54 protein-coding genes, 2 tRNA genes and 1 pseudogene (2 of these 57 only partly in view) are annotated in these 55186 nt (G+C 70.2%); 37 read left to right on the forward strand and 20 right to left on the reverse strand.

The window, feature by feature from the left end:
• Positions 1 to 194, reverse strand: partial view of an acyl-CoA thioesterase II gene (locus CJ226_RS11075; RefSeq protein WP_062634644.1) — the start only. The gene continues 694 nt to the left of window position 1, outside the view; 194 of the gene's 888 nt are visible here — the first part of the coding sequence; it begins with the start codon at positions 192 to 194; its stop codon lies off the left edge, out of view.
• A 50-nt stretch (positions 195 to 244) separates the two neighbouring features.
• Here CJ226_RS11075 and CJ226_RS11080 point away from each other — a divergent pair, with 50 nt between their 5' ends.
• Positions 245 to 910 carry a hypothetical protein gene (locus CJ226_RS11080; RefSeq protein WP_062634642.1) on the forward strand — a complete coding sequence of 222 codons (666 nt, stop codon included), beginning with the start codon at positions 245 to 247 and terminating at the stop codon, positions 908 to 910.
• 31 nt (positions 911 to 941) lie between these two features.
• Here the strand turns inward: CJ226_RS11080 and CJ226_RS11085 are convergent, their stop codons facing one another.
• From CJ226_RS11085 to pepN, 4 genes are all read right to left on the reverse strand, one after another.
• Positions 942 to 2606, reverse strand: coding sequence for an FAD-binding dehydrogenase (locus CJ226_RS11085; RefSeq protein ID WP_102209195.1), 1665 nt, complete (start codon positions 2604 to 2606; stop codon positions 942 to 944).
• Positions 2603 to 3052 carry a globin gene (locus CJ226_RS11090; RefSeq protein ID WP_102209196.1) on the reverse strand — a complete coding sequence of 150 codons (450 nt, stop codon included), beginning with the start codon at positions 3050 to 3052 and terminating at the stop codon, positions 2603 to 2605. The genes CJ226_RS11085 and CJ226_RS11090 overlap by 4 nt, the downstream gene beginning before the upstream one ends.
• The gene (locus tag CJ226_RS11095; protein WP_062634639.1) at positions 3049 to 4125 is read right to left on the reverse strand and encodes a mechanosensitive ion channel family protein; all 1077 of its coding nucleotides are present in this window, start codon (positions 4123 to 4125) and stop codon (positions 3049 to 3051) included. The genes CJ226_RS11090 and CJ226_RS11095 overlap by 4 nt, the downstream gene beginning before the upstream one ends.
• A gap of 81 nt (positions 4126 to 4206) precedes the next feature.
• Positions 4207 to 6759, reverse strand: coding sequence for an aminopeptidase N (gene pepN / locus CJ226_RS11100; protein WP_102209197.1), 2553 nt, complete (start codon positions 6757 to 6759; stop codon positions 4207 to 4209).
• Positions 6760 to 6928: 169 nt separating this feature from the next.
• Here pepN and CJ226_RS11105 point away from each other — a divergent pair, with 169 nt between their 5' ends.
• Genes CJ226_RS11105 through CJ226_RS11125 form a run of 5 tightly spaced genes read left to right on the forward strand, consistent with a single transcriptional unit; the run spans position 6929 to position 11807 of the window.
• On the forward strand, positions 6929 to 8113 hold the full coding sequence (locus tag CJ226_RS11105; RefSeq protein ID WP_062634636.1) for a ferrochelatase: 1185 nt from the start codon (positions 6929 to 6931) through the stop codon (positions 8111 to 8113).
• A 31-nt stretch (positions 8114 to 8144) separates the two neighbouring features.
• Positions 8145 to 8630: a ribose-5-phosphate isomerase gene (locus CJ226_RS11110; protein WP_060922011.1), complete on the forward strand. Its 486-nt coding sequence runs from the start codon at positions 8145 to 8147 to the stop codon at positions 8628 to 8630.
• Position 8631: 1 nt separating this feature from the next.
• Positions 8632 to 9630, forward strand: coding sequence for an Fpg/Nei family DNA glycosylase (locus tag CJ226_RS11115; RefSeq protein WP_102209198.1), 999 nt, complete (start codon positions 8632 to 8634; stop codon positions 9628 to 9630).
• 42 nt (positions 9631 to 9672) lie between these two features.
• On the forward strand, positions 9673 to 10314 hold the full coding sequence (locus tag CJ226_RS11120; protein ID WP_062634632.1) for an FMN-binding negative transcriptional regulator: 642 nt from the start codon (positions 9673 to 9675) through the stop codon (positions 10312 to 10314).
• Positions 10311 to 11807, forward strand: a complete 1497-nt coding sequence (locus tag CJ226_RS11125; protein WP_102209199.1) for an amidohydrolase — start codon at positions 10311 to 10313, stop codon at positions 11805 to 11807. The genes CJ226_RS11120 and CJ226_RS11125 overlap by 4 nt, the downstream gene beginning before the upstream one ends.
• Positions 11808 to 11870: 63 nt before the next feature.
• On the opposite strand, the gene CJ226_RS11130 is transcribed toward CJ226_RS11125, so the two are convergent.
• Entirely contained in the window at positions 11871 to 12356 is a 486-nt protein-coding gene (locus CJ226_RS11130; protein ID WP_025103404.1) for a Dps family protein, read from the reverse strand.
• Positions 12357 to 12486: 130 nt separating this feature from the next.
• On the opposite strand from CJ226_RS11130, the gene CJ226_RS11135 reads away from it, so the two are divergent.
• From CJ226_RS11135 to CJ226_RS11145, 3 genes are all read left to right on the forward strand, one after another.
• Complete coding sequence (locus CJ226_RS11135) at positions 12487 to 13023, forward strand: gamma carbonic anhydrase family protein (RefSeq protein ID WP_102209200.1); 537 nt, start codon at positions 12487 to 12489, stop codon at positions 13021 to 13023.
• A gap of 29 nt (positions 13024 to 13052) precedes the next feature.
• A tRNA-Ile gene (locus CJ226_RS11140) sits at positions 13053 to 13126 on the forward strand.
• A 12-nt stretch (positions 13127 to 13138) separates the two neighbouring features.
• A complete protein-coding gene (locus tag CJ226_RS11145; protein ID WP_102209201.1) occupies positions 13139 to 14353 on the forward strand; it encodes an MFS transporter in 1215 nt (404 codons plus the stop codon).
• Here CJ226_RS11145 and CJ226_RS11150 read toward each other — a convergent pair.
• Both CJ226_RS11150 and CJ226_RS11155 read right to left on the reverse strand, forming a co-directional pair.
• Positions 14328 to 15236 (reverse strand): M23 family metallopeptidase, encoded by a 909-nt coding sequence (locus CJ226_RS11150; protein WP_102209202.1) that lies wholly within the window; start codon positions 15234 to 15236, stop codon positions 14328 to 14330. The genes CJ226_RS11145 and CJ226_RS11150 overlap by 26 nt on opposite strands.
• A gap of 104 nt (positions 15237 to 15340) precedes the next feature.
• On the reverse strand, positions 15341 to 15616 hold the full coding sequence (locus CJ226_RS11155; RefSeq protein ID WP_062634623.1) for a hypothetical protein: 276 nt from the start codon (positions 15614 to 15616) through the stop codon (positions 15341 to 15343).
• Between the two features lie 622 nt (positions 15617 to 16238).
• Here CJ226_RS11155 and CJ226_RS11160 point away from each other — a divergent pair.
• The 5 genes and pseudogenes from CJ226_RS11160 to CJ226_RS11175 all read left to right on the forward strand — a co-directional run bounded on the left by CJ226_RS11160 (position 16239) and on the right by CJ226_RS11175 (position 20341).
• Complete coding sequence (locus CJ226_RS11160; RefSeq protein WP_102209203.1) at positions 16239 to 18005, forward strand: DUF5979 domain-containing protein; 1767 nt, start codon at positions 16239 to 16241, stop codon at positions 18003 to 18005.
• A gap of 149 nt (positions 18006 to 18154) precedes the next feature.
• On the forward strand, positions 18155 to 18661 hold the full coding sequence (locus tag CJ226_RS11165; protein ID WP_102209204.1) for a hypothetical protein: 507 nt from the start codon (positions 18155 to 18157) through the stop codon (positions 18659 to 18661).
• Positions 18662 to 18757: 96 nt separating this feature from the next.
• A pseudogene (locus tag CJ226_RS18610) lies at positions 18758 to 19522 on the forward strand (globin domain-containing protein); the annotation flags it as partial.
• Positions 19505 to 19972, forward strand: coding sequence for a hypothetical protein (locus CJ226_RS18615; RefSeq protein WP_308409689.1), 468 nt, complete (start codon positions 19505 to 19507; stop codon positions 19970 to 19972). The pseudogene CJ226_RS18610 and the gene CJ226_RS18615, both read left to right, overlap by 18 nt.
• A 108-nt stretch (positions 19973 to 20080) precedes the next feature.
• Positions 20081 to 20341, forward strand: coding sequence for a DUF6458 family protein (locus CJ226_RS11175; RefSeq protein WP_025103410.1), 261 nt, complete (start codon positions 20081 to 20083; stop codon positions 20339 to 20341).
• Between the two features lie 53 nt (positions 20342 to 20394).
• Here the strand turns inward: CJ226_RS11175 and CJ226_RS11180 are convergent, their stop codons facing one another.
• Positions 20395 to 20712, reverse strand: coding sequence for a hypothetical protein (locus CJ226_RS11180; RefSeq protein ID WP_062634616.1), 318 nt, complete (start codon positions 20710 to 20712; stop codon positions 20395 to 20397).
• A gap of 185 nt (positions 20713 to 20897) precedes the next feature.
• Positions 20898 to 21812, reverse strand: a complete 915-nt coding sequence (locus tag CJ226_RS11185; protein WP_102209206.1) for a helix-turn-helix transcriptional regulator — start codon at positions 21810 to 21812, stop codon at positions 20898 to 20900.
• Positions 21813 to 21947: 135 nt separating this feature from the next.
• Between CJ226_RS11185 and CJ226_RS11190 the strand changes: the two genes are divergently transcribed.
• Positions 21948 to 22847 (forward strand): alpha/beta fold hydrolase, encoded by a 900-nt coding sequence (locus tag CJ226_RS11190; protein ID WP_102209207.1) that lies wholly within the window; start codon positions 21948 to 21950, stop codon positions 22845 to 22847.
• Here the strand turns inward: CJ226_RS11190 and CJ226_RS11195 are convergent.
• Positions 22819 to 23292: an Lrp/AsnC family transcriptional regulator gene (locus CJ226_RS11195; protein ID WP_025103414.1), complete on the reverse strand. Its 474-nt coding sequence runs from the start codon at positions 23290 to 23292 to the stop codon at positions 22819 to 22821. The two genes, CJ226_RS11190 and CJ226_RS11195, sit on opposite strands and share 29 nt — an antisense overlap.
• Before the next feature lie 171 nt (positions 23293 to 23463).
• Between CJ226_RS11195 and pdhA the strand changes: the two genes are divergently transcribed.
• Genes pdhA through CJ226_RS11210 form a run of 3 tightly spaced genes read left to right on the forward strand, consistent with a single transcriptional unit; the run spans position 23464 to position 26968 of the window.
• Positions 23464 to 24579: a pyruvate dehydrogenase (acetyl-transferring) E1 component subunit alpha gene (gene pdhA / locus CJ226_RS11200; RefSeq protein WP_102209327.1), complete on the forward strand. Its 1116-nt coding sequence runs from the start codon at positions 23464 to 23466 to the stop codon at positions 24577 to 24579.
• A 2-nt stretch (positions 24580 to 24581) separates the two neighbouring features.
• Complete coding sequence (locus tag CJ226_RS11205) at positions 24582 to 25592, forward strand: alpha-ketoacid dehydrogenase subunit beta (protein WP_102209208.1); 1011 nt, start codon at positions 24582 to 24584, stop codon at positions 25590 to 25592.
• On the forward strand, positions 25589 to 26968 hold the full coding sequence (locus CJ226_RS11210; RefSeq protein WP_102209209.1) for a dihydrolipoamide acetyltransferase family protein: 1380 nt from the start codon (positions 25589 to 25591) through the stop codon (positions 26966 to 26968). The genes CJ226_RS11205 and CJ226_RS11210 overlap by 4 nt, the downstream gene beginning before the upstream one ends.
• Here the strand turns inward: CJ226_RS11210 and CJ226_RS11215 are convergent.
• Positions 26961 to 27563 carry a TetR/AcrR family transcriptional regulator gene (locus CJ226_RS11215; protein WP_062634608.1) on the reverse strand — a complete coding sequence of 201 codons (603 nt, stop codon included), beginning with the start codon at positions 27561 to 27563 and terminating at the stop codon, positions 26961 to 26963. The two genes, CJ226_RS11210 and CJ226_RS11215, sit on opposite strands and share 8 nt — an antisense overlap.
• A gap of 111 nt (positions 27564 to 27674) precedes the next feature.
• Between CJ226_RS11215 and CJ226_RS11220 the strand changes: the two genes are divergently transcribed.
• Genes CJ226_RS11220 through CJ226_RS11240 form a run of 5 tightly spaced genes read left to right on the forward strand, consistent with a single transcriptional unit; the run spans position 27675 to position 33617 of the window.
• Entirely contained in the window at positions 27675 to 29228 is a 1554-nt protein-coding gene (locus CJ226_RS11220) for a carboxyl transferase domain-containing protein (RefSeq protein WP_102209328.1), read from the forward strand.
• 5 nt (positions 29229 to 29233) lie between these two features.
• Positions 29234 to 31168 carry a biotin carboxylase N-terminal domain-containing protein gene (locus tag CJ226_RS11225; protein WP_102209210.1) on the forward strand — a complete coding sequence of 645 codons (1935 nt, stop codon included), beginning with the start codon at positions 29234 to 29236 and terminating at the stop codon, positions 31166 to 31168.
• Positions 31168 to 32316 (forward strand): acyl-CoA dehydrogenase family protein, encoded by a 1149-nt coding sequence (locus tag CJ226_RS11230; RefSeq protein ID WP_102209329.1) that lies wholly within the window; start codon positions 31168 to 31170, stop codon positions 32314 to 32316. Before CJ226_RS11225 ends, CJ226_RS11230 begins: the two co-directional genes overlap by 1 nt.
• A 15-nt stretch (positions 32317 to 32331) precedes the next feature.
• A complete protein-coding gene (locus tag CJ226_RS11235) occupies positions 32332 to 32814 on the forward strand; it encodes a MaoC family dehydratase (RefSeq protein WP_371512203.1) in 483 nt (160 codons plus the stop codon).
• Entirely contained in the window at positions 32811 to 33617 is an 807-nt protein-coding gene (locus CJ226_RS11240) for a CoA ester lyase (RefSeq protein ID WP_102209211.1), read from the forward strand. Before CJ226_RS11235 ends, CJ226_RS11240 begins: the two co-directional genes overlap by 4 nt.
• A gap of 8 nt (positions 33618 to 33625) precedes the next feature.
• Here CJ226_RS11240 and CJ226_RS11245 read toward each other — a convergent pair whose 3' ends face one another.
• Complete coding sequence (locus CJ226_RS11245) at positions 33626 to 34213, reverse strand: histidine phosphatase family protein (RefSeq protein WP_025103424.1); 588 nt, start codon at positions 34211 to 34213, stop codon at positions 33626 to 33628.
• Positions 34210 to 35049: a Sir2 family NAD-dependent protein deacetylase gene (locus CJ226_RS11250; RefSeq protein ID WP_102209212.1), complete on the reverse strand. Its 840-nt coding sequence runs from the start codon at positions 35047 to 35049 to the stop codon at positions 34210 to 34212. Before CJ226_RS11250 ends, CJ226_RS11245 begins: the two co-directional genes overlap by 4 nt.
• A 65-nt stretch (positions 35050 to 35114) precedes the next feature.
• Between CJ226_RS11250 and CJ226_RS11255 the strand changes: the two genes are divergently transcribed.
• A complete protein-coding gene (locus tag CJ226_RS11255) occupies positions 35115 to 35921 on the forward strand; it encodes an RNA methyltransferase (RefSeq protein WP_102209213.1) in 807 nt (268 codons plus the stop codon).
• A gap of 9 nt (positions 35922 to 35930) precedes the next feature.
• Here CJ226_RS11255 and CJ226_RS11260 read toward each other — a convergent pair whose 3' ends face one another.
• Positions 35931 to 36758 (reverse strand): SGNH/GDSL hydrolase family protein, encoded by an 828-nt coding sequence (locus tag CJ226_RS11260; protein WP_025103427.1) that lies wholly within the window; start codon positions 36756 to 36758, stop codon positions 35931 to 35933.
• A gap of 146 nt (positions 36759 to 36904) precedes the next feature.
• Here CJ226_RS11260 and CJ226_RS11265 point away from each other — a divergent pair, with 146 nt between their 5' ends.
• Positions 36905 to 38647: a DEAD/DEAH box helicase gene (locus tag CJ226_RS11265; RefSeq protein WP_029989244.1), complete on the forward strand. Its 1743-nt coding sequence runs from the start codon at positions 36905 to 36907 to the stop codon at positions 38645 to 38647.
• Between the two features lie 131 nt (positions 38648 to 38778).
• Complete coding sequence (locus CJ226_RS11270; protein ID WP_102209214.1) at positions 38779 to 39876, forward strand: VIT1/CCC1 family protein; 1098 nt, start codon at positions 38779 to 38781, stop codon at positions 39874 to 39876.
• A 102-nt stretch (positions 39877 to 39978) separates the two neighbouring features.
• Here CJ226_RS11270 and CJ226_RS11275 read toward each other — a convergent pair.
• Positions 39979 to 40061, reverse strand: a tRNA-Leu gene (locus tag CJ226_RS11275).
• Between the two features lie 113 nt (positions 40062 to 40174).
• Here CJ226_RS11275 and CJ226_RS11280 point away from each other — a divergent pair.
• Positions 40175 to 41470, forward strand: coding sequence for a M20/M25/M40 family metallo-hydrolase (locus CJ226_RS11280; RefSeq protein WP_102209215.1), 1296 nt, complete (start codon positions 40175 to 40177; stop codon positions 41468 to 41470).
• 47 nt (positions 41471 to 41517) lie between these two features.
• Positions 41518 to 42348, forward strand: coding sequence for an undecaprenyl-diphosphate phosphatase (locus tag CJ226_RS11285; RefSeq protein WP_102209216.1), 831 nt, complete (start codon positions 41518 to 41520; stop codon positions 42346 to 42348).
• Here the strand turns inward: CJ226_RS11285 and CJ226_RS11290 are convergent, their stop codons facing one another.
• The gene (locus CJ226_RS11290; RefSeq protein WP_102209217.1) at positions 42349 to 43197 is read right to left on the reverse strand and encodes a PAC2 family protein; all 849 of its coding nucleotides are present in this window, start codon (positions 43195 to 43197) and stop codon (positions 42349 to 42351) included.
• An 87-nt stretch (positions 43198 to 43284) separates the two neighbouring features.
• On the opposite strand from CJ226_RS11290, the gene CJ226_RS11295 reads away from it, so the two are divergent.
• The 9 genes from CJ226_RS11295 to lnt are packed head-to-tail and all read left to right on the forward strand — an operon-like array spanning position 43285 to position 53003.
• Positions 43285 to 43968: an HAD family phosphatase gene (locus tag CJ226_RS11295; protein ID WP_025103433.1), complete on the forward strand. Its 684-nt coding sequence runs from the start codon at positions 43285 to 43287 to the stop codon at positions 43966 to 43968.
• Positions 43965 to 44984: a tRNA (adenine-N1)-methyltransferase gene (locus CJ226_RS11300; RefSeq protein ID WP_062634589.1), complete on the forward strand. Its 1020-nt coding sequence runs from the start codon at positions 43965 to 43967 to the stop codon at positions 44982 to 44984. Before CJ226_RS11295 ends, CJ226_RS11300 begins: the two co-directional genes overlap by 4 nt.
• Before the next feature lie 10 nt (positions 44985 to 44994).
• On the forward strand, positions 44995 to 45927 hold the full coding sequence (locus CJ226_RS11305) for a hypothetical protein (protein WP_102209218.1): 933 nt from the start codon (positions 44995 to 44997) through the stop codon (positions 45925 to 45927).
• The gene (locus CJ226_RS11310; protein WP_102209219.1) at positions 45927 to 46919 is read left to right on the forward strand and encodes a YafY family protein; all 993 of its coding nucleotides are present in this window, start codon (positions 45927 to 45929) and stop codon (positions 46917 to 46919) included. The genes CJ226_RS11305 and CJ226_RS11310 overlap by 1 nt, the downstream gene beginning before the upstream one ends.
• Positions 46916 to 47899 carry a YafY family protein gene (locus CJ226_RS11315; protein WP_102209220.1) on the forward strand — a complete coding sequence of 328 codons (984 nt, stop codon included), beginning with the start codon at positions 46916 to 46918 and terminating at the stop codon, positions 47897 to 47899. The genes CJ226_RS11310 and CJ226_RS11315 overlap by 4 nt, the downstream gene beginning before the upstream one ends.
• 45 nt (positions 47900 to 47944) lie before the next feature.
• The gene (tatA, locus tag CJ226_RS11320) at positions 47945 to 48181 is read left to right on the forward strand and encodes a twin-arginine translocase TatA/TatE family subunit (RefSeq protein ID WP_025103438.1); all 237 of its coding nucleotides are present in this window, start codon (positions 47945 to 47947) and stop codon (positions 48179 to 48181) included.
• 57 nt (positions 48182 to 48238) lie between these two features.
• Positions 48239 to 48997 (forward strand): twin-arginine translocase subunit TatC, encoded by a 759-nt coding sequence (tatC, locus tag CJ226_RS11325; protein WP_062635192.1) that lies wholly within the window; start codon positions 48239 to 48241, stop codon positions 48995 to 48997.
• Positions 48994 to 51468, forward strand: a complete 2475-nt coding sequence (locus tag CJ226_RS11330; RefSeq protein ID WP_102209221.1) for an RNA helicase — start codon at positions 48994 to 48996, stop codon at positions 51466 to 51468. Before tatC ends, CJ226_RS11330 begins: the two co-directional genes overlap by 4 nt.
• A gap of 11 nt (positions 51469 to 51479) precedes the next feature.
• Positions 51480 to 53003, forward strand: a complete 1524-nt coding sequence (lnt, locus tag CJ226_RS11335) for an apolipoprotein N-acyltransferase (RefSeq protein ID WP_102209222.1) — start codon at positions 51480 to 51482, stop codon at positions 53001 to 53003.
• Here the strand turns inward: lnt and CJ226_RS11340 are convergent.
• The 3 genes from CJ226_RS11340 to CJ226_RS11350 all read right to left on the reverse strand — a co-directional run.
• Positions 53000 to 53383, reverse strand: coding sequence for an RNA polymerase-binding protein RbpA (locus tag CJ226_RS11340; protein WP_060921636.1), 384 nt, complete (start codon positions 53381 to 53383; stop codon positions 53000 to 53002). The two genes, lnt and CJ226_RS11340, sit on opposite strands and share 4 nt — an antisense overlap.
• Positions 53384 to 53499: 116 nt before the next feature.
• Positions 53500 to 54276 (reverse strand): glycerophosphodiester phosphodiesterase family protein, encoded by a 777-nt coding sequence (locus CJ226_RS11345; protein ID WP_062634580.1) that lies wholly within the window; start codon positions 54274 to 54276, stop codon positions 53500 to 53502.
• Positions 54273 to 55186 carry the 3' portion of an SPFH domain-containing protein gene (locus CJ226_RS11350; RefSeq protein ID WP_025103444.1) on the reverse strand. It continues 16 nt past the right edge of the window, so the window shows 914 of its 930 coding nt (coding positions 17-930); its start codon lies beyond the right edge, outside the window; it ends in the stop codon at positions 54273 to 54275. Before CJ226_RS11350 ends, CJ226_RS11345 begins: the two co-directional genes overlap by 4 nt.

The raw sequence follows: 55186 nt of genomic DNA on the forward strand, positions 1-55186 counted from the left end.
CGGTCTTCCGGAAGCGTGCGCTCCGCGGCCACGAGGGTCTGCGCGAGCACCTGCCCGCCGTAGATGCGGCCGCTCGGCATCGGGTGCGACGAGCCGGTGAAGATGTCCTCCGTGGTCCGCGCCTGGGTCGCGTCGAGGTCGAGGACGTCGAGAAGACGCTCCACGGTCTGGATGGCGTGCTCGTCGGCGCTCATGTGTTCCCCTCCGCGGCCCGGGGTCGCCGCTCGTTGGTAGTTTAGAACGCGTGACCCCTCAGCTCCTGCTCGCCGATCCGGACACGGCGAAGGATGTCCTCACGTTCGCGGGCCGCGCCGCCCGGGTGTCCGACGAGGGTGTGCGTCTCCAGGCTCATCAGGGCGTGCTGGCCCTCACCACGGCGGTCCTCGCGCCTCAGGGGCTCTTCGATCAGACGCCGACGATTCTCGCCATGCGCATCGTCCGTGCCGACCCGGAGCTCGAGTGCGACCTCGTGATCGACGCCCTGCGCCCGACGGACGACCCGCAGCGCCTGGCGCTCCCGGAGACCGCGCTATCGCCCGCGTGGGCCGGCGTCGCCCCGCCTCGGCAGGGCTGGACAGTGGAAAGCGTCCTTCCCGCCTCCGTCATCGCGCAGCGCGCGCAGTGGGGCATCTCCGCGGTCGCGCATGGTGCGGGACCGGGATCCGGCGAAGAGGCGGTGCGCGCGCTCCGTGCGGCGATCTGGGGCGAGCCGGACGACGACCTCGGCGGCCTGCCGCGCGGCGTCGCTTTCGCGGCAGACGCGCTCGGCTTCATCTCCGGCGAAGAGGACGTGCCCGTCACGCGTTCCGGTCGTTGGACGCGGCTCGCGTTCCGCCGCGGCCACGTGCTCGCCCGCGGTCCCGTGGCCTCCGGGCTGACCGGCGTGCGAGCCACCGGCACCCGCGCCTGACGCGACCACGGGACCGGCGGGCAGCTCGGGATCAGCCGAGGGCAGCCGCTGCGCGTCCGGCCTGACGGCCGGAGAACAGGCACCCGCCGAGGAACGTGCCCTCGAGGGCGCGGTAGCCGTGCGCCCCTCCGCCGCCGAAGCCGCTGGCCTCGCCCGCCGCGAAGAGCCCCGGAATCGGCGCGCCGCTTCCATCCAGCGCACGACCGTCGAGATCCGTGTTCATCCCCCCGAGGGACTTCCGCGTCAGCACGTGCAGCTTGACGGCGATCAGCGGCCCGGCGGAGGGGTCCTGGAGCCGATGCGGGGCCGCGGTGCGGATGAGCTTGTCCCCGCGATAGGCCCGCATCGAGCGCAGCATGCCGATCTGCGGGTCCTTGCTGAAGTCGTTGGCCATCTCCCGGTCGCGGGCGACCACCTCGCGGCGCACGGCGTCGATGTCCAGGAGCTCGCCCCCGGGGTGGGCCGCCATCTGCTCCAGCAAGGACTCCAGGTCGTTCTCGACGATGAAGTCCTCGCCCTCGTCGAGGAACGACTGCACGGGTCCGGTCGGCCCTTTCGCGAGGCGGGACTTGAGGAGCAGGGCCACATCCTTGCCGGTGAGATCCGGGTTCTGCTCACTGCCGGACAGCGCGAACTCCTTCTCCACGATCTGCCGCGAGGTCACGAACCAGGAGTGGTCGTGGCCCGTCCGCCGCAGGTGCTCGAGCGTGCCGAGGGTGTCGAAGCCAGGGTAGAGCGGAACGGGGAGCCGGTGTCCGGTCGCGTCGAGCCACAGCGACGAGGGCCCGGGCAGTATGCGGATGCCGTGCTGCGGCCACACCGGGTCCCAGTTCGTGATGCCTTCCACGTAGTGCCACATCCGGTCGCCGTTGATGAGGCGGGCTCCGGCGGCGGCGCTCACGCTCTGCATCGAGCCGTCGACATAGGCGGGCACGCCGGAGAGCATGTGCGCCGGGGGAGTGCCGAGACGCGAGGGCCAGGCCGCGCGGACGAGGTCATGGTTCCCGCCGATGCCCCCGGAGGCCACGATCGTCGCCGTCGCGTCGATCTCGAACGCGCCGATCACGTCTCGGGACGAGGGGACGCCCCGGGCGGCACCGTCCGACGCCAGCACGCTCCCGCGCGCACCGGTCACGCGCCCGCCGGTGAGGACGAGTTCCTCGACGCGGTGTCGGGCGAGGACGGTGAGCCGTCCCTCCCGCTCTCCCTGCTCGACGGCGGTCGCGAACGGGGCGACGATCCCCGGCCCGGTGCCCCAGGTGATGTGGAAGCGAGGGACCGAGTTCCCCGGACCGAGGGCGCCGTAGCCGCCCCGCTCGGCCCAGCCGACCACCGGGAAGAAGCCGACACCGCGGGCGCGGAGCCACGAGCGCTTCTCGCCGGCCGCGAACTGCAGATAGGCCTCGGCCCAGCGCCGGGGCCACTCGTCCTCGGGGCGGTCGAATCCGGCGGTGCCGAACCAGTCCTGGGTCGCGAGCTCGAGCGAGTCGGTGATGCCGAGACGGCGCTGTTCCGGAGAATCCACGAGGAACAGCCCGCCGAAGGACCACCACGCCTGCCCACCCAGGTTCGTCCGCGGTTCCTGGTCCACGATGACGACCCGACGTCCGGCCTCGAGGGCTTCCGCGGCGGCGACGAGACCGGCCAACCCCCAACCGATCACCAGGACGTCTGCGGTCGGGGGTGTGGTCGTCATGGGGTCTCCGTTGATTCCTGACGGGTGCGGGTCTCCAGGGTCGTGCGCCCCTGGGGTGCCGTGCCGATGCCGGACGGCTCGAATGTGTTCACCATGGCATAGGCGGCGCGCTCCAGGTAGTCCCAGAGGGTGGTTTCGTGCAACGGGGACAATTGCGCCTCGTCCACGGCCGTGCGCATATGACGAAGCCAACGATCGCGGGCGTCGGGGTCGACCCGGAAGGGCATGTGACGCATCCGCAGGCGGGGATGGCCGCGGGTCTCGCCGTAGGTGCTCGGGCCGCCCCAGTACTGCTCGAGGAACAGGAGCAGGCGCTCCTCAGCCGGACCGAGGTCCTCCTCCGGATACATCGGCTTGAGCACGGGGTCGAGGGCCACCTCGCGATAGAACACCGAGACGATCTTCGCGAACGTCTCGCGCCCGCCGACCTCGTCGTAGAACGTCACTTGTCTGCACTCCCGTCGCCGCCGGTGTTCTTCTTGCGCCGCCAGATGCCGCGATCCGGGATGACGGGCACCCCGGTGACGGCGTTGGGGCGCGTCTTCGGCGGGTTGGCGCCCCGGACGCGGCGCGCACCCTCCAATCCGGTGGGCACGACGTCCGCGAGACGCGGCACGTCGATCTCCTTCTCCAGCAGAGCGGCTCGGAGGCGACGTCGAAGCTCCTGCGCCACGTCGTCTCGCGCGTTCGCCCTGGTCTTGATGACGGCGCGCACCACCAGAGCGTCGCCGTCCACCGACTCCAGCCCCCACAGCTCCGGCTTCTCCACGATGCGGGTGCGCCACTTCGGGTCCTTCGCCAGGCCCTGCGCCGTCTCCAGCAGGATGTGCTCGACCTGTTCGAGGTCGGAATCCGGCGCCACACCGATGTCGACGATGGCACGTGCCCAGCCCTGCGACATGTTCCCGATCCGGGTGACCTCGCCGTTGCGCACGTACCAGAGGGTCCCGTTCACGTCCCGCACCTGGGTCACGCGCACACTGACGTACTCGACGACGCCGCTCGCCAGCCCGAGGTCGACGACGTCGCCGATGCCGATCTGGTCTTCGGCGACGAGGAAGATCCCGTTCAGCACGTCTTTGACGATGTTCTGGGCACCGAAACCGAGGCCGGCACCGACCGCCGCCGTGAGAAGGGTGAGTGATCCGAGGAGAGCATTGTCGATCGCGTTGACGATGAGGATGATCGCGATGATCACGAGCATCACGTTGACGATGTTCTGCAGGATGGTGCCGAGTGTGCGTGTGCGCTGGACGAGCCGCATGTCGGCCAGCGGGGAGCGTTCGAGTGCCTGGGTGTCGTCGACGGCGGCCTTGTTCTTGGCGGTGTCGACGATGCGGTGCACGACCCGCCTGATCACCCGGCGCAGCACGAGCGCGATGAGGACGCAGGCGCCGATGATCAGGGCGATCTGCAGGAGCTTGCCGCCGACCTTGGTCAGCAGCGCGAGCATATCCACCACCCACGCGGGGAGTTCGGCGGGCGTCGGCGTGGGGGTCGTCTCAGCGGAAATCAGCATCGTCTCGATGGTACCGAGAGGGCCTCTGCGCCGGCTGGAAGAGCGGCGGCAGAGGCCCGTTTCAGTGTCGGCGGTGGAGGGTCAGTCCTCGGCGTCGCGGGACTGCGCGGCGAGGGCGCGCTCCACGTCCGCGAGGTTCTCCAGCACGAGACGGCGCAGAGCGGGCGGCGCGTCCTGGTGCTCGGAGAGCCAGCCCCGCGTCGCGTCGCGCAGTGCGACGTCGGCGAGAGCGGTGGGGAAGAGCCCGACGATCAGGTACTGCGCGATCTGGTAGGTCCGCGACTCCCACACCGGCAGGAGCATGTCGAAGTACTGCGGCACGAAGGCGCCCAGCACCGCCGCACCCGCCGGGTGGACGAAGCCGAGGGCCGCCGAGCGGACGATCGTGTTCGGGGCGTCGTCGCGCGCGATCAGCGCGTCCCAGGCCTCCTGCTTCGCGGCGGCGTCCGGAAGAGCGGCGCGCGCCTGCGCGGCGAACTCCGCACCCTTCGCGGTGTTGTCGGCGGCGAGCGCGGCGTCGATGGCCCCGGCGTCCGTCGCACCGATCGTCGCGAGGCCGACGAGGAGCTGCCAGCTCAGGTCGGCGTCCACGTCGAGCCCGGGGAGCGTCTCCTCACCCGAGCGCAGACGCCCGACGATGCCGGCGTGCTCCGGCGTCACCAGGTTGTTCGCGAAGGCGGTGACGAACTGGAGCTGGCTGTCGCTGCCGGCCTCCGCCGACTCGGCGAGTGCCCAGAGGCCATCCGCCACCTTCAGCCGTGCGGCTTCGCGCTCCGCCGGGGCGACGTACAGGGTCGCCGCCGTGCGCAGCTGCGCGAGGGTGGTGCGGACCGTGGTGGACTCGGTCTCCCGGCCGATGTTGCCGAGAACGAGGTCGATGTAGTCGGACGCCGCCGTCTCCGCGTCGCGGGTCTGGTCCCAGGCGGCTCCCCAGACGAGCGAGCGGGCGAGGGGATCGTGGATGTCGGCGAGGTGGGCGATCGCGGTCGCGAGCGACTTGTCGTCGAGACGGATCTTCGCGTACGCGAGGTCGTCGTCGTTGAGGAGGATGAGGTCGGGACGGTCGAGGCCCTGGAGCTCGGGGACCTCGGTGCGGTCGCCGTCCACGTCGACCTCGATGTGATGGGTGCGCGTGAGCGCGCCGTCCTGCAGCGAGTAGAACCCGATGCCGAGACGGTGCGGACGGATGGTCGGGTAGTCGGCCGGAGCCGTCTGGGTGATGGCGAAGCGCGAGATCCTGCCGTTGTCGTCTTCGGCCACGACGGGCTCGAGGGTGTTCACACCGGCCGTCTCCAGCCACTTCTTCGACCAGGTGCCGAGATCGCGGCCGCTCGTGGCCTCCAGCTCCGTCAGGAGGTCGCTGAGCTCGGTGTTGCCCCAGGAGTGCTTCTGGAAGTACTGCGAGACACCGGCGAAGAACGCCTCGATGCCGACCCACGCGGCGAGCTGCTTGAGGACCGAGCCGCCCTTGGCGTAGGTGATGCCGTCGAAGTTGACCTGCACGTCCTCGAGGTCGTTGATCTCGGCGACGATCGGGTGCGTGGAGGGGAGCTGGTCCTGGCGGTAGGCCCAGGTCTTCTCCATCGCGTTGAAGGTGGTCCACGCCTCGGTCCACTCGGTCGCCTCGGCCGTCGCGATGGTGGACGCCCACTCCGCGAACGACTCGTTGAGCCAGAGGTCGTTCCACCACTTCATGGTGACGAGATCGCCGAACCACATGTGGGCGAGCTCGTGCAGGATCGTCACGACGCGACGCTCCTTGACGGCGTCGGTGACCTTGCTGCGGAAGACATACGTCTCGGTGAACGTCACCGCTCCCGCGTTCTCCATCGCGCCGGCGTTGAACTCGGGCACGAAGAGCTGGTCGTACTTGGCGAACGGGTACGGAACGCCGAACTTCGACTCGAAGTAGGCGAAGCCCTCTCGGGTCTTGTCGAAGATGTAGTCGGCGTCCAGGTGCTGCCAGAGGCTCTTGCGTCCGTAGACGCCGAGCGGGATCACGCGGCCCGAGGCGCTGGTGAGTTCCGAGAAGGTGGCCTCGTACGGTCCGGCGACGAGGGCCGTGATGTAGGAGGAGATCCGGGGCGTGGGCTCGAAGCCCCAGGTGGCCGAGACCCCGTCGTCGTGGACGATGGGCTCCGGGGTGGGGGAGTTGGAGACGACCTTCCACTCCGCGGGGGCGGTCACCGTGAACTGGAAGGTGGCCTTGAGGTCGGGCTGCTCGAAGACGGCGAACACGCGGCGGGAGTCGGGCACCTCGAACTGCGAATAGAGGTACACCTCGCCGTCCACCGGGTCGACGAAGCGGTGCAGGCCCTCGCCGGTGTTGGTGTAGAGGCAGTCGGCGTCGACGACGAGGACGTTCTCCTCCTGCAGTCCGGCGAGTGCGATCCGGGAGTCGGCGAAGACCTCGCGCGGGTCGAGCTGCTCTCCGTTGAGCGAGATCTCGCGCACGTCGCGGGCGATGAGGTCGATGAAGGTGAAGCTGTCGGGGGACGCGGAGAAGCGCACGACGCTCCGGGAGCCGAAGACCTCGGCGCCCTTGGTCAGATCGAGGGCGACCTCATAGGAGTGCGTGTCGACGACGTCGCGGCGCTCCTGCGCTTCGATTCGGGTGAGGTTCTCTCCAGGCAAAGCTGTACTCCCAGGGGTGAGGGGATGTAACCGGGGTCGGCGCAGTTGGCGCCGACGGCAACCATGACAGCCTACGCCAGAGCGGCGCGCGCGCCGTCGATCCTCACGAACCGGGGATAGTCACGGTCGTGCGGACGCTCGTCGTCTGCGGAGGTGGGAAGATGGAGGGGTGACCGCGATCGAGCCGAATGTCGTTCCCTTTGCCTCGCCCGCCGCTGCCGGCGGCGACCCCTATGTGACCACGCCCGTCGCCTACGACGCCATCCTCTTGGCGAGCTTCGGCGGCCCGGAGGGCCAGGAGGACGTGATCCCCTTCCTCCGGAACGTGACGCGCGGTCGGGGCATCCCTGACGAGCGGCTGGAGGAGGTCGCGCACCACTACCGTCACTTCGGTGGCGTGAGCCCGATCAACGGCCAGAACCGCGTGCTCAAGGACGCGCTGGAGAAGGCTCTCGTGGCCCGCGGGATCGACCTCCCGGTGTACTGGGGCAACCGCAACTGGGGTCCGTACCTTGAGGATGTGCTGCCCGAGGCGTCCGCCAACGGCCACACCACCCTCCTCGCCTTCGCCACGAGCGCGTACAGCTCGTTCTCCAGCTGCCGCCAGTACCGCGAGGACTTCGCCCGCGTGCTGACCGACACCGGCCTCGGCGAGACGGTCACCATCGACAAGATCCGCCCCTTCTACGACCACCCCGGCTTCGTCGAGGCCTTCGAGGCGGGCGTGCGGGAGTCGGTGCAGGGCTACCTCGACCAGGGCTTCGCGCCGACCGAGATCCAGGTCCTCTTCTCCACGCACAGCATCCCGACCGCCGACGCCGAGCGCTCCGGCGCCCGCGACATCGACTGGGGCGAAGGCGGGGCCTATGCCGCGCAGCACCTCGCCGTGTCGGAGTGGACGATGGAGCAGGTGCGGGCCGCCGTCCCGGGAGCCGCCGACGTGCCCTGGGAGCTCGTCTACCAGTCCCGTTCGGGCCCCGCGTCGCAGCCCTGGCTGGAGCCCGACGTCTGCGACGTGATCGCGGAGCTCCCGGCGCGCGGGCGCAAGGCGGTCATCGTGGTCCCCGTCGGGTTCATGAGCGACCACATGGAGGTCCTCTGGGATCTCGACACCGAGGCCGCCGAGGCCGCGGAGGAGGCGGGCCTCGCCTTCGTCCGCACGCCGACGCCCGGTGTCCGCGAGGCTTTCGTGGAGGGCATCGTCGACCTCATCGAGGAGCGCCTGCAGGGTCGCCCGAACGCGGAGCGTCCGCACGTCACCGATCTGCCCGGCGCGTTCGACGTCTGCCGTCCCGGGTGCTGCGAGAACGTGCGCGCGGGGTTCAAGCCCGCGGCTGCCGGCATCGCCCCCTGAGTCGCGGACACCGGATCCTAGGATGGAGACCATGCGCATCCACATCGCCACCGATCACGCCGGACTCGAGTTCTCCACCCGGCTGCAGGAGCATCTCCGCGCCGCAGGGCACGAGGTGATCGACCACGGTCCGGTGGAGTACGACGCGCTCGATGACTACCCCGCCTTCTGCATCCGGGCGGCGCAGGCCGTCGTCGTCGATCAGGCGACCGGGGTGCCGGCTCTCGGCGTCGTCTTCGGCGGCTCGGGCAACGGCGAGCAGATCGCGGCGAACAAGGTCGCCGGGGTCCGTGCAGCGCTCGTCTGGAACCTCTCCACGGCCGAGCTCGCGCGGGAGCACAACGACGCGAACGTCATCTCCATCGGAGCTCGTCAGCACACCTACGACGAGGTCACGGCGTTCATCGACCGGTTCATCGCCACGCCGTTCTCCGGCGACGAGCGGCACGTCCGGCGCATCGGACAGATCGCCGATTTCGAGCGCGACGGGTCGCTCCTCCCGGACCCCCGAGCCTGACATGCCCGAGGGACATTCCGTCCACCGCATCGCGCGGCAGTTCGATCGCAACTTCGTCGGCAAGACGATGAGGGCCTCCAGCCCGCAGGGACGCTTCGCCGAGGGCGCCGCGGTGCTCGACGGACGCAAGGCCGTGAGCGTGCAGGCCGTGGGCAAGCAGATGTTCCTCGAAGCGGAGGGTGACCTCTGGCTGCGCGTGCACCTCGGTCTCTACGGTGCCTGGGACTTCGCGGGGGAGATCCTCGTCGACCCCACCATCGCGTCGGCCAACGGCCGGATGGGCCAGACCAATCAGCGCGGCACCACTCTCGACGAGGCGATCCTCGACGACGCGGGGGAGAACTCCCTCGCCTCGATCGGGGCCCCGCGGCGCGCCAGGGTCCACGTGCGGATGTCCGAGCAGACCAAGGGCCTCACCGACGAGATCGACGAATGGCCGCCGCCTGTGGTGGGTCAGGTGCGGCTGCGCCTCATGACCGACATCACGGTGGCCGACCTGCGCGGTCCCACCGCCTGCGTGTTGCAGACCCCCGAGGAGATGCTGGCGACGGTGGCCAAGCTCGGTCCCGATCCGCTCGTCGGCGATCCGGCGGAGAACGAGGAGCGGTTCGTCCGCGCCGTGCGGAAGAAGCCGACCCCGATCGCGCTGCTGCTGATGGACCAGTCGGTCGTCAGCGGCATCGGCAACGTGTACCGCGCCGAGATGCTCTACCGGCAGCGGCTGAACCCGCATACGCCGGGCCGCGACGTCCCGGAGGATGTCGTCAGGGCGCTCTGGCATGACTGGGTGCGGCTGCTGGCCATCGGCGTGGAGACCGGTCAGATGATGACCATGGACGGGCTGTCTCCCGAGCAGTACCGCGCCGCCATGGCCAGCCGCGACGACCGGCACTGGGTCTACCACCGTGCCGGCCTGCCGTGCCGCGTCTGCGGGACCGAGATCGCGCTGGAGGAGATCGGCGCCCGCAAGCTGTACTGGTGCCCGCGCTGTCAGGCCTGAGGGCGGGATCCCCGGGGCTCCCGCCGCTCTAGGCTGGGATCCATGCGACAGAATCCGAGCTTCACGCTCGCCGATGTGGCCGAGATCCGCCGCGTCATCGACGCCAACCCGTGGGCGACGGTGGTGAGTGCGCCTGAGGACGGTCTGGTCGCCTCGCACTATGCCGTCCTCCTCGACGACGACCGCGATGATCTGACGGTCGTGGGGCATGTGGGCCGCCCGGACGACGCCATCCACGGCCTGGGGGAGCGGGAGATCCTGCTCGCCTTCCAGGGGCCGCACGGGTACGTCTCCCCGGGCTGGTACGGCGACATTCCCGCGGTCCCGACCTGGAACTACACCGCGGTGCACCTGTCGGGCGTTCCCGAGATCCTCAGCACCGCGGAGAACCTCCGTGTGCTCGATGCCCTGGTCGCGCGATTCGAGTCGCGCCTGCCCGACCCGCGCCTGATGTGGGAGCGTCCGAACGACGCGGCCTTCATCGAGAGGCTCGAATCCGGAACGGTCGGCTTCCGGCTCACCCCGACGAAGGTCGTCGCCAAGCGGAAGCTGAGCCAGAACAAGCCCGCGGAGACCATCGAGGCGGTGATCGCGGCGCTGCACGCCGAAGGGCCGTACGCGAACGCCGCCCTCGCCGCGGAGATGCGTCGTGCACAGGACGCACGGACGGGTGGCGGGGCATGAGCGCCCTCGGCGTCGAGGTCGGTACGGTTCGTGCCGTCCGCCCCGTCGGTCCGGGGCGGGAGTTCCTGCTGGACGATGAGCCCGTCGACCTCCACCTCGCCGACGGACGCATCGTCGACATCGCGCCGACCGGGGCCTTGCCGGCGCGCGGCGAGGTCATCGAGGCCGACGGTGCCTGGGCGGTGCCGGGGCTCTGGGACAACCATGTGCACACTGTGCAGTGGGCCCTCGCGGCGGAGCGCGTCCCTCTGGGCGAAGCGGACTCCGCCGCCGGGGCCGCGCGGCTGATGCGCGACGCGCCCGTGCTGCCGGACGGACGACGGATCGGCACGGGGTTCCGGGACGCGCTGTGGCCGGATCGGCCATCCGTGGCCGCGCTCGATGCCGAGACCGGGGTCGTGCCCACGTACCTGATCAACGCGGACGTGCACAGCGTCTGGCTGAACTCGGCGGCCCTGGCGCGCGAGGGCTTCCGTGGGGACGACGGTCTGCTCCGCGAGGAGGACGCGTTCGAGATCTCCCGCCGGCTCAATGCCGTCGACCCTAAACACAGCGATGAGGCGGTCGTCCGTGCGGGGGCGGCGGCCGCGGCACGCGGCGTGACCGGTCTGGTCGACTTCGACATGGCGTGGAACGCCGATGCCTGGCCGCGACGGATCCTCGCGGGCTTCGCCGCGCACCGCGTCGAGTTTGCGTTCTATCCGGCGGATCTCGATCGGGCGATCACCGCGGGTCTCCGCTCGGGGGAGCGCCTTGCGGTGTCGGATCCGGCCGGGCTGGTCGGGTCCCTCGTGCGGGTCGGGTCGTTGAAGGTGATCAGCGACGGCTCGCTCGGCACCCGTACCGCGGCGTGCTCGCACTCCTACCCCGGCGACCCCGCGAACTACGGGGTGCTGACGGTGCCTCCGGACGAACTCACGGCGCTGCTGACCACTGCGGCGGGAGCGGGGATCGAGGTCGCCGTGCACGCGATCGGCGATCGCGCCGTGACGGCGGCCCTCGACGCCTTCGGCGCTTCGGGTGCCACAGGGTCGATGGAACATGCGCAACTGGTGCGGCACGCCGACCTCGCCCGATTCGCGCGGCTCGGGGTGCGCGCGAGCGTCCAACCCCAGCATGCGGTGGACGACCGCGACCTCGTCGAGCACCACTGGGCGGAGCAGACCGCGATCGGCTACCCGCTCGCCTCGCTGCTGTCGGCGGGTGCGGAGGTGCGCTTCGGCTCCGATGCGCCGGTCACGCCGCTCGACCCCTGGCATGCGATCGCCGCGGCGGTCTGGCGGACCGACGACGACCGGGTCGCCTGGCATCCGGAGGAGCGGGTGACGCTGGATCAGGCCCTCGAAGCGAGTGTCCGCACGTCGCTCCGTCCCGGTCAGAGCGCAGACATCGTGCTCGTCGGGAGTGATCCTCGCACCGCTGACGCGGCGGGGCTCCGGACGATGCCCGTCACCACCACGCTGCTCGGCGGTCGCCTCACGCACGTCGCCTGAGGCGGCGCGCACACGACGAAGGGCGGCGCCGGATCGGAGCCGCCCTTCGTCGTGTGCGTGGTGTCAGGCCGCGATGTGCGACACGAGGAACCAGCGGTCCTTCTCCAGCCCGCGCTGGATCTCGATCGCCACGTCCTGGCTCGTGAGGTCGACCTCGTCGAGGCCCTCCACGGCCGCCTTCACATCGACGAGGATCGCGTCGATGTCGGCGATCACGGCGCGGATCAGCTCGTCCGACTGCGCGAAGCCGGCCGGAACGCCGGTGGCGCCTGCCTTCTCGGCGACGGCGTTCACGCGCGCGTCAATCGGAAGGCCCAGAGCGACGATGCGCTCGGCGGCGGTGTCGGCGAAGTCTCCGGCGTGGGCGACGATCGTGTCGAGCAGCTCGTGCACGCCGACGAAGTTGGCGCCGCGGACGTGCCAGTGCGCCTGCTTGCCGTTGACGGTCAGCGCCTGGAGGCCGAGGACGACGGGGGAGAGGAACTGCGCCGCACCGGCGGCCACAGTCGGGTCGATGGCGGTGGTGGAAACGGTCTGGGCCTTGCTCATCTTCTTGCTCCTCCGAATGAAGTTCTCTGTCTGACGAGTACAACGTTACTCAGGCTCAGGCATTCCGCAAGGAAGCTGAGGCTCCACTCACTTCCGCGTGATTCCGGGGGAGTGAGGGTAGTCTCGCCTCATGAGCATCGCTGCCGGAGCCTCCGTCCTCGCCCTCCCGGATCGCACCCCCGAGCTCGACGACACCGCCTTCGTCGCAGACGGCGCCCGCATCGTCGGCGCGGTGTCTCTCGGAGCCGGTGCCAGCGTCTGGTACAACGCCGTACTTCGCGGTGACTCCTCGCCGATCGTCATCGGTCCTGGCAGCAACGTGCAGGACAACGTGTCGATCCACGTCGACGCCGGGCACCCCGTCCTCGTCGGGTCACGGGTGTCGATCGGGCACAACGCGGTGGTGCACGGCTGCACGATCGGTGACGGCTCCCTCATCGGCATGGGTGCCGTCGTCCTCAGCGGCGCCGTGATCGGAGAGGGATGCCTGATCGCCGGAGGAGCCGTGGTGCTCGGCGGGACCGAGGTGCCGCCCGGATCCCTGGTCGCGGGCGTGCCTGCAAAGGTGCGCAGGGCGTTGTCGGACGACGAGCGTGCCTCTCTGGTGGCGAACGCGGCGATCTACCTTGACCACGCGGCGACGCACGCCTGCGCAACGGAGGCGTAAGGCCCAGCCCCGCTAGGCTGGGGCGGTACGGGGCGGTGGCCAAGCTGGTTAAGGCAGTGGGCTCATAACCCAACGATCGCGGGTTCAAGTCCCGCCCGCCCTACTCCAGGATCCCATGAACACGGCCGTCCGGCTCTCCCTTCCTCTCGCGCACCTGATCGCCACGGTCAGCTCATCGGCAACGATGCTGGCTGTGATGGTGACGGTCGCGCAAGGCGAAGCGGCGAGCTGGGCGGTCGCTGCCGTGCTCCTCTCGGCAGCAATCCCCGCCATCGTCCTCGCCCCACTCGCGGCCCCGCTGCTGGACAGGTTCGGACCTCGCTCGGTCGTCGTCGTGTCCGCGGTCGTGCAGGTCGTCATCCTCCTGCTCACCGCGGCCGCGCCGACCACGGCGGTGCTCATCGCCATGGTCGCTGCTCGCGCGTGCGTGTCCGCGTTGGACTCCGCCGCGCTCCTGCTGCTCGCCGACCGTGCCCCGCGGTCGCACGCCCCCGACTCCACCGCACGAGCATTCGCTCGCCTGGACACCGCCCGGCTCATCGGCGGGCTCATCGGCCCGCTGCTCGGAGGGATCGCGGTGCAGTTCCTCGACCTCTCCTGGCTGTTCCTCGCCCAGGCCGTAACGGTCGCCATCCTCGGCATCGTCGCCCGCTGGTATCCGCAACAGGCGTGGGAACCGGTGGCGACGCCGTCATCCTGGTGGCAACGCGTCACCGAAGCACCCGCCCTCCTGTTCCGGCACCAGGCTGCGCGTGCCGCCCTCACCGGGCTCGTCCTGGCGATCGTGTTCACCTCGATCTTCTCGACCGCGCAGACGCTGTACTCCCTCGACGTCCTCGCCCTCGATCCCATCGGCGTCGCGATCCTCACCCAGTGCTTCGTCGTCGGTCGGTTGTTCGGATCGCGCCTCGGTGCACGGGTCACGGAGAGCCGCGCCTCGACATGGCTGCTCGGCGCGACTGCAGCAATGGGCATCGGCCTTCTCCTGCCCGGCGTGATCCCCAACAGCATCGTCGCCGGCGCGGGCTTCGCGATCGCCGGTCTCGCGAACGCCATTCAAGTCGCCGCGATCCGCCTCATCGTCGTGTCGGCGGTTCCCGACAGCACCCGCGGTCGTGCCCTGGCAGCGATGGGCAGCGTCAACCAGACCGCCGGAGTGGCAGGCACGGCCCTCGCCGCACCCCTCCTCGTCGCCGTCGGACCTGCTGTTGCACTGGCCGTCGCGGGGATCGGGACACTCCTTGCCGCGGGTCTGACATTCCTCATGCGCGGAGCCCGAGGGCGTCGTCCCTCTGCGCTGGGGGTCAGGAGGGCCAGTAGTTCTTCTTGATGGTGACTTCTTCGATCCTCGAGCTGCCACCGACGGAGCGTACGTGGACGTACATCCGGGCGGGACCGGCGAGGGCGTACGGCATCACGTACTGGGCATGCGTGATGCCGTCGCTCGACGTGGTCCTCGGGATCTCGGCCGTGGGCTGGGGGATCGCCTGCGCGACAGTGCCTGCCGAGGTGAGAGTCTCGGCGACCAGTCGGATCTGAAGCGCGGAGGTGACCCCGGAGGCACGCAGATTGACGACGGCTTCCCCGGTTTCGCGTCGTCCCGGACCGATCACGGCGACGTAGTTCTCGTTCGCTCCCACGCGGACCGGGATCCAGGAGTTCGCCGGTATGACGGTGTTCCACGCGTAGGTGGTCGACTGATGGGTGGGCACGGGATCCTCCGAGGTCGAGGGTTGGCTGGGATTGGTGTCGATGACGTGGTTCTCGAAGTCGACGGTGTTCTTGAAGCCGAGCTGGTTCGGAGACCCACCGATCCACAGCGACACATGCACGTGAGCGCCATATCCCGTGTCGCTGTCGAACCCCGAGGCTCCTGAATAGGCGATGAGCGCTCCTCGCTCAACCCGGGTACCTACACGAACCGTGCTGGCGTCCAGGTGGAGGTAACGAAGGTAGTTGCCGTCGTCGGCGCGGAGAGCAAGGTAGCGTCCCGTCGCCGTCGACGGCGTGTCCTTGCGGTCGACGATGACGCCGCTCGTCGCCGCCCACACGGGCGTGCCTCTCGGCACCGCGTAGTCGGTGCCCGGCTCGGCGGAGCCGCGGTTCCGGTGTCCTTGCCACGTGTCCGAGATCGGGGCGTAACCGCACGGACGCAGATACGTCGTCGCTGCATCCGCGGGTGTCTGGGGTGCGACGGCCTCCCAACCGAGCATCAGCGCTCCACCGAGGACGCCCGAGGCGACCAGTGCAGATCGTCGAGACAGAACGGTGTGAGTCAGTGAGTTCGGCGGTGCGGTCGCCGACTCCGGTCCGCACACTATCGGTCTCCTCCTTCGTTCTGCCCGTTGATCAGCTTCTGGATCTGCTCCTCCGGAAGACGCTCGATCGAGGCGGACGAAAGACCGATGTCAGGGCTCGTCGGCGTGCCGCCGATCGTGCATTGCGCCTCTCCGGAGAGTCCGGAGGTCTGCGCGGGGACGAGGACGAGCCATTCGGGCTCGACGGTGCGCCGCTCGATGCGGACGTTGGCGGTGTCGAACTGTGCACCCTCGGCGAAGGCCGATCTCGTGGCGTCGATGCAGATCTGGGCCAAGCCGTCTGCCGTGAAGTCTCCAAACGTCTCGGTAGGAGAGCTGGGCGCAGGCGAGGGGGAGGGCGAGCTGGAGGGGGGTGCATCGCTCGGGGTCACGGTGCTGGTGGGAGCTGTGCTCGACGCGCATCCGGCGAGCGTGATAGCCCCGACTGCCAGGACGGCCGCGAGGGAGAAGCGTTCGGGTCGGGGGGCACTCATGTGTGAAAAGTACCAGTGCGCGGCCGTTTCGCCGGGAAGCGATGCCGGTGAAGCGTCGACAGGAGGCGGAAGGAGGTGCCGGGAGCGGGGAGAGACAACGATGCCCCCGGCACCAGGTAGACGGCGAATGCCTCTACAGACGGACGGACGCGTCGGAAGGGGAAGCGATCCGTCAACCGAGAGACGTCGGAGTGGCCGTTTCATGACGCCGTTCGCTGCAGGATCACGGAATACTGCATCGCCGAAGAAACTGCGTGGCCGAGATCGCGTAACAGAACCGCCATTCGTGCGTCTCTCCACGGGGACACCACTCGAGCGGAAGAAGCCATCCGCGCGAGTTCATCGATCATCTGGGGAGTCGAAAGTGCCAGTCATTCAGCATGCAATCAGATCGGGCGCGCGGGGAACGCGCCTGACGACGTTCGTGGGTGCTCTGCTCGCGATCTGTCTGGCGGCCCTGGTGGCCGTCATCGCGACGCCGGCCACGGCCCGCGCTGCGGAGGTGACGGGGATCACCTCGTTGACCATCACCGAACCCACCGGCCAGATCAAGGTCTGGGACCGGATCGCGTTCGAAGCGACCTGGGCGGTGCCGGACACGGCGACCGCGGGGGACACGTTCCGTCTCGCCTTTCCAACGAGCCCGAGCCTGACCGGGGTGCGGGATTCGTTCGCCCTGACGGCGCCGGATGGTCAGACCGTGGGAACCTGCGAGGTGTCGACCGGTGAGCTCGTGTGCACGCTCTCGGATTACGTCGACAGTCACACCGACGTCAGCGGTACCCTGCACTTCCGTGCGAGGGCAGACGAGGAGACCACGCTGACGGAGATCCCGTTCACGACGGGCGGAGGAACGATCGTTCCGGTCGATGTCCCCGGTGGGATCGGACCGGTCCCGGAGTTCCCGGCGCCGACGACCCCGAACAAATGGGGTGACATCACACTGGACGGCCGGAACATCTCGTGGGGCGTGAACATCCCATCCGCGGCGCTGACGGGGGGTGCGCCGACGCTCACCGACACGTTCACAGCGGGACTCATCCTGGACCCTGCCTCCGTCACCGTGGCATACGTACTTGCGAAGGACTGGGCGGGAGGCAAGTACACCGTGTCGACGGCGCTGCAGTCGGGCAGCGACTTCACCGTCACGGGGGTCAGCTCCGAGTCGTTCACGGTGACGGTGGACGCGCCCATCGTCGCGGACGCGATCTACGTGCTCCGCTACAAGACCGCTCTGCCCGCCGACGTCCGCCCCGGTGATGCGTTCCACAACACCGTGACCGGCTCCCGGTGGGTCACCGAGAGCACCCCGGTCATCTACTCCCAGGGCGGGGGAGATGGCGAAGGGGTGCTGCCGGTCGGTGGGTTCACTGTGACCAAGGAGGTCAGCGGTTCCGGCGCGGCTCTGGTGCCCGACGACCTGGAGTTCCGGGTGGCCTACTCGTATCAGCGTGCAGGGCAGACGGTGGAGGGCGAGCTCGCCCTGCGGTCCGGGCAGACCGATGGCCTGAAGGGTCTGCCGGTGGGCACGGTCGTCACCCTGTCTGAGGTCACGCCGGCGGACGTCGACGGCGTGACCTGGCAGGCGCCGGTCTTCTCCGGCACCGGTGTGGCGATCACCGATGGCGGCGCGTCCGTCACCATCGCACGGGGCACGACGGTCGCGGTGACGCTCACCAACCCGACGACGGTCACGCCGCCGCCGGTCGGAGGCTTCACGGTGACAAAGAACGTCACCGGCCCGGGGACGTCGCTGGTCCCTGCGGACCAGACGTTCACGGTGGAGTACTCGTACGAGCTCGCGGGACAGCCCGTCACCGGTGAACTCGCACTCCGCGCCGGGCAGAGCGACGGGCTCGCGGATCTGCCGGCGGGAACGGTCGTCACGCTCCGCGAGAAGGCGCCGAGCTCCGTGGCGGGCGTCACGTGGAAGAGTCCGCGCTTCACCGGGGCGGGAGTCGACGTCGGCGACGGCGGTGCGACGCTCACGATCTCCGAAGACGCGACGGTCGCGGTCGTGCTCACCAACGGGACAGCGGTCACTCCTCCGGCCCCTCCGGGCGGTGGGCTCGCGCTGACCGGGTCCGAAGGGGCCGCCGGTCCGTTCGCCCTGGGAGCGCTGCTGCTGCTCGCCGGACTCGTGGCACTCGGCATCCGCCGCCGGGTCGCGGGTTCGCGCATCGGCGATTGAGGGCCGCGAGTGGCCTAGCTGATCGATCACGCGACGACTTCACCGTCGTCGCGTGATCGATCGCGCCGTTCGGCGTCCTGTCCTCGTCGAGGGGCTCTCCCTTTGACGACGACGTCGACGCCGCAGCGCGTCGGAGAAAGGCACCTCTCATGAACAAGACGCTCCTCGCCCGTACCTCGGCCGCCCTCGGCATGGCCGCCGCTCTCTCACTCGGCGGAACGGCGCTCGCTTCCGCCGCTCACGCCGAGTCGACGCCCGCGGATCCGACGGCGTCGAGTACGCAGAGCACGGGCGTTCTCACGCAGCGCGTCGGAGCGGCCTGTCTCTTCTTCCAGTACACGTTCAACATGAGTCCGACCGATCCCCAGGTGGGGGACACCGTGACGTACACCATGCAGTTCCTCAACAACGGCGAGGTCGACTCGACGAAGAGCGCGCTCACGTTCCGCCTGGACGGCCTCCTCGACGACTCGACCTGGGCGGCGTCGACCCTGGAGGCGACCTTCGGTCGCCCTTCCGTCGCGGGGAATGCCGTCACGTGGAACGGGCCGCTCGATGCCGGAGACAGCGTCGTGCTGCGCTTCACCGGCGTGTGGACCGGCGACGGCGATGGGCTCGCGTTCCCGCGGGTCGAGTCCTACGGCTACGTGAGGTGACGTGCGGCCGCGCGCCGCGGCCCCGTTTTCCACGGTATCCGCGGCGACGTGGTGCGCTCGTCGTCGAGAGGCTGAACGGACACCGACCGAAAGGCAGCCATGCAGCTCTCCACGGACTCCGAAGTCATCGTCCGCGCCACCGCCGGCGTCGTCGCCGCACACGCCGACGAGATCACCACCCTGTTCTACCGGCGGATGTTCGAGGCGCATCCTGAGCTGTTGAACGTCTTCAACCGCGCGCATCAGGTCCAGGGCGATCAACCCAAGGCGCTGGCGGCGTCCGTCGTGGCGTTCGCGGTGCACCTCATCGATCCGGACGCGCCGGACTTCTCCCCGGTGATGCGACGCATCGCCCACCGCCACGTCTCCTTGGGTATCTCGGCGCGCCAGTACACGATCGTGGGCCGCTATCTCCTGGCCGCGGTCGATGACGTACTCGGCGACGCGATCACGCCCGCAGTGCATGCGGCGTGGGACGAGGTGTACTGGCTCTTCGGCTGCTCCCTCATCGCCGAGGAGGCACGGCTCTATGCGGACGCCGGCACGGACCCGGACCACCCGTGGCGACCGCACCGGGTCGTCGACCGCGTGGAGGAGGCTCGCGACGTCATCTCCCTCATCCTGGAGCCGGTGGACGGTCGCCGAGCGCCCCATCGCACTGGGCAGTACGTGGCCGTCGCCGTCGACCTCCCTGACGGCACGCGCCAGCCCCGGCAGTACACGATCTCCTCGTCGACGCCCGAGGCGGCACTGCGCGTCACCGTGAAGCGCGTGCGCGGCGCGGACGGCGCACCGGACGGTCAGGTGTCGACCTGGCTGCACGAGAACGCCCACGTCGGAACGGTGCTCGATGTCTCCCAGCCCGCCGGGGACCTGCTCCTCGACGACTCCGACGATGCGTTGATCCTCATCTCGGCGGGAATCGGCATCACGCCCGTCGCAGCGATGGTGGACGACCTCGCGCGACGGCGTCCCGACCGGCCGGTGCACCTGTTCCACGTGGACCGCGAGCCGGAGACCCACGCCCTCGTCTCCGACGTGCGCGACCGCGCGCAGCGGTTGAACGACGTCCGCACCCTGACCTGGTACACCGGGGGCGCAGCGGAGGGGTCGGCGGTGCGCTCCGGCCGGATGGATCTCGCCGACATCGAACTCCCGCCGACGGCGCGCGTGTTCCTGTGCGGGCCGCTGCCGTTCATGCAGGCGATCCGAAGCGCTCTGACGGCACGCGGTATCGCGCCGGAGCGCATCGAGTACGAGGTCTTCGGTCCGGATCTCTGGGCTCGTCAGCCGAGGTCCGGCGCTGCGTGAGAGTGCGGCGAAAGCTCTGAGTGAACCCGTGTCAAGCCCCTCCTTGAGGCCTCGGGGAACTGGCAGGCTCCCCGAGAGCGGCACCGCGCCGCGGGAACGGGAGAGACTATGAGCATCGGCAGCGGAATCGCGCTCTTCGTCATCGGAGCGATCCTCGTGTTCGCGATCAACGTCGACGTGCCGTGGGTCGACCTGGACATGGTCGGCTACATCCTCATGGGTGCCGGCGTGATCATCTTCCTCATCGGCATCGTGCTTCTCGCGCGTCGGCGTCGCACGGAGACGGTGTCGCGCACGTACGTCGACCCGGCGACGGGCGAGCCCACGACCCGGCGTTCCGTCAGCTCGAGCTCCGACGACGGGCTCTGAGCGCACGCAGACGGGAAGGAGAAGGGCCGCGGGAGAACCCGCGGCCCTTCTCGTCAGGCGACGTCCGCGCCTTCGAGATGCTCCTCGACGAGGGTGATGCCTCCGCTCGAGTTCGCGGAGTGCGCGAGCTCCTCGATCCAGCGACGGCTCAGCTCGGGTGTCTCGGTCTCCTCGAAGACGAAACGGAGGGGGATGGAGGGGTGCAGCCAGAGCGTGGAGCGCCCGGGGGCATCGCCCTCGGGGTGGCGCCAGGAGAGCGTGAAGCTCTCGTTCCGGCGCAGTTTCGTGGCGATGACCACCTTGAGGTGCGCGAGCGCACGGTCCTCGATCTGGATCGGCGTCTGGGTATCGCCGTAGTACAGGCTGCCCATGGTCAGCCGACCTTCGCGGCGGGGGCTGCGGGAATGTTCATGGCGCTCCTTGGGAACGTGGGGGGAAGACGGCAGACCGCTCCCGGGGATACTTGGACTGTAGCCAATTTGCGCACGACATCGTGCGCATCAGGGCGACGCGCCGTCTGCTGCGAACAGAGTATGCGCGCGGTGTCAGTCTCCCGTCACAGGGCGGTGAGAACGGGCGGATTTCCGTATGCCTCGCGATAGGCCACGGCGAACCGGGAGACGTTGCTGAACCCCCACCGGCGCGCGATCGCGGACACCGATGCGCCCTTGCCGTGTCGCAGATCGCGGTGCGCGCCGTCGAGCCGGGCGCGCCGCAGGGCCTCATTCGGTGTCATGTCGAGCGCGCGGCGGAACGCGTACTGCAGGCCTCGGGTGGACATGAAGGCCGCCGCCGCGACGTCGTCCACCGTGATGGGCAGGTGTGCGTTGTCCTCGATGAACGCGAGGGCGCGACGCACCGAGGCCGGCGCCGCGGAGCGTTGGGCCGGACGGTGCAGCGACTCGCTGAAGGTGGTGGGGAACGCCGACATGGTCAGCAGCAGGGCATGGCGCTCGAGCTCGGCGGCGATGAGGGGGTCGGCGCCATCCGGACCGAACGAGCCGTCGATGTAGGAGAACATCCGCTCCCACCGTGCCCCGTCCTCCCGCGTGTGCGGAGCGAGTCCGGTGGCGCGGAGCTCGAGGCGGTCGTCGCCGGTGATCTGCCTGATCGAGTCACGCGCCGCCGCGCGATCGAACACGAGAGCACGGACGCGGGCGACCTGGTTCCACTTCGCCTCGACCCGGACGCCGTCCGTGAGCCACGGCTGACCGGCGTCGAGTCCTTGCCGGCCCGACCAGATCCGGGCGTCGGCGGCATCGACGCGACACACCAGCAGCTGATCCTCCGGCTCGGCGCGGGAGTGCACCTGGGCCGCGAGCTGATAGCGGACGAGCGACATGGACGCCGCCTCCACCGAGCGCCAGTCGAAGCGGAACCGGCGGGGGTCCACGTCCTGGAGGGTCGCCGAGGGCACGAACTGCTGCCAGGTGGACTCCACCTGCTCGATGTCCGTGGATGTGAACTGCACCGACACTCCTTGCTGCGCCTCGTCCGGGTGGCCGGGGCTTCTTGGACACTAACCCACGCCACTGACAAGACGGTGGGGACGCTCCGGGGGTATCCGTCGGGAAGGGGGAGTGCCGAGGCCTCGTAGACTCGGACCATGAGTGTGCCTTCCCCGTATGCGGAGCGATTGAGCCGGATTCCGGTGCAGCGCCAGGAGGTGGAGGTGCGCGGGGGAACGACGGCGTACTGGGTCTACGGTCCGGACGACGCCGAGACGACCGTCATCGCGGTTCACGGCTTCCGCGGCGAGCACCACGGCCTCGAGTCGGTCCTCGCCTTCCTTCCGGAGCTTCGCGTGCTCGCGCCCGATCTGCCAGGATTCGGGGAATCCGCCCCGCTGCCCGGTCGTCGCCACGACCTGCAGGAGTACGCGGGATGGTTGACCGACTTCGCCGCGGCCGCAGCGCCGGGGGCGGTCATCCTCGGCCATTCCTTCGGATCCATCGTGGCCGCCGCCGCCGTGGCCGGAGGACTCGAGACGCCGCGGCTGATCCTCGTGAACCCCATCGGCGCACCGGCGCTGGAGGGTCCGAAGGGCGTCATGACCCGACTCGCAGTGCTGTACTACGCGCTCGGCGCCAAGCTCCCGCCGCGGATCGGGACCGCGTTGCTGCGGAATCGGGTGATCGTCCGCGTGATGAGCATGACCATGGCGAAGACGCGGGACCCCGAGTTGCGGCGCTTCATCCACGACCAGCACGACACCTACTTCTCGCGGTTCTCCGATCGCGACGTGCTGCACGACGCCTTCGTCGCGAGCGTCTCGCACGACGTCAGGGAGTTCGCCCCCGCGATCGGCGTGCCCACGCTCCTCATCGCCGCACAGCGCGACGACATCACCCCGATCGAGGCGGAACGGAAGCTGGTGACGCTCTTCCCCGACGCGTCTCTCGTCGAGATCGCCCAGGTGGGTCACCTGATCCACTATGAGACGCCGGCGGAAGCGGCCGGCGCGATCCGTCGGTTCCTCAGGATTCCCGTCGCGCGAGGCCGATGAGCCCGGCCACTCGGAACGGGATTACCTCACCCATGGCGAGCGAGGTCTCGGTCCGCTCCACACCCTCGATCGAGAGGATCCGGGCGTCCGTGTCGAACAGATGACGGGCGTCGCGGCACGCCACGCGCGCCAGCAGGTCGATGGAGCCGCTCAGACCGTGTGCCTGGACGACCTCCGGGATGCGCGCCAGCTCGTTGATGATGCGGGGGAGCTCGGTCTGGCGGACGCCGATGCTGACGAACGCCTGCAGCGGGAACCCGAGGACGTCGGGGGAGAAGGCGCGCTCGTAGGAGAGGAAGACGCCGCTCTGTTCCAGCCGGGCCATCCGCGCCTGGATGGTGTTGCGCGACAGGCTCATGCGCTCGGCGAGAGCGACGATCGTCACGCGCGGGTCGTCGGCGAGGGCCGCGAGAAGCTCCAGGTCGATCCGGTCCAGTCCAGGCATAGTGCCAAACCCTAGCAGCACGGCATCGGAGAAAAATGAGCAACATGCTCAATCGGCGTTGAGTTGCTTGAGCGAGGTGTTGACCAGACGTACCCTCAGACCATGCCGGTGATGACGCCGGCTCCATTGTGCGTCGCCCCACGAGGGCCGCCAGGGACGAGGAGGACGATGATGTCGCCGCAGACCACCCCCATCGCGGACACCGCCCAGGATCTCGAGCTGTCGGAGCGGATCCTCGCTCCGGACGGGACCCGCGTCGCGAACGCCCGCCTCGATCCGTTCGTCGCCGATGTCGACGCCGCGCAGCTGCGCGCCCTGCATCGCGACATGGTCATCCTCCGCCGGATCGACGCCGAAGGTGTCGCGCTGCAGCGCCAGGGGCAGCTCGGTCTCTGGGCGCCCTGCCAGGGGCAGGAGGCCACGCAGATCGGCACGGCCCGGGCCCTCGATCCGCAGGACTACGTCTTCCCGAGCTACCGCGAGACCGGCGTGATCTACGCCCGCGGCGCCCAGCCGGGGGACTACGTGCGCATGTGGCGCGGCGAGGAGGGTGCCGCCTACGATCCCGCGGTCCTGCGGGTCGCTCCGCTGCAGATCATCATCGGCGCCCAGACTCTGCACGCGGTCGGGTACGCCCTCGGCATCCGGCACGAGAAGGCCCCGGAGGTCGCCGTGACCTACTTCGGAGACGGGGCCACCAGTCAGGGGGACGTGAACGAGGCGATGATCTTCGCCGCGTCCTACCAAGCGCCGGTCGTGTTCGTCTGCCAGAACAACCACTGGGCCATCTCCGAGCCGGTCGCGGTGCAGTCGCAGTACCCGATCGCGGGACGCGCCCCCGGATTCGGCATCCCGAGCCTCCGCGTGGACGGCAACGACGTCCTCGCGTGCCTGGCGGCGATGCGCTGGGCGCTGGAGCACGCGCGCTCCGGGAAGGGGCCGGCCTACATCGAGGCGGTGACCTACCGGATGGGTCCGCACACCACCGCGGACGACCCCACCAGGTACCGGGACGAGGCCGAGCTGGAGTCGTGGCGGCGCCGCGACCCCATCGCGCGCATCGAGGCATACCTCCGCGCCACCGGCGACCTCACCGCGGAGCACGTCGCCGAGACGCAGGCGGCTGCGGACGCCATCGCCAAGGAGATGCGCGCGACCTGCCTGGGCATGGTCACCCGTCCGCCGCTGGCGGTCTTCGACGGCGTCTACGCCGAGCCGCACACGGGTCTGGAGCGGCAGCGCGACCAGTACGCCGCCTATCTGGCGTCGTTCGAGGGTGAGGCGTGACCATGACCGAGCTCACTCTCGGCAAGGCGCTCGGCGCCGGCCTGCGTCAGGCGATGCGCGACGACGAGAAGGTGGTGCTGCTGGGGGAGGACATCGGCAAGCTCGGCGGCGTCTTCCGGATCACGGACGGCCTCCTCGACGAGTTCGGGGCGGCCAGGGTCATCGACACCCCCCTCGCGGAGTCCGGGATCGTCGGCACGGCCGTCGGCCTCGCCTTCCGCGGCTACCGCCCGGTCGTCGAGATCCAGTTCGACGGGTTCGTCTACCCGGCCTTCGACCAGATCGTCTCTCAGGTCGCGAAGCTGCACTACCGCACCCAGGGGCGGGTGAAGATGCCGATCACGATCCGGATCCCCTGGGCCGGCGGCATCGGTGCCGCGGAGCATCACTCCGAGTCTCCGGAGGCGTACTTCGCGCACACGGCCGGCCTTCGCGTGGTCGCCGTGTCGAATCCGGAGGACGCCTACCGGAGTCTTCGCCAGGCCATCGCCTCGGACGACCCCGTCGTGTTCTTCGAGCCCAAGCGGCTCTATCACCACAAGGGGGAGGTCGACCTGGAGGCCCCGCTCGCGGATGCCCCGCCGATGGGTATCGCGCGGGTGGTGCGCCCGGGCACCGACGTCACCGTCCTCACCTACGGGGCCATGGTGAGCACCGCGCTGCAGGCGGCGGAGGCCGCGGAGGACGAGGGCATCGCCCTGGAGGTGATCGACCTGCGTTCGCTCTCGCCGGTGGACTACGACTCCGTCGCCGCCTCGGTGCGCAAGACCGGGCGTGTGGTCGTGGCGCACGAGGCCTCCCGGGAAGCCGGACTCGCCGCGGAGGTCATCGCGAGCGTGACCGAGCGCTGCTTCGAGTACCTGGAGTCCGCTCCGCTGCGGGTCACCGGCCACGACGTGCCCTACCCGCCGGCCAAGCTCGAGAAGTACCACCTGCCGGACCTCGACCGGATCCTCGATGCGGTCGACCGCGTGATGGATCGCCCGCACAGCTTGACGGGAGCAGACGCATGATCGCCGAATTCCGTCTCCCCGACCTCGGCGAAGGACTCACCGAGGCCGAGGTCGTGCAGTGGCTCGTCGCGCCCGGCGACAGCGTCGCGCTGAACCAGACCCTCGCGGAGGTCGAGACGGCCAAGGCCGTCGTCGAGCTGCCGTCGCCGTACGAGGGCACGGTGTCGACCCTGCACGCGGACGCGGGAGAGACCGTCGCCGTGGGAGCGCCGCTGATCGCCTTCGACATCGAGGGGGACGACCCTCCGGCGGCGCCGTCCGGTGGCGAGCAGGAGTCCTCCGCGGAGAAGGCGCAGCCGAACCTCGTGGGCTACGGGGCCGCCCCGACCTCGAGCGGACGCCCCGCGCGCCGGGCGCGGCGCCGGAGTGTCGCCCCGGTGGCCTCGGTGGCCGACACGGCCGTTCTCGAGGCCGCGCCGCACGACGCGACGCCATCGGTCGCGGTCGAGCCCGTTCTGGAGCGACCACGGTCCACCCCACCGGTGCGCGCCTACGCCAAACGACGGGGCGTCGACCTCGTCCTCGTCGCCGCGGAAGTCGGCGACCGCGTGATCACGAGGGCAGACGTGGATGCGTACGCGGAGCGCATCGGAGCGGAGCCGTCACGGCCCGCCGGGACGCCCGAGCGCGAGACCACCGCGGCATCCGGAACCCTTCCGCGCGCGGAGGGGAGGCCGCGGGAGACGCGCATCCCGATCCGCGGGGTCCGCAAGCACACGGCGGCGGCGATGGTGCAGAGCGCCTTCACCGCCCCGCACGTCACGGTGTTCCACACGGTCGATGTGACGGCGACCATGGAGATGCTGGCACGTCTCCGCGACGACCGAGCGCTCGCGGAGCATCGGATCGGCCCGCTCGCCGTCGTCGCGAAGGCGGTCTGCCTCGCCCTGCGCCGTGCTCCGGGCCTGAACGCGCGGTGGGACGAGGAGTCCGGGGAGATCGTCGAGTACGGCTTCGTCGACCTGGGCATCGCCGCCGCGACCGAGCGTGGTCTCATCGTGCCGATGATCCGGGACGCGGAGCGGATGAATCTGGTGGAGCTGTCCGCAGCGATCCGTGCCCTCGCGGAGACCGCGCGTGCGGGGAAGACCTCGCCGGCCGAACTCGCCGGAGGTACGTTCTCGCTGTCGAACATCGGGGTGTTCGGGGTGGACGCCGGAACACCGATCCTCCCGCCGGGGCAGTCCGGCATCCTCGCGGTCGGCGCCGTGCGTCGGCAGCCGTGGGAGTACCGCGGGGAGATCGCGCTGCGTCAGGTCATGACGCTGAGCCTGTCCTTCGACCACCGCCTCGTGGACGGGGCCGAGGGCGCGACGTTCCTCAAGGACGTGGCGGACATCCTCGAGGATCCGGGGCGGGCGATGCTGCTCAGCTAGCGGCGCGCAGCGCGGCCTCGGCCATCGCGACCAGCACGGTCGCGGTGGCCGCGTGCCGTCTCGTCGCGGCGCGGGTGCTGTGCGGGGTCGAGTTGATGAGACCGAAGCACGCCTGCACGCGCAGCCGCAGCTCGTCGCGGTCCAGGGGCTCCGAACGATCCAGGGCGGCGAGCGCATCCATCCAGAGCTCGATGTAGGCGCGCTGCAGGCGACGGACCTCGGCGCGGTCGTCGTCGTCGAGGAAGGCGAGGTCCCGGTCCTGCACCTGGATCACCTCGGCGTTGCCGAGCGCGAACTCGACGTGGAAGCGGATGAGTCCGCGCATCCGCTCGTCGGCTGCCGTCGTCTCCGCGGACACGCGTCGTCCGCCCGCAACGAGGTCCTGACTGACCTTGACGAGGACCGCGCCGAGAAGGGCCTGCTTCCCGGCGAAGTGGCGGTACACGGCAGGCCCGGACACGCCGACGGCGGCGCCGATGTCCTCCAGGCTCACGCCGCTGTACCCGCGCGCGGCGAAGAGCCGTGCCGCGGCATGCAGAAGCGCGTCGGAGCGTTCCGCCTTGGCGCGGTCGCGGGCGGTGGCGGGGCTTGTCATCTCAGTTAATCCTCGCTAACCTGAATCAACGGGTTAGTGAACACTAACCGAGAATGCATGCAGCGCGCCAGGCTCCCACCCGGCGCGACGTGGGTCGAGGAGGACGTCACGATGCCGGCAACCCAGGAAGCGCTCGCCCAGCAGCTCCGCGACCGTCTCGCCGCGGCAGCGCAGGGTGGGCCGACCGCCTCGCGTGAGCGACACGTCGCCCGCGGCAAGCTGCTTCCTCGCGACAGGGTGGCGCGCCTCCTCGACGAGGACAGCCCGTTCCTCGAGGTCGCGCCGCTCGCGGCCGACGGCCTGTACGGCGGCGAGGCGCCCGGGGCCGGTGTCATCGCCGGCATCGGCCTGGTCCACGGCCGGCACGTCATGGTGGTCTGCAACGACGCCACCGTGAAGGGCGGGACCTACTATCCGCTCACCGTGAAGAAGCATCTGCGTGCGCAGGAGATCGCCCTCGAGAACCGCCTGCCCTGCCTCTACCTCGTCGACTCGGGTGGCGCCTTCCTTCCCCGCCAGGATGAGGTGTTCCCGGATCGGGAGCACTTCGGACGCATCTTCTTCAACCAGGCGCGGCTGTCCGCGCAGGGAATCCCGCAGCTCGCAGCGGTCCTCGGCTCGTGCACGGCCGGGGGCGCCTACGTACCGGCGATGAGCGACGAGACCGTCATCGTCCGTGGACAGGGCACGATCTTCCTGGGCGGGCCGCCGCTGGTGAAGGCGGCGATCGGCGAGGTGGTCACGGCGGAGGAGCTCGGGGGAGGGGAGCTGCACGCCCGTCGCAGCGGCGTCGTGGATCACCTGGCCGACGACGACGAGCACGCCCTGGAGATCCTCCGGGACATCGTCGCCACGCTCCCGCCGCCGCTCGCCCCGGCCTGGGACGTCGGCGACAGTCGGCCGCCCGCGGAGGCCGGCTCCCTGTATGACGTCGTTCCGGTGGACGTCAACGCCTCCTACGACGTGCGCGAGGTCATCGCCCGCCTCGTCGACGGCGACACCTTCCATGAGTTCAAGGCCGAGTACGGCACCACACTGGTGACGGGTTTCGCACGGCTGCACGGCCACCCCGTCGGCATCGTCGCGAACAACGGCGTGCTGTTCAGCGAGTCGGCGCTCAAGGGCGCGCATTTCATCGAGCTCTGCGATCAGCGCGGCATCCCGTTGCTCTTCCTGCAGAACATCACCGGCTTCATGGTCGGGTCTGACGCGGAAGCCGGTGGCATCGCGAAGGACGGCGCGAAGATGGTCACGGCCGTCGCGACCACCCGCGTTCCGAAGCTGACCGTCATCATCGGCGGCTCCTTCGGAGCGGGCAACTACTCGATGTGCGGACGTGCCTACTCCCCGCGGTTCCTCTGGACCTGGCCGGCGAGTCGGATCTCGGTCATGGGCGGAGCACAGGCCGCCTCCGTGCTCGCCACCGTGAAGGACGACCAGCTCTCCGCCCGCGGCGAGTCCTGGACCGCGGCGGAGCGGGCGGCGTTCGAGGAGCCGATCCGGGCGCAGTACGAGGAGCAGGGCGAGCCGTACTACGCCACCGCACGGCTCTGGGACGACGGCATCGTCGATCCGGAGCAGACGCGTGACCTCCTCGGACTCGCCCTGGACGTCGTCGCCCGCAGTCCTCTGCCCGAGCCGCGCTTCGGCGTCTTCCGGATGTGAGCCCCATGTCGCCTTCACCCGAACTCTCGTTCTCCTCGGTCCTCGTCGCGAACCGCGGCGAGATCGCGCGCCGGATCATCCGCACCCTCCGCGACCTCGGCATCCGCAGCATCGCGGTCTACAGCGACGCGGACGCGGACGCGCCGCACGTCCGCGAGGCGGATGCCGCCGTGCGGATCGGTCCGGCACCGGCCGCGGAGTCGTACCTCGACATCGATGCCGTCATCGCGGCGGCTCGTGCCTCCGGAGCGGAGGCCGTCCATCCGGGCTACGGATTCCTCTCCGAGAGCGTCGGGCTCGCGGAGGCGTGTGCGGAGAGCGGCATCGTCTTCATCGGTCCCACCGTCGAGGCGCTGCAGATCATGGGGGACAAGGCGCGAGCCCGTGAGCACGTGAGCCGCAGCGGCGTGCCCGTGGTGCCGGGGTTCGACGCGCGCGGGCTGTCCGACGCGGAGATCCGCGAGGAGGCGGAGGCTGTCGGATTCCCGCTCCTCGTGAAGCCGAGCGCGGGCGGCGGGGGGAAGGGCATGGAGGTCGTCGCCGACAGCACGGGTCTGGCGAGCGCGCTCAGCTCCGCCCGACGGGTCGCGGCATCCGCCTTCGGCGACGACGCGCTCATCTTGGAACGTCTCATCCGTCGACCGCGACACATCGAGGTGCAGGTGTTCGGCGACGCCCACGGCACCGTCGTGGCGCTCGGCGAGCGCGAGTGCACGCTCCAGCGTCGTCATCAGAAGGTGATCGAGGAGGCGCCGTCCGCCCGGATCCCGTCCGCGACCCGCGACCGGCTGCTCGCGGCGGCGGTGCGGGCAGCGGAGAGCGTCGCCTATGTCGGGGCCGGCACCGTGGAGTTCCTCGTCGACGCGGACGCACCGGAAGACGTCTTCTTCATCGAGATGAACACCCGGCTGCAGGTGGAGCATCCGGTGACCGAGGAGGTCACCGGACTCGACCTCGTCGCGCTTCAGCTCCGCATGGCCGATGGACAGCCGCTCGACGTCGAGCCCCGCACGACCGGCCATGCCGTGGAGGCGCGGGTGTACGCCGAGTCGCCGGAACGGGGGTTCCTTCCCTCCACGGGGACCGTGTTGCTCTTCGAGGCGCCCCCGGGCGTCCGGGTGGATGCGGCCGTCGAGTCGGGGAGTGTCGTGAGCGGGTTCTACGACCCGATGATCGCGAAGGTCATCGCGTGGGCGGAGGACAGGGAGACCGCGCTGCGGCGTCTCGACGCGGCTCTCGCCCGCACCGTGGTGTTGGGTGTGGAGACCAACATCGCGTTCCTGCGCCAGCTGCTCCAGGATCGCCGTGTGCGCGAGGGAGACCTCGACACCGGCCTCATCGAGACCCTGCTCCCGCTCGCACCGGTGCCCCCGTCGGCGGCGCAGCTCGCGGCGGCCGCCGGCGTGGTCCAGAACCGCCCCGAGGCGGTCACCGCGCGCGCGGGCGCCGGCCCGCTGTGGCAGCGCCTCCCTGGGTGGCGTCTCGGGGCCGCGTCGCACGCCCCCGAACCCGTCGCCCTGCTCACGGACGGCGACGAGATCGCGCGCGCGACGCCGCCCCTGGTGCTCTCCGACCGGGTGCACGCGGCCCGCGCCGCCGAGGGCGCGGTATGGGTCAGCGAGGACGGACGGACGCTCCGGCTGCGTCCCCTGGATCGCCGTGGCCGGATGCGGAGGCGCCTCGCCGCCGCGGAACGCGAAGCCAGGGCCACGGAGCCCGAGGCTCGCGCCCCGATGCCCGGCGGGGTCGTGGCTGTTCACGTCGAGGACGGAGCGGCGGTCCGCGCGGGAGCGCCCCTCGTATCGATCGAGGCGATGAAGATGGAGCACCCCGTGCTCGCGCCGCACGACGGCGTGGTGCGGCTGCTGGTCGCGGTCGGCGACCAGGTGCGGCGCGACCAACCGGTCGCCCGCGTGACGATGACGGAGGAGGACCGATGATGCACGATCTCACCGAGGAGGAGCGCGAGCTCGCCGCGATGGTACGCGAGTTCGCCGACACGGTCGTCGCGCCGCAGGCGTACGAGGCGGATCGCACGCACACGCTCTCCATGGACGTCGTGCGGCAGATGGGGGAGCTCGGCCTCTTCGGACTCCCCTTCCCCGAGGAGTACGGCGGTCAGGGTGGCGACTACATGGCGCTCGGCCTCGCCATCGAGGCTCTGGGACGGGTCGACCAGTCGATCGCCATCACCCTCGAGGCCGGGGTGAGTCTGGGTGCGATGCCCGTCTTCCGCTTCGGCACCGAGGAGCAGAAGCGCGAGCTGCTGCCGGATCTCCTCGCGGGTCGCGCCCTCGCCGGGTTCGGGCTCACCGAGCCCGAGGCCGGGAGCGACGCTGGCGCGACGCGCACGACGGCGCGGCTCGACGGCGACGAATGGGTGCTCGACGGCTCCAAGCAGTTCATCACCAACTCGGGCACTCCGATCACCCGCTTCGTCACGGTCACCGCGGTCACCGGCCAGAGCGAGGGACGCAAGGAGATCTCGACGATCATCGTCCCGAACGGTACGCCGGGATTCACGGTCGAGCCGCCCTACGACAAGGTGGGGTGGAACGCGTCGGACACCCATCCGCTGACGTTCGTCGGAGCGCGGGTGCCGGCGGGCAATCTCCTCGGTGAGCGGGGGAGCGGGTTCCGCAACTTCCTCAGCATCCTGGACGAGGGCCGCATCGCGATCGCCGCGCTGTCGACCGGCGCGGCGGAGGGGTGCCTGGAGGCGGCGGTCGAGTACGCCAAGAGCCGCACCATCTTCGGCAGCGCCCTCAGCACGCGGCAGAACGCGCAGTTCACGCTGGCGCGGATGAGGGCGCGCGTGCACACCGCACGGCTCGCCTGGCACCACGCCGCACGCCTCCGTGACGCCGGAGAGGCGTTCGCCGAGCAGGCGGCCATCGCGAAGCTCGTCGCGGGCGAGGCCGCGATGGACAACGCCCGCGATGCGACGCAGATCTTCGGCGGCAACGGCTTCATGAACGAATTCCCGGTGGCGCGCCACTACCGTGACTCCAAGATCCTCGAGATCGGCGAGGGGACCACCGAGGTCCAGCTCCTCGTGATCGCCAGGGCGCTCGGACTCGCCCGGTAGCGTGGAGGCATGACCATGCGCGAGGTCGTGCAGCGCGGCCTGTACTACGAGGAGTTCGAGACCGACGTCCGGTACGTGCACCGCCCCGGTCGCACGGCCACGGAGGCGGACAACGTCCTCTTCACGACGCTGACGATGAACACCCAGGCGCTGCATCTGGACGCGGCGTTCGCGGATGCCCAGGAGCCTTTCCACGCGCGCCTCATGAACTCCATGTGGACGCTGTCGACGATGGTGGGCTCCTCGGTCGCCCAGCTCACGCAGGGGACGCTGGTGGCGCAGCTCGGCCTCGGCGACATCGCCTTTCCGCATCCGCTGTTCGCCGGGGACACGCTCACGACCGAGAGCGTCGTCGTCGACAAGCGGCTCTCGTCGTCCCGTCCCGGCCAGGGCGTCGTGCAGATCGCGCACACCGGACGCAATCAGGACGGCACGGTGGTCGCGACGGCCGTCCGCACGGTGCTGGTGCGCTGCCGGCCGGAGGAGGACGCCGCATGACCTTCGAACTCGGCCCTGCCCTGCTGTTCTGCCCGGCGGACCGCCCGGAGCGCTTCGCGAAGGCCCAGGAGCGGGCGGATGCCGTGATCCTCGATCTGGAGGACGCCGTGCTGCCGGAGGCGAAGAGCGAGGCCCGCGAGAACATCGTCGCCGCGGACCTCGACCCCGCGCGCGTCATCGTGCGCGTGAACGCGCCGGACTCCGCGGCGTTCGCGGACGACCTCGAGGCCCTGGCACGGTCACCGTTCCGGACCGTGATGGTGGCGAAGACCCAGAGCGCGGAGAGCCTGGACGCCTTCGACGCGGGCTTCATTCTGCTCGCGCTGTGCGAGACGGCGCGCGGGATCCATGCGGCGCCCGACATCGCCGCGCACCCGGCGGTCGCCGGACTGATGTGGGGCGCGGAGGATCTGGTGGCCTCCCTCGGCGGCACCTCTTCCCGCAATGCAGAGGGCGGCTACCGCGACATCGCGCGCTACGCCCGTTCCCGGGTGCTCCTGGAGGCCGGTGCGCACGGCAAGGCGGCGATCGACGCGGTGCACGTCGACATCGGCGATACCGCGAGGCTGGAGCGGGAGGCGGAGGATGCGGCGGCGTCGGGGTTCCGCGCGACGGCATGCATCCATCCGAGTCAGGTCGCGGTCATCCGGGCGGCGTATGCGCCGGACGCCGAGACGGTGGCATGGGCGCGCGAGGTACTCGCCGCTGCGGCGCAGGAGCGCGGTGTGTTCCGCTTCCGGGGGCGCATGGTGGACGAGCCCGTCCTGCGTCACGCGCGCGCCGTGGTCTCCCGCGCCGGCTGACCGTCCCGTCAGAGGACGGGCGTCTCCTCGAGCAGCCGGAGGTAGCCGGGTGCCGCGACGAACCGGTGCGCGGAGCCGTTGCGCAGCACCTCGCCGTCCCGGGGGAGCGTACCGCCGGAGACGTGGTCGATGACGGCGCGGATGACGCCGCCGTGGGTCACCACGAGCACCGACTCCGCCTGCGGCGCCGACCTCCGCCGGGCGTCGCGCGCGATGCGGTGCAGCGCGGCGATGGCGCGGACGCCGACCTCGTGCAGCGATTCCGCGCCGGGGACCTCCGCGTGCCAGTCGCCGTAGGTCGAGATGTAGTCGGGGACGAGCATGCCCTCGCCCTCGCCGAACTCCCGCTCCCGGATGTCGGGGACCACGCCGGCAATCTCCAAGCCCAGGCGCTCCGCGATGATGCCGGCGGTCTCGCTCGCCCGCACGAGCGGGCTCGTGTAGACGGCATGGTGCGTCGTGCCGGCGAGTTTCTCTGCCGCCCACCGCGCGTCCTCGCGGCCCGTCTCGTTCAAGGGGATGTCGGTCGACCCCTGGATGCGGCGGGCGAGGTTCCAGTCGGTCTGACCGTGGCGGATGAGGGTGAGATAGGTCACGACAGCATCTCCTGCAGGGCGGGGAGCACGTCGCTGGTGCCGGCGGCGATGGTGACATCGGCCCAGGCGTCCGCGCGGGTCGGCTCGCGATTGACGATGATCAGAGGGATGCCGCGTCGACGCGCCCGGTTCACGAGGCGCACGCCGGAGTTCACGACGAGAGAGGAGCCGGCCACGATGAGCGCGTCGCTGGAGCGCAGCAACGATTCGGCGGCACGGAAGCGGTCCTGCGGCACATACTCTCCGAAGAACACCACGTCGGGTTTGAGCATGCCCGCGCACACGGTGCAGGTCGGGACCACGAAGCCCTCGGTGCTCTCCGGGAGCACGTCGCCGTCCGGAGCCAGCGCCACGTTCTCCGGGACGGTGATCCAGGGGTTGCGCTCCTCGATCTGCACGGCGATGTCGCGACGGTCGAACACCTGACCACAGTGCAGGCAGAGCACGCGGCGCATGGTCCCGTGCACCTCGATGACGTGCGAGCTGCCAGCGCGGAGGTGCAGTCCGTCGACGTTCTGGGTGATGACACCCGAGACCACGCCCCTGGACTCCATCTCCGCGAGTGCACGGTGGCCGGGATTCGGGGCGGCCCGGGCGAAGGCGCGCCAGCCGAGGTGACCGCCGACCCAGTAGCGGCGCCGGGCGGCCTCGTCGCCGAGGTAGGTCTGGATCGTCATGGGGTCGCTGCGGGTGCGCGCCCCCTCGCCGCGGTAGGCGGGGATGCCCGAGTCGGTCGAGATGCCGGCGCCGGTGAGAAGGGCGATCCGCTTGCCGCGCAGCAGGTCGGCGGCGTGGGAGAGCTCGGCCGACGGCTCGGCGGTGTTCGTCGCGCTCACAGGACCTCCTCGATCGAGTCTACGGGGCGCGGGGTGGACGAGAACCGGGATGGCAGAGTGGAGCGGTGGACCTCCAGCATGTGACCGACATCGACGACCCGCGGCTGGACGACTACCGCGGCCTCACCGACACCGCCCTCCGCGCCGTCCGCGAGCCCGCGGAGGGACTCTACATCGCCGAGACCGCCAAGGTGATCGAGCGCGCGCTGGCGGCCGGGCACGAACCCCGATCGGTGCTGGTCTCGGCCCGGCGCGTCGACGAGGTGCGGCGCATCCTGGGGGAGCGCGCCGTTCCGGTGCTCGTGGTCCCGGACGAGGTCGCGGAACAGGTCACCGGCTATCAGGTCCATCGCGGAGCCCTCGCCGCCATGCGCCGTCCGGCTCTGGCGCCGGTCGCCGACGTGGTGCGCGACGCACGGCTGGTGCTGGTGCTGGAGAACCTGGGCGATCACACCAACGTCGGCGCCGCCTTCCGCGCCGCCGCCGGTCTGGGGGCGGATGCGGTGCTCGTGTCGGCGCGCTGTGCGGACCCGCTTTACCGTCGCAGCGTCCGGGTGAGCATGGGCACGGTGTTCCAGGTGCCCTGGACCCGGATCGACGAGTGGTCGTCGGCGGTCTCGGATCTCCGTGAGCAGGGCTTCGACATCGCTGCCCTCGCGCTCAGCGACACAGCCGTGGATCTCCGGCTGTATGCGGCACAGCGGCCCGAGAAGGTGGCGCTGCTCTTCGGAGCCGAAGGCGACGGTCTCACGCGGACCGCGCTCGACAGCGCGGACACCGTGGTCACCATTCCGATGGCCGGCGGCGTGGATTCGCTCAACGTCGCCTCGGCCGCCGCCGTGGCGCTGTGGGCACTCGCTCCCGCGGAGTGAGAGTGCGCGTCACTCCTTGCCGGGGAGGATGACCGGGGAGGGCTCGGGGCGCTTGGCAGCGATGTGGTCGCCGGACGACTGGTGGCGCAGCCGGCGGAGCACCCAGGGCACGAGGTGCTCCCGGGCCCAGCCGAGGTCTTCGCTGCGGGCGGCACGCCAGGTCCGCAGCGGCAGCGGCTCGGGCTGCATGGCCTCGAGGTCGTTCGGAACGTTGAGGGCGCGGAGCACCATCCGCGCGACCTCGTGGTGGCCGAGCGCGTTGTAGTGGAGGCGGTCGTCGTCGAAGAATCGCGCATCCTGCACGACCTTCAGTGCCCACTGGTCCGCGACGATGCAGTCGTGGCGCTCGGCGATCGCGCGGACGTTCTCGTTGTAGATCGCGACCTTGCCGCGGAAGGGACGGAACACCGGCGTGAACCCCGTGTCGATGCCGGTGAAGACGACCACGGCCGCGCCGGTGGACGACAGGCGCGCCACCGCGTCCTCCAGCTGTGCGGCGATGGCATCCGGATCGGTGCCGGGGCGGATGACGTCGTTGCCGCCGGCGCAGATCGAGATGAGGTCGGGGCGCAGCGCGACGGCGGGCTCCACCTGATCGGCGACGATCTGCGCGATGAGCTTTCCTCGGACGGCGAGGTTGGCATAGGCGAAGTCGTCGACCTGCTGGGCGAGCACCTCGGCGACGCGATCGGCCCAGCCGCGGTGACCCCCGGGGGCCGCCGGGTCCGGGTCGCCGATGCCCTCGGTGAACGAGTCGCCGATCGCGACGAATCGGCGCCACGGGTGCGGGGTCTCGTTCGCGACGTACGGGGTCCTGGTCGATTCCTGATCGCTCATCCGGCTCTCCTTCGCGAAGGCGTGCGCGCACGATGGTGACCGCCGCGCAGTGACCGAGCCTACCCGTGCCGATGCCTTCGAGGGGGGACGCGCGCGGCACCCCCGCGGATGCCGCGGTGTCGGTGGGAGCGATTATCGTGGAGTCGATGCTCTCTCCGTCCTTCCCTCAGCGCGCCCCGTGGGGAACGGCGAACAAGCTGCGGGCATGGCAGCAGGAGGCTCTGGACGCGTACTTCCAGGCCGACCAGCGCGACTTCCTCGTGGCCGCCACACCGGGCGCCGGCAAGACCACGTTCGCGCTCACCCTCGCGGTCGAGCTGATGCGCATGGGCGAGGTGAACCGGGTCATCGTCGTGGCACCCACGGAGCACTTGAAGACCCAGTGGGCCGACGCCGCCGCCCGCGTCCACATCCGGCTCGACCCGCGCTTCCGCAACAGCGACTGGGCACCGGCGCGGCACTATCACGGCGTCGTGGTCACGTATGCGCAGGTCGCTGCGAAGTCGTCGGTGCACCGTCACCTGACGGAGGACGCGAAGACCCTGGTCATCCTCGATGAGGTGCACCACGGCGGCGACGCCCTGAGCTGGGGCGACGCGATCCGCGATGCCTACGGACCGGCGAAGCGCCGACTGCTGCTCTCGGGGACCCCGTTCCGGAGCGATACCGCACCGATCCCGTTCGTGGAGTACCTCCCGGACGAGACCGGAGCCCGGGTCTCCAGCACCGACTACGCCTACGGGTACGGCCGCGCTCTCGCGGACGGCGTCGTCCGTCCCGTGCTCTTCCACATGTATGCCGGGAAGATGCGGTGGCGGACGAGTGCCGGCGACGAGCTCGAGACCCATCTGGGACAGGACAACACGAAGGACGTCACCTCGCAGGCCTGGCGAACGGCCCTCGACCCCGAGGGCGACTGGATGCCTGCTGTGCTCTCCGCGGCGGATCGCCGTCTGACCGAGATCCGGCACCACATCCCGGATGCGGGCGGACTCGTGCTGGCGACGGATCAGACCGTCGCGCGGGCCTACGCCAAGATCCTGCACAGCATCACCCGCGAGCAGCCGACGATCGTGCTGTCCGACGACGCCACCGCCTCCGAGCGGATCGAGAAGTTCTCGGAGGGCACCGCCCGGTGGATGGTAGCGGTGCGCATGGTCTCGGAGGGCGTCGACGTGCCGCGGCTCGCGGTGGGCGTGTACGCGACGTCGTCGTCCACCCCGCTGTTCTTCGCTCAGGCCATCGGCCGTTTCGTGCGGGCGCGGCGTCGAGGCGAGGCGGCGAGCGTCTTCCTCCCGCACGTCCCTGTGCTGATGAAGCTCGCGAACGAGATGGAGAAGCAGCGCGATCACGCGCTCGACCGTCAGTCGAAGGACGATGACGGCCTCGAGGACTCGCTGCTGGAGAGCGCGAACCGTGAGGACGAGGCCTCCGACGCACTGACGCAGGAGTTCAGCTACCAGGCGATCTCCTCCGTCGCGCACTTCGACCGCATGGTGTTCGACGGGAAGGAGTTCGGCCAGCTCGCCGAGCCGAACACGCCCGAGGAGGAGGAGTTCATCGGCTTCCCCGGTCTGCTCGAGCCCGAGCACGTGCACGAGCTCTTGATGCAGCGGCAGGCCCGCCAGTCCCGGCACCGCGAGGTCAGGGAAGCCCAGGCCGACCCGACGCAGACCACGACGCTGCCCGCGCCGCTGCATCGCACCCTGCGCGAGCAGCGCCAGCTGCTGAACAGCCTGGTCGGCCTCTACGCCCGGCAGTCGGGCCAGCCGCACGGCGCCGTGCATGCCGAGCTCCGTCGTATCTGTGGCGGTCCGGCGGTGGCGCAGGCGACCGTGACGCAGCTGCAGTCCCGCATCGAGGTGCTGCGCAAGCGCGTCCGCTCCTGAGCACTTTCCGGTCGCTGCTTCGGATCCCCGAAATGCTGGCAATCCGTGCGAGGACGCGGCCGGGGCGGCACCGCGCGGATAGCGTGGAACGGTTGCCCGGACGCCGGGCAACCGTGACACCTGGAGGTTCCATGACAGCCCCTGCCGCAGCCGATTCCACGGCCGCCGATCGACGGCGCTGGGCTCGCTATCTCGTCGAGGAACGGGCGGAGGGCGCCGTCTACCAGCGCCTCGCGACCCGTAGGTCGGGGGAGGAGCGGGCGATCCTGCTCGGGCTCGCCGAGGCCGAGCGCCGCCACGAGAAGCACTGGCTCGACCTGCTGGGCGGCGAACCGACGCGCCTGCCGCGGGCCGGGGTCCGTTCCCGCCTCCTGGGGTGGATGGCCGGCCGCTTCGGCTCGATCTTCGTCCTCGCCCTCGCCCAGAGCGCCGAGGCCCGCTCCCCGTACGACGCCGAGCGCTGGGCCACCCCGGCCATGCGCGCCGACGAGAAGGTCCACCACGAGGTCGTCCGCGGTCTCGCCGCACGGGGCCGTCGGCGCCTCTCTGGCTCCTTCCGCGCGGCCGTCTTCGGGGCGAACGACGGCCTCGTCAGCAACCTCGCCCTCGTGCTCGGTATCGGCGCCACCGGCGTGAGCTCGGGTTTCGTCCTGTTCAGCGGCATCGCGGGTCTCCTCGCGGGCGCACTGTCGATGGGCGCGGGGGAGTTCGTGTCCGTGCGGTCGCAGCGGGAGCTCCTCACGGCCACCGAGGCGAACGAGGACGCCGCGGCGGCCGCGGCCGACCTCGACATCGACGAGAACGAGCTCGCGCTCGTGTACCGCGCCCGCGGGATGGATCAGGGCGAGTCGCTGGCCCGGGCCCGTCGCATCGTCCAGGCGGCCCAGGAAGGCGTCCGGCGTGCGGCCACGGGGCCGGTGGCCGTCCAGGGCGGCGACGCCCACGAGGTCGTCGGCAACGACTGGACGGCGGCCATCTCCAGCTTCCTCCTCTTCGCCTCCGGCGCGATCGTGCCCGTCCTGCCCTGGATCTTCGGCATGGAGGGCACCGCGGCGATCGTGCTCGCGCTCGTGCTGGTCGGCATCGCGCTGCTCAGCACCGGTGCGATGGTCGGCGTCCTCTCCGGAGGACCGCCGCTCCGGCGGGCCCTGCGGCAGCTCGCCATCGGCTTCGGCGCGGCGGCGGTGACCTACGCGCTGGGTCTGCTCTTCGGCGTCGGCGCGGTGTGACGGTCCTGCGGTCCCGCTCGCGCGGGACCGCAGCGCACCGCCATGACCGCACCGGAAACGACGAAGGCCCCGGATCCGTGGATCCGGGGCCTTCGCTCTCTGTGCGCGGAGGGGGACTTGAACCCCCACGCCCTATCGGGCACTAGCACCTCAAGCTAGCGCGTCTACCATTCCGCCACCCGCGCAGGTGTTGGATTTGATCGTTGCCGACCGAAGAATGAGATTAGCACGTTCTCGGAGGCGTCTCGAACCGAGCGTGACGCCCGGGCGTGGCACGTGGTTTCGATAGCCTGAGTCCATGACCGATTCCTCCCTGCCGGAGGTCGCCCGCGTCGCGAGCGACCTCATCCGCATCGACACCTCCAACTACGGCGGCGGCAACGCGAAAGGGGAGCGGGAGGCGGCCGAGTACGTCGGCGCGTACCTGAAGGAGCTGGGGCTCGAGGTCGAGTACTACGAGCCCATCCCACGGCGCACGAACGTCCTGGCGCGCGTCCCGGGCCGCGACCGCACCAAGCCGGCACTCGTCGTGCACGGCCACCTGGACGTCGTGCCCGCGGTCGCCGAGGACTGGACGGTGGACCCGTTCGCCGGCACCGTGCAGGACGGCATGCTCTGGGGTCGCGGCGCGGTCGACATGAAGAACATGGACGCGATGATCCTCACCGCCGTGGCCGACATCCTGCGCGCGGGGGAGCAGCCGGAGCGCGACCTCGTCCTGGCGTTCTTCGCCGATGAGGAGAACGGCGGGGTCGAGGGCTCCGCGCTCGTCGTGAAGGACCGGCCGGAGTGGTTCGCCGGGGCGACGGCCGCGATCAGCGAGGTCGGCGGCTACTCCATCTCGGTGGACGACCGTCGGGCGTACCTGCTGCAGGTGGGGGAGAAGGCGCTGATCTGGATCCGCCTCGTCGCCACCGGCCGGGCGGGGCACGGCAGTCGCCTGCACGAGGACAACGCCGTCACGAAGCTCGCGGAGGCCGTCGCCGCCATCGGCCGGACGCGGTGGCCGGTCCGGCTCACGCCGACGACGGAGGCGCTGCTCCAGGGCCTGAGCGCGCTGAGCGGTCGGAGCGCCGACGACCCCGACGCCCTCGCCGCCGCGGCCGGTCCGGCCGAGGCCTTCCTCCGGTCCACGTTCCGCACGACGACCAACCCGACGGCTCTCACCGCCGGCTACAAGCACAACGTCATCCCGGAGCGCGCCGAGGCGCTTATCGACGTCCGCGTGATCCCGGGGACCGAGGACGACGTGCTCGCGGAGCTCCGGCGCATCGTGGGCGACGACATCCGGATCGAGACCGTGGTCCGTGACATCGGCATGGAGACGCCGTTCACAGGGGAGCTCGTCGAGGCGATGGTGGCGGCGCTGGGGCGGCACGACCCCGGTGTCCCTGTCATCCCGTACCTCCTGGGCGCGGGAACCGACAACAAGGCGCTGGCCACGCTCGGCATCACCGGCTACGGCTTCGCCCCGCTGCGCCTGCCGGCCGATCTCGACTTCACCGGGATGTTCCACGGAGTCGACGAGCGGGTGCCCGTAGACTCACTTGTCTTCGGTCAGCGGGTGCTGGCCGATCTGCTGCGCACGTACTGAGCGGCGTCCACGCGCTCCGTGCCGCCCCGAAAGACGAAGGCCTCTCCATGCACCTGCTCGAAGCACTGATCCTGGGAATCGTCCAGGGTCTCACCGAGTTCCTGCCGATCTCCTCCAGCGCCCATCTGCGGGTCGTGGGGACGTTCCTGCCCTCCGGGGAGGACCCGGGCGCGGCGTTCACCGCCATCACGCAGATCGGCACGGAGGCCGCCGTCGTCGTGTTCTTCTGGCGCGACATCGTCCGCATCATCTCCCAGTGGTTCCGGTCCCTCGCCGGAAAGGTGCCGCGGAACGACCCGGACGCACGCATGGGGTGGCTCATCATCATCGGCAGCATCCCGATCGTGCTGCTCGGACTCCTGTTCCAGGACCAGATCGAAACCGTCTTCCGCTCGCTCTGGATCGTGGCGATCATGCTCATCGTGTTCGGCATCCTCCTGGGCATCGCGGATCACGTGGGAGCCAAGCGCCGGAAGTTGGACGATCTGACCTACCCGCACGGCATCGCCTTCGGACTCGCCCAGGCACTCGCCCTCATCCCCGGCGTCTCGCGGTCCGGCGGCACGATCACCATGGGGCTGTTCCTCGGCTATGAGCGCGCCGCCGCCGCCCGCTACGCCTTCCTGCTGGCGATCCCGGCCGTGTTCGGCAGCGGCTTCTACCAGCTGTTCAAGAGCTGGGGCGAGCCGTCCTTCTTCTCGCTCGGCGACACGATGGCCGCGACAGGGGTCGCCTTCGTCGTCGCGCTCGGCGTGATCGCGTTCTTCATGAACTGGATCTCGAAGCGCAGCTTCGTGCCGTTCGTGATCTACCGGATCCTGCTTGGCGGCGTGCTGCTCGTGCTGCTCGCCTTGGGCGTGATCCCGGCGTCCGCCTGATCAGCGCTTGCGGTCGCCGCGGCCGTCGTCACGGCGCCGCAGGTAGCGCTCGAACGCCTGGGCGATCGCGTCCCCCGACGCATCGGGGGAGTCCCACGTGTCCCGCGTGCGCTCCAGCTGCCGGATGTACTCCGCCATGTCCTCGTCCTCGGATGCGGCGGCATCGATCGACGCCTCCCAGGCCGCGGCTTCCGTGCGGAGGTGCCGGCGGTCCACTTCCACCCCAGTCAGCTCCTCGAGACGGTCGAGGAGGGCCAGGGTGACCTTCGGCGAGGGGGCGGCAGAGGCGACGTAGTGCGGGACGCTCGCCCAGAGGCTCACGGAGGGGATGCCCGCGTTCTCCGCGAAGTGCTCGAGCACGGTGAGGATGCCGACCGGGCCCTCGTACACCGACCGCTCCAGCGCATGCGCCTCACGGACCTGCTCGTTCTGGCTCGACGCGAAGATCGAGATCGGGCGGGTGTGCGGCACGTCGGAGAGCATGGCGCCGAGGGTCACGAAGCCGGTGATGTCGTCGCGCAGGGCGACGTCGATGAACTCGGACGCGAACGCCTGCCAGGTGCGCGCGGGCTCGGCACCGGTGAGGAGCCAGAACTCCGGGCCGGGTCCTGGGTCGCGCGGACGCCACAGCCCCGCCTCCGGCCACGTCATCTGACGGCGGCCCTCGGCGTCGAGCCGGGTGGCGGGTCGCGTGTACTGGTAGTCGAAGTAGAGTTCCGGGTCGACCGAGTGCACGAGGTCGTAGCCGCCCGCCGCCTGCAGCGCGCCGACGGCTCCGGTCGCGGCCTCACCGGCGTCGTTCCAGCCGTCGAAGGCGGCGATGATGATGCGCGAACCGAGAACGTCCATGCCGTGCTCCCTTCGAGGTCGTGGCTCCGTCCCCCCAGGCTAGCCCGCGTCGAGGGGATGTGGGCGGGCCCGGCTAGCATGGGTTCAGTGAGCAACAAGCCCCGCGCGGTCCTCTGGGACATGGATGGAACACTCGTCGACACCGAGCCGTACTGGATGGCGGCCGAGACCGCTCTGGTGGAGTCGTTCGGCGGCACCTGGTCCCATGAGGACGCCCTGCAGCTCGTGGGCAGCGGCCTCATCGACAGCGCGATCATCCTCCAGGGCGCGGGGGTCGACATGGCCCCTGAGGCCATCGTCTCCCACCTCACGACGGCCGTGCAGGAGTCGCTGCGGGCCCAGGGCGTCCCCTTCCGGCCGGGCGCGCAGGAGCTTCTCCGCGATCTCCGTGCCGCCGGTATCCCGACCGGTCTGGTGACGATGTCGCTGCGCCGGATGGCTCTCGACGTGGTCGGGCTGATCGAGTTCGAGGCCTTCGACATCGTCGTCGCCGGAGATGACGTCGACAACCCCAAGCCGCACCCGGAGCCGTACCTGCAGGCCGCCGCGCTCCTCGACGTCGACATCGCCGAGGTCGTGGTCATCGAGGATTCCCCGACCGGTCTCCGCGCGGGCCTCGCCTCCGGCGCTCTGACGCTCGGCGTGCCCCACATCGTCCCGCTCGACGGCCTCGGCGCCCACGAGCTGTGGCCGACCCTCGACGGCCGCGGTGCCGCCGACCTTGTGGAGCTCTTCGGCTCCCGCGCCGCGATCACGGAGGCCACCCGATGACGACCACGTCCGCCCCGCGCCCCAGCGGCCCCTTCCGGGAGGGCGACCGCGTACAGCTCACCGGCCCGAAGGGTCGCCTGCACACCGTGACGCTCCGCGAAGACGGCGAACTGCACACGCACCACGGGGTCCTCCGGCACCGCGACCTCATCGGGCTCCCCGATGGCTCGGTCGTGGCGAACAGCTCCGGGCACGAGTACCTGGCGCTGCGGCCGCTGCTGCGGGACTTCGCGATGTCGATGCCCCGCGGTGCCGCGATCGTCTACCCGAAAGACGCGGCGCAGATCGTCATGCAGGCCGACATCTTCCCGGGCGCCACCGTCGTCGAGGCCGGAGTCGGGTCCGGCGCCCTGTCGCTCTCGCTCCTCCGGGCCGTGGGCTCCACGGGGCGCCTGCTCTCCTTCGAGCGCCGCGAGGACTTCGCCGAGGTCGCGCAGGCCAATGTGGAGACCTTCTTCGGGGAGCGCCCCGACTCCTGGCGCGTCGTCGTCGGAGACCTCGTCGCCGCGCTGCCCGCGGAGGTCGAGCCCGGCACCGTCGACCGGGTGGTGCTCGACATGCTCGCGCCCTGGGAGTGCATCGAGGCGGTCGCGGAGGCGCTGACCCCCGGCGGTGTCGTGCTCTGCTACATCGCCACCGCCACGCAGCTCTCCCGCGTCGCCGAGTTCATCCGCGGCACCGGGCTCTTCACCGACCCCGAGGCGTCGGAGACCATGGTCCGCGGGTGGCACGTGGAGGGGCTGGCTGTCCGGCCGGATCACCGCATGGTCGCGCACACCGGGTTCCTGCTCACGGCTCGCCGGCTCGCCCCGGGCGCCGTGGCCCCGTCTGTGAAGCGCCGGGCCTCGAAGAGCAGCTACAGCGACGAGGACGTCGAACTGTGGACGCCGGGCGCGGTGGGCGATCGGGAGATCACGGACAAGAACCTCCGCAAGCGCGCGCGAGAGGCCGGGAAGGCGGCCGAGGGCGCGCGGCTGGCGGCGGCATCGCGCGAATCCGAGCACACGACGGAATAGACTGGAGCGCGTGCGTAAAACGTCCGCCGTTCTGGCCTCCCTCAGCCTCGCCGCCCTCGCTCTGACGGGGTGCAGCGTGACCTCTTCGTCCGCCGACGCCTCGTGCGATCGCGGCGGACACGCCAACGGCATCGACAGCGCCGTCACGGTCTCCGGTGAGGTCGGCTCCGAGCCGGACGTCGAGATCTTCGCGCCCGTGCGCCTCACGGAGACGTCCTATGCAGACGTCGTCACGGGAGACGGCCGTGCACTCGTCGACGACGCTCAGCCGCTCGTGGCCCAGATCTCCATCTACGACGGGGCGACCGGCAAGCAGATTTTCGCGACCACGTACGACGAGGACACCACGCGCGCCTCGACCATCGGGTCCTGGGCCGCGCAGTCTCCCGGACTCGCCGATGTCCTGGAGTGCGCGACCGGCGGCAGCCGCATCGTGGCGGGTCTGACCCCGGAGGACTTCGGGGAGGCGAACCTCGGCGGCTTCGGCATGGGCCAGGACGACATCGCGGTGTTCGTCATCGACGTCGTCGACGCGTTCCTCCCGAAGGCCGAGGGCACGCTGCAGTTCAACGACGCGCAGGGCATGCCGACCGTCGTGCGCGCCGACGACGGCACTCCCGGCATCATCATCCCCGACAGCGCCGCCCCGGACGAGCAGGTCGTCCAGACAGTCATCCGCGGCGACGGCGAGGAGCTGACCGAGGAGCAGACGCCGCTCGTGCACTTCACGGCGGTGAACTGGGACGACAAGACCGTCGTGCAGAGCACCTGGGGCCAGTCCGCCACCGACGGCATCCGACAGATCGCCGCGCCGGTCGCGGATGCGCTGGTCGGGAAGCCGGTCGGCTCGCAGGTCCTCGTCGTGCTCCCCAAGACCGAGAGCTCCCCGGCCATGGCCGTCGTGGTCGATATCCTCGGCGTGTCCCCGGTCGCCGCACCCTGATGGCCGCCCGGATCCCTGCCGAAGAGCGCCTGACGAATCTCGTCGTGGCGCTGATGGCCACGGAGATCGGGCTCACCAAGCAGCAGATCCTCGACAACGTCTCCGGCTACCGCCAGCGCGCCGACGCGGGGACGCGGTCGGATGCGCTCGAGAAGATGTTCGAACGGGACAAGGACGAGCTCCGCTCGCTCGGTGTCCCCATCGAGACCATCGGCGACGCGGCGGACCCGAACGATCTCCGTGAGGCGAGGTATCGCATTCCGCAGGCGGAGTACGATCTGCCAGGGGACATCGAGTTCTCGCCTGCCGAGTTGGCCGTGCTCCGCCTCGCGGGCAGCGTCTGGAGTGCGGAGTCGGTCTCGGGAGACGCACAGTCCGGTGTCCGCAAGATCCGCGCCCTCGGCATCGACGGCGACGAGCCGATCATCGGCTTCGCGCCGCGGATCACCGCGCGCGACCCCGCGTTCGCCCCGCTGCAGGACGCGATCGAACGCAGCAGGGTGGTGTCCTTCGACTACGTGAAGCCGGGCGAGGACGCTCCTCGACGGCGTCGGATCCGGCCCCTCGCCCTCGTGGACTATGAAGCGCGCTGGCACGTGTACGGCGTCGACGTCGACATCGATGAGGACCGGACGTTCCTGTTGAGCCGCATCGTCGGCGACGTCGTCGTCAGCACGAGTACCTTCGACCCCGCCTTGCGCGAAGGGGCGGGGGAGCGGGCTCTGCGAGGTCTGGAGGGCGTCGCCGCGGAGAACTCGGCACTCCTGGAGGTGACGCCCGGCACGGAGGCCGCGCTGCGGCTCGGGCGGCGGGCGACGCCCGCGGCGCAGGGTATCCACGTCCCCTTCGTCGACCTGCACATCTTCGCGGACGAGCTCGCGTCCTACGGTCCCGAGGTCCGCGTCGTCGAGCCCGCACGACTCCGCGATGCCGTGATCGGCCGCCTGCGCGCGGTGGTCGAAGCCCACACCGATGCTGAGGTGTCCGCATGAGCGCGGCTCCCAAGCCTCTTCTCGCCGCGGAGCGCGTGCGTCTCTACCTGACGCTCGTGCCGTACCTGCTCGAGCACGGACAGGTCTCGCTCGCCGAGGCCGCCGAGGAGTTCGGTGTGACCCCGCGGGAGATGCGGGCCATGGTCGAGAAGCTGACGGTCATCGGCCTGCCGGGCGAGGCGGGCTACTGGCAGCAGCCGCAGGAGATGTTCGACATCAACTGGGATCTCCTCGACCTCGAGGACGTCATCGAGATCACGAACGACGTGGCCCTCCGCCGCGTGCCGCGCTTCACCGCACGAGAGGCGGCAGCCCTGCTCGCCGGTCTGCAGATGGTCGCCGCCGTCCCCGCCGTATCCGACTCCGGCCTCGTCGCCGGCCTCATCTCGAAGCTTTCCCGCGGTGCCGCCGATGCCCCGGCCGACGTCGTGGTCGCCCCGACGGCGGTGGATGAGGTGCGCGAGGTCGTCGCCCGCGGCCTGCAGAACGGGGTGGCCGTGTCGTTCACGTACCAGGCCCCTGACGCCGCGCCCACCACGCGCACGGTGGATCCCGTGCAGATCCTCATCACGAACGGACAGTGGTACCTGCAGGGCTGGTGCCATATGCGTGAGGCGATGCGCACGTTCCATCTCGATCGCGTCAGCGCGCCGATCCTGACCGACATCCCCAGCACGCACGGCGGCGACCGGGTGCCGGAGGCGTTCGCCGGGCTGGAGGAGGAGCGCGAGGTCACCGTCCGCGTCCCGGAGCGCCTCGCTCCGCTGCTCAGCGGTTTCGTGCCCACGGAGACGCTCCGTGCCGGCGACGGGATGGTGACGACGCAGCTCCACCTCGCGGACCCCCGCGGCATCAAACGGCTCGCGGCCCGTTTCGGCGGGGCGATGGAGGTCACGGATCCGGGGATCGCGCGGACCGCCACCCGGGAGTGGGCTGCCGCCGGACTCGCGCTCTACCACCGGCCTGATGCCGAGGTTTGATCTGTAGACTGGGGCGGAAAGCCCCCCGACGACGGGATTGTCGATATGTTCGCTGGAATGCAAGGCTGGCACCTGCTCATCGTGCTGGCCGTTATCCTCCTCCTCTTCGGCGCTGCCAAGCTGCCGGCTCTCGCGAAGAGCATGGGCCAGTCGGCTCGCGTCTTCAAGGGTGAGATGAAGGCCATGAAGGAAGAAGACGCGGTTCGTGCCGAATCGGCTCCCGCGGAGCCGACGACGGTGAAGGACTCGGGCACCGACCCTGAGACTCCGCCTCGCGCCTGACCGGCCGTGGCAGCCATCGAACCGACCGTGATGCCGACGGCGGATCGGGATCGGCGGATGTCGCTGGGCGCACATCTCGTCGAACTGCGCAAGCGCCTCATGTACGCGGCGATCGCTCTGGTCGTCGGCATGGTTGTGGCGTTCCTCATCGCGGACCCGGTCATCCACTTCATCACCGGTCCGATCCGCATCATCTCGGAACAGCGAGGTGATGACTTCAGCGCCTTGAACTTCGCGACAGTGACGTCCGCGTTCGACATGCGTATGCGCATCGCCTTCACGATCGGCCTGTTCCTCTCCGCTCCCGTCTGGCTGTGGCAGATCTGGGCCTTCATCATGCCCGGTCTCACCCGCAAGGAGATCCGCTACACGGTCGGCTTCGTCGTCGCCGCGGTGCCGCTGTTCTTCGCGGGGTGCTATCTCGGGGTGCAGATCATGCCGCACGTTATCGAGCTCATGTGGAGCTTCACCCCGGAGGGCGGCACCAACTTCTACTCCGCGCAGGAGTACTACGACTTCGTGTTCAAGCTGATGATCGTCATCGGCATCTCGTTCGTCCTTCCCGTCTTCCTTGTGGCTCTCAACCTCGCCGGCGTGATGTCGGGACGGGCCATCCTCAAAGGGTGGCGGGTGGCGATCCTCATCGCGACGATCTTCGCCGCGCTGGCGACCCCGGCAGCGGATGTGGTGAGCATGCTCATGCTGGCCGGCATCCTCATCGTCCTGTTCTTCGCAGCAGCAGGACTCTCGCTCCTCTTCGACCGACGCAAGCGCAAGCGGGACACCGCCGCTGGACTCGTCCCGGACGCCACATGAGTTCGCCGTCGGAGCGGTACGCGCAGGCTCAGGAGAGCGCCGCGCACCCGGAGACGGCCGCGTTCGCCGCGCGCCAGCGCTTCCAGCTCGATCCGTTCCAGCTCGCCGGCTGCCACGCGCTGGAGAACGGTCGCAGCGTTCTCGTAGCGGCCCCCACGGGCGCCGGGAAGACCATCGTGGGGGAGTTCGCCATCCACCTGGCGATGCAGACAGCGACGGACAAGGCGTTCTACACCACGCCCATGAAGGCGCTCTCCAACCAGAAGTTCCGCGAACTCGTCGATGTGTACGGTGCGGACGACGTGGGTCTGCTGACGGGCGACACCAACATCAACGGCAACGCACGCATCGTGGTCATGACCACCGAGGTCCTGCGGAACATGATCTATGCCGACTCCGCGGCTCTGCGCGACCTGCGCTACGTCGTGATGGACGAGGTGCACTATCTGGCCGACCGCTTCCGGGGTGCCGTGTGGGAAGAGGTCATCATCCACCTCCCGCCCCGCGTGCGCCTGGTCTCGCTGAGCGCGACGGTGTCGAACGCCGAGGAGTTCGGCGACTGGCTCGACACGGTTCGCGGTGACACCGAGGTCATCGTCTCCGAGATCCGTCCGGTGCCGTTGGAGCAGCACGTGCTCGTGCGCGACGACCTGCTGCCGCTCTTCGACGACCGTGCCGGCATCGCCACGGCCCAGGTGAACCAGGAGCTCATGCGCATCCGGTCGTTCACCGGCTCCACTTACGAGAGCAACCGTCAGGCGCAGTCGTATCGCAGCAACCGCCACGCCGGGCGGCAGGCCCCCCGACCGCCACGGGGCGGGCGCCGCCCCGTGCGCGCGGCGAACGCGGGCCGGATCGAGCGCATGGACCGCCCGGACGTGGTCGAGCTGCTGGAACGCTCGAACCTGCTCCCCGCCATCTTCTTCATCTTCAGCCGCGTGGGCTGCGACGCCGCGGTGCAGCAGGTACGGCGATCCGGGCTCCGCCTGAACTCGGCGGAGGAGCGGGCCGAGATTCGGGCCATCGTCGAGGAGCGCACGCGCACTCTGCAGGACGAGGATCTCGGGGTGCTGGGCTACTGGGAATGGCTGGAGAACCTCGAACGGGGCGTGGCCGCCCATCACGCCGGCCTCCTGCCGGCCTTCAAAGAGGTCGTCGAGGAGCTGTTCCAGCGCAAGCTGCTCAAGGTCGTCTTCGCGACCGAGACGCTGGCCCTCGGCATCAACATGCCGGCGCGGACGGTGGTGCTCGAGAAGATGGAGAAGTTCAACGGAGAGGCTCGCGTCGCGATCACCTCCGGTGAGTACACACAGCTCACGGGCCGCGCCGGGCGCCGCGGCATCGACGTCGAGGGGCACGCGGTCGTGCAGTGGAGCGAGGGCATGGACCCGCAGGCCGTCGCCGCCCTCGCGTCGCGGCGGACCTATCCGCTCAACTCCAGCTTCCGGCCGACGTACAACATGGCCGTCAACCTGATCGACCTGTTCGGCCAGGCGAGAGCCCGGGAGATCCTGGAGTCGTCGTTCGCCCAGTTCCAGGCGGACCGCGCCGTCGTCGGGCTGGCCAGACAGGTGCGGGAGGCCGAGGAGTCGCTGGCCGGCTATCAGTCGGCGATGGCGTGCGAGCACGGCGACTTCCCGGAGTACGCCGCCATCCGCCGCGAGCTGAGCGACCTCGAGAAGAAGAACCGGCAGGACACCCAGGCCCCGCGCGCTGCTCGGGACAAGCGGATGAAGCGGATCCAGACGCTCCGCACCCGCATGCAGCGCCACCCCTGTCACCGGTGCCCCGACCGCGAGAAGCACGCCCGCTGGGCCGAGCGCTATTGGAAGCTCAAGCGCCAGACCGATCGCACGCGCCGTCAGATCGAGACCAGGACCGGCACGGTGGCCCGTGTCTTCGACCGTGTCGTCGAGGTGCTGGAGACACTGGACTACGTCCGTCGTGCCGAGGACGGGATGCACCTGACCGACGCCGGGCGCACGATGCGGCGGATCTACGGTGAGCGCGACCTGCTCGTGGCCGAATCGCTGCGTCAGGGCCTCTGGAAGGGGCTGGACGCGCCGTCGCTGGCCGCGATGGCATGCTGCCTCGTGTACGAACCGCGCCGCGACGAAGCGAATGCGGGGGAGCGGGGTCTCCCGCGGGGCGCCTTCCGAGCGGCCTACGAGAAGACGACCGCCCTATGGGCCGAGCTCGACGACCTGGAACAGGACCATCAGCTCCCGGGAAGCGAGCCGCTGGCCGCCGGGCTCGCGGGTGCGATGCACGCCTGGGCGCGCGGCGGGATGCTCGACCGCGTCCTCGTCGACGCCGACATGGCGGCCGGCGACTTCGTGCGGTGGGCGAAGCAGACCATCGACCTCCTGGATCAGCTGTCTATCGTCGCGGAAGACGCCGCGCTCGCACGCACCGCCCGGGCTGCCCTCGACGGTGTGCGCCGTGGCATCGTCGCCTACTCCTCGATGTGAGATCCGCCCGCATGACCGAAGCCTCCGTCCGTCGACGCGCCCTCCTGCCCCTCTGGGCCGCCGTTCCCCTGGCCGGCCTGGCTGCGCTGCTCATGGACCTCGCGTTCCCCGAGGCGGCGATCTGGATCCTGGCCTTCCCTGCCACCGCCCTGCTGCTGCTCGCGCTGATCGGCCGTCGGGCCGGGGGAGCGCTGCTCGTGGGTCTCGTGTACGGCGTCGTGTTCTTCGCGCTGCTCGTGTCGTGGACGTCTCGATACCTCGGGCCGCTGCCCTGGGCGGCTCTGAGCGTCGTCGAGGGCGTCCTCACGGCCGTCGGACTCATCCCCGTGACTCTCGCGTACCGGTGGCTGCCCCGAGCCTGGCCGGGCGTGGCGGGACGTCTGCTGACCCTCCCGGCCGTCGTCGCGGCGCTCTGGGTGGGGCGGGAGCTGTTCCTCGGCTGGTGGCCGTACGGCGGCTTCCCCTGGGCTCGTCTCGGGATGAGCCAGGCCGAGAGTCCGCTCGCCGCGCTGTCCTCCTGGATCGGCGTGAGCGGGCTGAGCTTCCTCATGGTCTTCCTCGTCGCGATGGTGATCGAGATCGTCCGGATGGGGCTCTGGCGGCGGCCGGTCACCCTGCTTGCGCCGGCCGCCCTCGTCCTGATCCTCTTCTTCACACCGCTCTTCCCGACCACGCCATCCGGGTCGATGCGCATCGCCGCGGTGCAGGGGAACGGTCCGACCGGTTACTTCGACGAGCGGGAGCCCTTCGCCGTCGTGCAGGCGCAGACCGAGGCTACCGAACCGCTGTACGGCGAGGACGTCGATCTGCTCGTGTGGCCGGAAGGCGGCCTCGACACGGACCCCTTCGCGAACTCCGCCATCGCGCGACGGATGACCCTGGTGTCGAACCGCATCGATGCGCCGCTGCTCGCCAACGCCGCCACCGGCCGCGGGGACCTCTACTACAACACCTCGATGCTCTGGCTGCCGGACGGGACAGCGCCGCAGAAGCACGACAAGCGTCATCCCGTGCCCTTCGGCGAGTACGTGCCTGATCGGGCCTTCTTCAACGCCCTGGTCCCGGATCTCATCGGGCTGATCCAGCGCGAATACACCCCCGGCACCAACCCGCCGATCGTCGAGGTGGGCGATGTCCGCGTCGGTCTGGCGATCTGCTTCGACGTGATCTACGACGACGTGATCACGGAGGGGCTGAACGGCGGCGCCGAGGTCCTGGTCTTCCAGACGAACAACGCCGATTTCCGCGGCACGGACGAGAACCTCCAGCAGCTCGCGTTCGCACGGATGCGCGCGATCGAGACGGGCCGGAGCGTCGTGAACATCTCCACGGTCGGCACGAGCCAGGTCATCCTCCCGGACGGGCGGACGGTCACGAGCCTGGACGCAGATGAGGCCGGAGCGATGCTCGAGGATGTCGAACTGCGCTCCGGCCTCACGGCGGGAATCGTCCTGGGCCCCTGGCTGCAACAGGTGCTGCTCTGGGGCGGTCTAGGCGCGCTCGGTCTCGGGTGGTGGCGCGCCCGTCGGCGCTAGGCGCCGATCTTCTCTCGGGTGGGGTCCTCGCCGGCACCGCGCCGGGCTCGGATGTACGCGAGGCGCTCTTCGAGAAGCTCCTCCAGCTCCGCACGGGTACGGCGCTCCATGAGCATGTCCCAGTGGGTGCGGGCGGCCTTCTCATCGGTGGCCTCGAGGGTGACGGCCTCGCCGTCGACCTTCAGGCGGGCTTCCGCTCCGCAGGAACGGCACTCCCAGGTCTGAGGCGGTTCGGCATCGGCGGCGAACATGAGCGTGGTGTCGTGTCCGCAGGTGTCACAGGTGTAGGTGGTCTCACGGCGCTCCATGAAAACGACGCCCTCTTCGCTCTGTAGGCTCTGGGCGCCGAGTCGGATGCCGCGCAGGCTGCGATCTGCCATTGTGTGGTCCTCTCGTCGCTGTCAGGTATAACGTTCGAGCCTGTGCGCTTCATCCACGTCGGGGCGTTCTGCGCGGTATTCACAGGGGAATCCCAGCGCCGGAGGATATGGGGCGCTCAGGGCTTCCGGAACGTGGCGACGGCGAGGTCGGCGCGGTCGGTCACGACGCCGTCCACACCCGCGTCGATGAGGCGCCGCATGTCGTCCGCGTCGTTCACGGTCCAGACGTGGACCTCGGTGTCGGCACGGTGGGCGGCGCGGAGAAGTGCGGGCGTCAGCACCCTGATCGCGCCGTGACGCTCGGGGATCTGCAGGGCGTCGATCTCCCGCAGCAGCCGGCCGGCCGGGAGGCGCATCGCGGAGAGCAACCGGAGCGCCGCGATCGTCCGACTCCCACCGGAGGTGGCGGGCCGGAGCGCGGTGCCGGTCTGCTGCACGGCCTCCAGTGTCGCCCGCCGGTTGGCATCCGAGAAGCTGGTCACGAGGACACGATGCGTGTGCGCGGCGAGGATGGGGCCCAGCGGCGCCGCGGCGGCCAGTGTCTTCACGTCGATGTTGAACCGGGTCTCCGGGAACGCGGAGAGCGCCTCGGCCACCGTGAGCAGACCGCCGTGCTCGGCGAACAGCGCACTCAGCTCCCGCGTCCTGACCTCGTGGACGGCGCGCGGATCGTCCACGAGACGGCGCAGATCGTGATCGTGGAAGAGCACGACGTCACCGTCGGCGGTGACCTGGCAGTCCGTCTCGATGTACTCGGCCCCGGCGGCATGCGCCGCGGCGAAGGCGGCCGCGGTGTTCTCCCAGATGCCGGATTCCCGCCCCTCGGCGGTCACCAGCCCCCGATGGGCCAGGATGCGGGGCTGCTCGGCCTTGACGAAGTACGGGTGCGTCACGCGCCGGCGGGGGGAGTGGTCGAACCCGGGCCCGTCTTGGGAGTGAAGGCCGTGCCGATGCCCTTGAGTGCCTCGGTCAGCTCGCTCGGGATGATCCAGAGCTTGCTGGATGGGCTCTCGCTGATCTTCGGGAGCATCTGCAGATACTGGTACGCGAGGAGCTTGTCGTCCGGCGCGCCCTGGTGGATCGCGGTGAAGACGCTCTGGATCGCCTCGGCCTCACCCTGGGCGCGCAGGACGGCCGCCTGCTTGTCACCCTCGGCTCGGAGGATCTCGGCCTGACGAAGGCCCTCCGCTTCGAGGATCGCGGACTGCTTCGTGCCCTCGGCGGTGAGGATCGCGGCGCGGCGGTCCCGCTCGGCGCGCATCTGCTTCTCCATGGAGTCCTGGATGGAGACGGGCGGGTCGATCGCCTTGAGCTCGACGCGGCCCACGCGGATGCCCCACTTGCCGGTCGCCTCGTCGAGGACCACGCGCAGCTGTCCGTTGATGTTGTCGCGGCTCGTCAGCGCCTCTTCGAGGTTCAGGCCACCGACGACGTTGCGGAGAGTCGTGGTGGTGAGCTGTTCCACGGCGCCGAGGTAGTTCGCGATCTCGTAGGTCGCGGCGCGGGCATCGGTCACCTGGAAGTAGACGACGGTGTCGATGGAGACGACGAGGTTGTCCTCGGTGATCACGGGCTGCGGCGGGAAGGACACCACCTGCTCGCGCATGTCGATCAGCGGCCGCAGGCGGTCGATGAACGGCACGAGGATGTTGAGGCCGGGGGAGAGGGTCTTGTGGTACCGGCCGAGCCGTTCCACCACGCCGGCGGTCGCCTGCGGGATGATGCGGATCGCCCGCGCGATCGTGACGATCACGAAGATGATGACCGCGATCACCAGGATCCAGATGATCACGGTCGGGATGA

The organism is Microbacterium sp. UMB0228 (assembly GCF_002871415.1).
Taxonomy (GTDB): Bacteria; Actinomycetota; Actinomycetes; order Actinomycetales; family Microbacteriaceae; genus Microbacterium.

What these genes read in the sequence shown, in the direction of transcription:
- CJ226_RS11235 (WP_371512203.1), top strand. Translation starts at nt 32,332, where the DNA reads ATGCGCGAGGTCGTGCAGCGCGGCCTGTACTACGAGGAGTTCGAGACC.
- CJ226_RS11175 (WP_025103410.1), top strand. Translation starts at nt 20,081, where the DNA reads ATGAGCATCGGCAGCGGAATCGCGCTCTTCGTCATCGGAGCGATCCTC.
- CJ226_RS11330 (WP_102209221.1), top strand. Translation starts at nt 48,994, where the DNA reads ATGAGTTCGCCGTCGGAGCGGTACGCGCAGGCTCAGGAGAGCGCCGCG.
- CJ226_RS11110 (WP_060922011.1), top strand. Translation starts at nt 8,145, where the DNA reads ATGCGCATCCACATCGCCACCGATCACGCCGGACTCGAGTTCTCCACC.
- CJ226_RS11125 (WP_102209199.1), top strand. Translation starts at nt 10,311, where the DNA reads ATGAGCGCCCTCGGCGTCGAGGTCGGTACGGTTCGTGCCGTCCGCCCC.
- CJ226_RS11290 (WP_102209217.1), bottom strand. Translation starts at nt 43,197, where the DNA reads ATGGACGTTCTCGGTTCGCGCATCATCATCGCCGCCTTCGACGGCTGG.
- lnt (WP_102209222.1), top strand. Translation starts at nt 51,480, where the DNA reads ATGACCGAAGCCTCCGTCCGTCGACGCGCCCTCCTGCCCCTCTGGGCC.
- CJ226_RS11300 (WP_062634589.1), top strand. Translation starts at nt 43,965, where the DNA reads ATGACGACCACGTCCGCCCCGCGCCCCAGCGGCCCCTTCCGGGAGGGC.
- CJ226_RS11230 (WP_102209329.1), top strand. Translation starts at nt 31,168, where the DNA reads ATGCACGATCTCACCGAGGAGGAGCGCGAGCTCGCCGCGATGGTACGC.
- pdhA (WP_102209327.1), top strand. Translation starts at nt 23,464, where the DNA reads ATGTCGCCGCAGACCACCCCCATCGCGGACACCGCCCAGGATCTCGAG.
- CJ226_RS11130 (WP_025103404.1), bottom strand. Translation starts at nt 12,356, where the DNA reads ATGAGCAAGGCCCAGACCGTTTCCACCACCGCCATCGACCCGACTGTG.
- CJ226_RS11310 (WP_102209219.1), top strand. Translation starts at nt 45,927, where the DNA reads ATGGCCGCCCGGATCCCTGCCGAAGAGCGCCTGACGAATCTCGTCGTG.
- CJ226_RS11210 (WP_102209209.1), top strand. Translation starts at nt 25,589, where the DNA reads ATGATCGCCGAATTCCGTCTCCCCGACCTCGGCGAAGGACTCACCGAG.
- CJ226_RS11095 (WP_062634639.1), bottom strand. Translation starts at nt 4,125, where the DNA reads ATGCTGATTTCCGCTGAGACGACCCCCACGCCGACGCCCGCCGAACTC.
- CJ226_RS11270 (WP_102209214.1), top strand. Translation starts at nt 38,779, where the DNA reads ATGACAGCCCCTGCCGCAGCCGATTCCACGGCCGCCGATCGACGGCGC.
- CJ226_RS11265 (WP_029989244.1), top strand. Translation starts at nt 36,905, where the DNA reads ATGCTCTCTCCGTCCTTCCCTCAGCGCGCCCCGTGGGGAACGGCGAAC.
- CJ226_RS11085 (WP_102209195.1), bottom strand. Translation starts at nt 2,606, where the DNA reads ATGACGACCACACCCCCGACCGCAGACGTCCTGGTGATCGGTTGGGGG.
- CJ226_RS11280 (WP_102209215.1), top strand. Translation starts at nt 40,175, where the DNA reads ATGACCGATTCCTCCCTGCCGGAGGTCGCCCGCGTCGCGAGCGACCTC.
- CJ226_RS11165 (WP_102209204.1), top strand. Translation starts at nt 18,155, where the DNA reads ATGAACAAGACGCTCCTCGCCCGTACCTCGGCCGCCCTCGGCATGGCC.
- CJ226_RS11115 (WP_102209198.1), top strand. Translation starts at nt 8,632, where the DNA reads ATGCCCGAGGGACATTCCGTCCACCGCATCGCGCGGCAGTTCGATCGC.
- CJ226_RS11145 (WP_102209201.1), top strand. Translation starts at nt 13,139, where the DNA reads ATGAACACGGCCGTCCGGCTCTCCCTTCCTCTCGCGCACCTGATCGCC.
- CJ226_RS11120 (WP_062634632.1), top strand. Translation starts at nt 9,673, where the DNA reads ATGCGACAGAATCCGAGCTTCACGCTCGCCGATGTGGCCGAGATCCGC.
- CJ226_RS11225 (WP_102209210.1), top strand. Translation starts at nt 29,234, where the DNA reads ATGTCGCCTTCACCCGAACTCTCGTTCTCCTCGGTCCTCGTCGCGAAC.
- CJ226_RS11240 (WP_102209211.1), top strand. Translation starts at nt 32,811, where the DNA reads ATGACCTTCGAACTCGGCCCTGCCCTGCTGTTCTGCCCGGCGGACCGC.
- CJ226_RS11150 (WP_102209202.1), bottom strand. Translation starts at nt 15,236, where the DNA reads ATGCTCGGTTGGGAGGCCGTCGCACCCCAGACACCCGCGGATGCAGCG.
- CJ226_RS11215 (WP_062634608.1), bottom strand. Translation starts at nt 27,563, where the DNA reads ATGACAAGCCCCGCCACCGCCCGCGACCGCGCCAAGGCGGAACGCTCC.
- tatC (WP_062635192.1), top strand. Translation starts at nt 48,239, where the DNA reads ATGTCGCTGGGCGCACATCTCGTCGAACTGCGCAAGCGCCTCATGTAC.
- CJ226_RS11260 (WP_025103427.1), bottom strand. Translation starts at nt 36,758, where the DNA reads ATGAGCGATCAGGAATCGACCAGGACCCCGTACGTCGCGAACGAGACC.
- CJ226_RS11180 (WP_062634616.1), bottom strand. Translation starts at nt 20,712, where the DNA reads ATGGGCAGCCTGTACTACGGCGATACCCAGACGCCGATCCAGATCGAG.
- tatA (WP_025103438.1), top strand. Translation starts at nt 47,945, where the DNA reads ATGTTCGCTGGAATGCAAGGCTGGCACCTGCTCATCGTGCTGGCCGTT.
- CJ226_RS11340 (WP_060921636.1), bottom strand. Translation starts at nt 53,383, where the DNA reads ATGGCAGATCGCAGCCTGCGCGGCATCCGACTCGGCGCCCAGAGCCTA.
- CJ226_RS11205 (WP_102209208.1), top strand. Translation starts at nt 24,582, where the DNA reads ATGACCGAGCTCACTCTCGGCAAGGCGCTCGGCGCCGGCCTGCGTCAG.
- CJ226_RS11285 (WP_102209216.1), top strand. Translation starts at nt 41,518, where the DNA reads ATGCACCTGCTCGAAGCACTGATCCTGGGAATCGTCCAGGGTCTCACC.
- CJ226_RS11190 (WP_102209207.1), top strand. Translation starts at nt 21,948, where the DNA reads ATGAGTGTGCCTTCCCCGTATGCGGAGCGATTGAGCCGGATTCCGGTG.
- CJ226_RS11315 (WP_102209220.1), top strand. Translation starts at nt 46,916, where the DNA reads ATGAGCGCGGCTCCCAAGCCTCTTCTCGCCGCGGAGCGCGTGCGTCTC.
- CJ226_RS11195 (WP_025103414.1), bottom strand. Translation starts at nt 23,292, where the DNA reads ATGCCTGGACTGGACCGGATCGACCTGGAGCTTCTCGCGGCCCTCGCC.
- CJ226_RS11220 (WP_102209328.1), top strand. Translation starts at nt 27,675, where the DNA reads ATGCCGGCAACCCAGGAAGCGCTCGCCCAGCAGCTCCGCGACCGTCTC.
- CJ226_RS11135 (WP_102209200.1), top strand. Translation starts at nt 12,487, where the DNA reads ATGAGCATCGCTGCCGGAGCCTCCGTCCTCGCCCTCCCGGATCGCACC.